This is a genomic window from Actinoplanes octamycinicus, from assembly GCF_014205225.1.
GTDB classification, from domain to species: domain Bacteria; phylum Actinomycetota; class Actinomycetes; order Mycobacteriales; family Micromonosporaceae; genus Actinoplanes; species Actinoplanes octamycinicus.
Map to the genome: position 1 here is coordinate 800461 of NZ_JACHNB010000001.1, position 57116 is coordinate 857576.

Annotated in this window: 52 protein-coding genes (2 of these 52 only partly in view); 19 read left to right on the plus strand and 33 right to left on the minus strand. The window is 71.8% G+C overall.

The genetic code is table 11. From position 1 onward, the window contains the following. The 4 genes in view from fabG to BJY16_RS03450 are tightly spaced (at most 53 nt apart) and all read right to left on the minus strand, a layout consistent with a single transcriptional unit that may run on beyond the window. Window positions 1–516 carry the 5' portion of a 3-oxoacyl-ACP reductase FabG gene (gene fabG, locus BJY16_RS03435; protein ID WP_185037671.1) on the minus strand. The gene continues 249 nt to the left of window position 1, outside the view, so the window shows 516 of its 765 coding nt (coding positions 1–516); the start codon lies at window positions 514–516; the stop codon falls past the left edge of the window. 53 nt (window positions 517–569) lie between these two features. Continuing rightward, on the minus strand, window positions 570–2216 hold the full coding sequence (locus BJY16_RS03440) for an alpha-amylase family protein (protein WP_185037672.1): 1647 nt from the start codon (window positions 2214–2216) through the stop codon (window positions 570–572). Continuing rightward, a complete protein-coding gene (locus BJY16_RS03445) occupies window positions 2209–3177 on the minus strand; it encodes a hypothetical protein (protein WP_185037673.1) in 969 nt (322 codons plus the stop codon). The genes BJY16_RS03440 and BJY16_RS03445 overlap by 8 nt, the downstream gene beginning before the upstream one ends. Continuing rightward, entirely contained in the window at window positions 3174–3518 is a 345-nt protein-coding gene (locus tag BJY16_RS03450; RefSeq protein WP_185037674.1) for a PadR family transcriptional regulator, read from the minus strand. Before BJY16_RS03450 ends, BJY16_RS03445 begins: the two co-directional genes overlap by 4 nt. 73 nt (window positions 3519–3591) lie before the next feature. On the opposite strand from BJY16_RS03450, the gene BJY16_RS03455 reads away from it, so the two are divergent. Further along, a complete protein-coding gene (locus tag BJY16_RS03455) occupies window positions 3592–4248 on the plus strand; it encodes a DedA family protein (protein WP_185037675.1) in 657 nt (218 codons plus the stop codon). On the opposite strand, the gene BJY16_RS03460 is transcribed toward BJY16_RS03455, so the two are convergent. The 5 genes from BJY16_RS03460 to BJY16_RS03480 form a co-directional block, all read right to left on the minus strand. Continuing rightward, window positions 4232–5431, minus strand: a complete 1200-nt coding sequence (locus tag BJY16_RS03460; protein WP_185037676.1) for a chitinase — start codon at window positions 5429–5431, stop codon at window positions 4232–4234. The genes BJY16_RS03455 and BJY16_RS03460 overlap by 17 nt on opposite strands. A 28-nt stretch (window positions 5432–5459) precedes the next feature. Continuing rightward, window positions 5460–6746 carry a glycosyl hydrolase family 18 protein gene (locus BJY16_RS03465; RefSeq protein ID WP_185037677.1) on the minus strand — a complete coding sequence of 429 codons (1287 nt, stop codon included), beginning with the start codon at window positions 6744–6746 and terminating at the stop codon, window positions 5460–5462. A 168-nt stretch (window positions 6747–6914) separates the two neighbouring features. Continuing rightward, window positions 6915–8288, minus strand: coding sequence for a carbohydrate-binding protein (locus tag BJY16_RS03470; RefSeq protein ID WP_185037678.1), 1374 nt, complete (start codon window positions 8286–8288; stop codon window positions 6915–6917). Between the two features lie 458 nt (window positions 8289–8746). Next, on the minus strand, window positions 8747–9475 hold the full coding sequence (locus BJY16_RS03475; protein ID WP_185037679.1) for a YidC/Oxa1 family membrane protein insertase: 729 nt from the start codon (window positions 9473–9475) through the stop codon (window positions 8747–8749). A gap of 153 nt (window positions 9476–9628) precedes the next feature. Next, window positions 9629–9901, minus strand: a complete 273-nt coding sequence (locus BJY16_RS03480) for a DUF6412 domain-containing protein (RefSeq protein WP_185037680.1) — start codon at window positions 9899–9901, stop codon at window positions 9629–9631. 69 nt (window positions 9902–9970) lie between these two features. Here BJY16_RS03480 and BJY16_RS03485 point away from each other — a divergent pair, with 69 nt between their 5' ends. Together BJY16_RS03485 and BJY16_RS03490 are read left to right on the plus strand one after the other, a co-directional pair. Further along, on the plus strand, window positions 9971–11131 hold the full coding sequence (locus BJY16_RS03485) for a carboxylate-amine ligase (RefSeq protein WP_185037681.1): 1161 nt from the start codon (window positions 9971–9973) through the stop codon (window positions 11129–11131). A 265-nt stretch (window positions 11132–11396) separates the two neighbouring features. Next, window positions 11397–12650, plus strand: a complete 1254-nt coding sequence (locus tag BJY16_RS03490) for a polysaccharide deacetylase family protein (RefSeq protein ID WP_275408100.1) — start codon at window positions 11397–11399, stop codon at window positions 12648–12650. An 87-nt stretch (window positions 12651–12737) separates the two neighbouring features. On the opposite strand, the gene BJY16_RS03495 is transcribed toward BJY16_RS03490, so the two are convergent. Further along, window positions 12738–13547, minus strand: a complete 810-nt coding sequence (locus BJY16_RS03495; protein WP_185037683.1) for an Fpg/Nei family DNA glycosylase — start codon at window positions 13545–13547, stop codon at window positions 12738–12740. Between the two features lie 174 nt (window positions 13548–13721). On the opposite strand from BJY16_RS03495, the gene BJY16_RS03500 reads away from it, so the two are divergent. The 5 genes from BJY16_RS03500 to BJY16_RS03520 all read left to right on the plus strand — a co-directional run bounded on the left by BJY16_RS03500 (window position 13722) and on the right by BJY16_RS03520 (window position 19245). Beyond that, window positions 13722–14327, plus strand: a complete 606-nt coding sequence (locus tag BJY16_RS03500; protein WP_185037684.1) for an ATP-dependent Clp protease proteolytic subunit — start codon at window positions 13722–13724, stop codon at window positions 14325–14327. 120 nt (window positions 14328–14447) lie between these two features. After that, window positions 14448–15029 carry a hypothetical protein gene (locus tag BJY16_RS03505; RefSeq protein WP_185037685.1) on the plus strand — a complete coding sequence of 194 codons (582 nt, stop codon included), beginning with the start codon at window positions 14448–14450 and terminating at the stop codon, window positions 15027–15029. Between the two features lie 291 nt (window positions 15030–15320). Further along, a complete protein-coding gene (ddaH, locus tag BJY16_RS03510) occupies window positions 15321–16115 on the plus strand; it encodes a dimethylargininase (protein WP_185037686.1) in 795 nt (264 codons plus the stop codon). Continuing rightward, window positions 16112–17326, plus strand: coding sequence for an ornithine--oxo-acid transaminase (rocD, locus tag BJY16_RS03515; protein ID WP_185037687.1), 1215 nt, complete (start codon window positions 16112–16114; stop codon window positions 17324–17326). Before ddaH ends, rocD begins: the two co-directional genes overlap by 4 nt. A 701-nt stretch (window positions 17327–18027) precedes the next feature. Then, the gene (locus BJY16_RS03520) at window positions 18028–19245 is read left to right on the plus strand and encodes an IS110 family RNA-guided transposase (RefSeq protein ID WP_311775285.1); all 1218 of its coding nucleotides are present in this window, start codon (window positions 18028–18030) and stop codon (window positions 19243–19245) included. Between the two features lie 84 nt (window positions 19246–19329). Here BJY16_RS03520 and BJY16_RS03525 read toward each other — a convergent pair whose 3' ends face one another. After that, the gene (locus tag BJY16_RS03525) at window positions 19330–20478 is read right to left on the minus strand and encodes an FHA domain-containing protein (protein ID WP_185037688.1); all 1149 of its coding nucleotides are present in this window, start codon (window positions 20476–20478) and stop codon (window positions 19330–19332) included. Window positions 20479–20654: 176 nt separating this feature from the next. Between BJY16_RS03525 and BJY16_RS03530 the strand changes: the two genes are divergently transcribed. Beyond that, window positions 20655–21455 (plus strand): SCO4651 family lipoprotein, encoded by an 801-nt coding sequence (locus tag BJY16_RS03530; RefSeq protein WP_185037689.1) that lies wholly within the window; start codon window positions 20655–20657, stop codon window positions 21453–21455. A gap of 5 nt (window positions 21456–21460) precedes the next feature. On the opposite strand, the gene BJY16_RS03535 is transcribed toward BJY16_RS03530, so the two are convergent. Continuing rightward, entirely contained in the window at window positions 21461–22504 is a 1044-nt protein-coding gene (locus tag BJY16_RS03535) for a 1-acyl-sn-glycerol-3-phosphate acyltransferase (RefSeq protein ID WP_185037690.1), read from the minus strand. A gap of 1 nt (window position 22505) precedes the next feature. Then, complete coding sequence (locus tag BJY16_RS03540; RefSeq protein WP_185046245.1) at window positions 22506–23357, minus strand: patatin-like phospholipase family protein; 852 nt, start codon at window positions 23355–23357, stop codon at window positions 22506–22508. A gap of 68 nt (window positions 23358–23425) precedes the next feature. Between BJY16_RS03540 and BJY16_RS03545 the strand changes: the two genes are divergently transcribed. Continuing rightward, entirely contained in the window at window positions 23426–23809 is a 384-nt protein-coding gene (locus BJY16_RS03545) for a MerR family transcriptional regulator (protein ID WP_239178049.1), read from the plus strand. Beyond that, on the plus strand, window positions 23791–24138 hold the full coding sequence (locus tag BJY16_RS03550; protein WP_185037691.1) for a thioredoxin family protein: 348 nt from the start codon (window positions 23791–23793) through the stop codon (window positions 24136–24138). Before BJY16_RS03545 ends, BJY16_RS03550 begins: the two co-directional genes overlap by 19 nt. A 21-nt stretch (window positions 24139–24159) precedes the next feature. Here BJY16_RS03550 and BJY16_RS03555 read toward each other — a convergent pair whose 3' ends face one another. The 7 genes from BJY16_RS03555 to BJY16_RS03585 all read right to left on the minus strand — a co-directional run bounded on the left by BJY16_RS03555 (window position 24160) and on the right by BJY16_RS03585 (window position 33269). After that, window positions 24160–24375 carry a hypothetical protein gene (locus tag BJY16_RS03555; RefSeq protein WP_185037692.1) on the minus strand — a complete coding sequence of 72 codons (216 nt, stop codon included), beginning with the start codon at window positions 24373–24375 and terminating at the stop codon, window positions 24160–24162. Window positions 24376–24392: 17 nt separating this feature from the next. Further along, window positions 24393–27563, minus strand: a complete 3171-nt coding sequence (locus tag BJY16_RS03560; RefSeq protein WP_185037693.1) for a cyclic nucleotide-binding protein — start codon at window positions 27561–27563, stop codon at window positions 24393–24395. A gap of 220 nt (window positions 27564–27783) precedes the next feature. After that, window positions 27784–29316 carry a S1C family serine protease gene (locus BJY16_RS03565; RefSeq protein ID WP_185037694.1) on the minus strand — a complete coding sequence of 511 codons (1533 nt, stop codon included), beginning with the start codon at window positions 29314–29316 and terminating at the stop codon, window positions 27784–27786. A 39-nt stretch (window positions 29317–29355) separates the two neighbouring features. Beyond that, window positions 29356–30915 (minus strand): sensor histidine kinase, encoded by a 1560-nt coding sequence (locus BJY16_RS03570; protein ID WP_185037695.1) that lies wholly within the window; start codon window positions 30913–30915, stop codon window positions 29356–29358. Window positions 30916–30925: 10 nt separating this feature from the next. Next, complete coding sequence (locus BJY16_RS03575) at window positions 30926–31639, minus strand: response regulator transcription factor (RefSeq protein WP_185037696.1); 714 nt, start codon at window positions 31637–31639, stop codon at window positions 30926–30928. A gap of 104 nt (window positions 31640–31743) precedes the next feature. Further along, window positions 31744–32511, minus strand: a complete 768-nt coding sequence (locus BJY16_RS03580; RefSeq protein WP_185037697.1) for a lysophospholipid acyltransferase family protein — start codon at window positions 32509–32511, stop codon at window positions 31744–31746. Beyond that, a complete protein-coding gene (locus BJY16_RS03585; RefSeq protein WP_185037698.1) occupies window positions 32508–33269 on the minus strand; it encodes a GNAT family N-acetyltransferase in 762 nt (253 codons plus the stop codon). Before BJY16_RS03585 ends, BJY16_RS03580 begins: the two co-directional genes overlap by 4 nt. Window positions 33270–33362: 93 nt before the next feature. Here BJY16_RS03585 and BJY16_RS03590 point away from each other — a divergent pair, with 93 nt between their 5' ends. From BJY16_RS03590 to BJY16_RS03605, 4 genes are all read left to right on the plus strand, one after another. Next, window positions 33363–34001: a hotdog family protein gene (locus BJY16_RS03590; protein ID WP_185037699.1), complete on the plus strand. Its 639-nt coding sequence runs from the start codon at window positions 33363–33365 to the stop codon at window positions 33999–34001. 157 nt (window positions 34002–34158) lie between these two features. Next, a complete protein-coding gene (locus BJY16_RS03595) occupies window positions 34159–37863 on the plus strand; it encodes a multifunctional oxoglutarate decarboxylase/oxoglutarate dehydrogenase thiamine pyrophosphate-binding subunit/dihydrolipoyllysine-residue succinyltransferase subunit (protein WP_185046247.1) in 3705 nt (1234 codons plus the stop codon). A 61-nt stretch (window positions 37864–37924) separates the two neighbouring features. Beyond that, window positions 37925–38101, plus strand: coding sequence for a DUF6104 family protein (locus tag BJY16_RS03600; RefSeq protein WP_185037700.1), 177 nt, complete (start codon window positions 37925–37927; stop codon window positions 38099–38101). A 142-nt stretch (window positions 38102–38243) separates the two neighbouring features. Next, window positions 38244–38402 (plus strand): hypothetical protein, encoded by a 159-nt coding sequence (locus BJY16_RS03605; protein ID WP_185037701.1) that lies wholly within the window; start codon window positions 38244–38246, stop codon window positions 38400–38402. Between the two features lie 21 nt (window positions 38403–38423). Here the strand turns inward: BJY16_RS03605 and BJY16_RS03610 are convergent, their stop codons facing one another. The 5 genes from BJY16_RS03610 to BJY16_RS03630 form a co-directional block, all read right to left on the minus strand. Then, window positions 38424–39539: an acetate/propionate family kinase gene (locus BJY16_RS03610; RefSeq protein ID WP_185037702.1), complete on the minus strand. Its 1116-nt coding sequence runs from the start codon at window positions 39537–39539 to the stop codon at window positions 38424–38426. Beyond that, entirely contained in the window at window positions 39536–41617 is a 2082-nt protein-coding gene (gene pta / locus BJY16_RS03615; protein WP_185037703.1) for a phosphate acetyltransferase, read from the minus strand. Before pta ends, BJY16_RS03610 begins: the two co-directional genes overlap by 4 nt. Window positions 41618–41877: 260 nt before the next feature. Then, the gene (locus BJY16_RS03620) at window positions 41878–42819 is read right to left on the minus strand and encodes a zinc-binding dehydrogenase (protein ID WP_185037704.1); all 942 of its coding nucleotides are present in this window, start codon (window positions 42817–42819) and stop codon (window positions 41878–41880) included. 785 nt (window positions 42820–43604) lie between these two features. After that, complete coding sequence (locus tag BJY16_RS03625) at window positions 43605–44762, minus strand: NAD(P)-dependent malic enzyme (RefSeq protein WP_185046248.1); 1158 nt, start codon at window positions 44760–44762, stop codon at window positions 43605–43607. A 214-nt stretch (window positions 44763–44976) separates the two neighbouring features. Further along, complete coding sequence (locus tag BJY16_RS03630; RefSeq protein WP_221501875.1) at window positions 44977–45285, minus strand: S26 family signal peptidase; 309 nt, start codon at window positions 45283–45285, stop codon at window positions 44977–44979. An 85-nt stretch (window positions 45286–45370) separates the two neighbouring features. Here BJY16_RS03630 and sodN point away from each other — a divergent pair, with 85 nt between their 5' ends. Beyond that, window positions 45371–45775, plus strand: coding sequence for a superoxide dismutase, Ni (gene sodN, locus BJY16_RS03635; RefSeq protein WP_185037706.1), 405 nt, complete (start codon window positions 45371–45373; stop codon window positions 45773–45775). Window positions 45776–45872: 97 nt separating this feature from the next. Then, window positions 45873–46280, plus strand: coding sequence for an ATP-binding protein (locus BJY16_RS03640; RefSeq protein WP_185037707.1), 408 nt, complete (start codon window positions 45873–45875; stop codon window positions 46278–46280). Between the two features lie 7 nt (window positions 46281–46287). Here the strand turns inward: BJY16_RS03640 and BJY16_RS03645 are convergent, their stop codons facing one another. After that, window positions 46288–46986, minus strand: a complete 699-nt coding sequence (locus BJY16_RS03645) for a FadR/GntR family transcriptional regulator (RefSeq protein WP_185037708.1) — start codon at window positions 46984–46986, stop codon at window positions 46288–46290. A 38-nt stretch (window positions 46987–47024) separates the two neighbouring features. Continuing rightward, a complete protein-coding gene (locus tag BJY16_RS03650; RefSeq protein WP_185037709.1) occupies window positions 47025–47402 on the minus strand; it encodes a hypothetical protein in 378 nt (125 codons plus the stop codon). Between the two features lie 70 nt (window positions 47403–47472). On the opposite strand from BJY16_RS03650, the gene BJY16_RS03655 reads away from it, so the two are divergent. Beyond that, entirely contained in the window at window positions 47473–48423 is a 951-nt protein-coding gene (locus tag BJY16_RS03655) for a diacylglycerol/lipid kinase family protein (RefSeq protein ID WP_185037710.1), read from the plus strand. 412 nt (window positions 48424–48835) lie between these two features. Then, window positions 48836–49090 (plus strand): WhiB family transcriptional regulator, encoded by a 255-nt coding sequence (locus BJY16_RS03660; RefSeq protein WP_089291486.1) that lies wholly within the window; start codon window positions 48836–48838, stop codon window positions 49088–49090. 631 nt (window positions 49091–49721) lie between these two features. Here BJY16_RS03660 and BJY16_RS03665 read toward each other — a convergent pair. The 6 genes from BJY16_RS03665 to BJY16_RS03690 all read right to left on the minus strand — a co-directional run. Then, window positions 49722–50507 (minus strand): sirohydrochlorin chelatase, encoded by a 786-nt coding sequence (locus BJY16_RS03665; protein ID WP_185037711.1) that lies wholly within the window; start codon window positions 50505–50507, stop codon window positions 49722–49724. Continuing rightward, window positions 50489–51259 carry a phosphoadenylyl-sulfate reductase gene (locus tag BJY16_RS03670; protein WP_185037712.1) on the minus strand — a complete coding sequence of 257 codons (771 nt, stop codon included), beginning with the start codon at window positions 51257–51259 and terminating at the stop codon, window positions 50489–50491. Before BJY16_RS03670 ends, BJY16_RS03665 begins: the two co-directional genes overlap by 19 nt. Before the next feature lie 151 nt (window positions 51260–51410). Then, entirely contained in the window at window positions 51411–53102 is a 1692-nt protein-coding gene (locus BJY16_RS03675; protein WP_185037713.1) for a nitrite/sulfite reductase, read from the minus strand. 432 nt (window positions 53103–53534) lie between these two features. Beyond that, window positions 53535–54752: an IS110 family RNA-guided transposase gene (locus BJY16_RS03680; protein ID WP_311775284.1), complete on the minus strand. Its 1218-nt coding sequence runs from the start codon at window positions 54750–54752 to the stop codon at window positions 53535–53537. 301 nt (window positions 54753–55053) lie between these two features. Next, entirely contained in the window at window positions 55054–56601 is a 1548-nt protein-coding gene (locus tag BJY16_RS03685) for a sensor histidine kinase (RefSeq protein WP_185037714.1), read from the minus strand. Window positions 56602–56628: 27 nt separating this feature from the next. Next, on the minus strand, window positions 56629–57116 hold the end of the coding sequence (locus BJY16_RS03690; protein ID WP_185046249.1) for an SIS domain-containing protein. Its footprint extends 529 nt past the window's final position; 488 of the gene's 1017 nt are visible here — the last part of the coding sequence; the start codon falls outside the window, past its right edge; its stop codon occupies window positions 56629–56631.

Here is a 57116-nt window from a genome sequence, read left to right on the forward strand (position 1 = left end):
CTCGATGGCGAGCGTCTTGACGAAGCCCTGCAGGCCCGCCTTGGCCGCCGCGTAGTTGGCCTGTCCGCGATTGCCCAGCGCCGAGGTGCTCGACAGGCTGACGATCCGGCCGTAGCCGGCGTCCACCATGTGCTTCTGCACCGCGCGGCTGAACAGGAACGAGCCCTTCAGGTGCACGTTCATCACGATGTCCCAGTCGTCCTCGGACATCTTGAACAGCAGGTTGTCCCGCAGCACGCCGGCGTTGTTGACCAGGACGGTCGGCGGGCCGAGCTCGGCCACGACCCGCTCGACGGCGGCGGTCACCTGGGCCGGATCGGACACGTCGGCGCCGATCGCGACCGCGGTGCCGCCGGCGTCGTGGATCGCGGTGACCGTGTTGGCGCAGGCGCCCTCGTCCAGGTCGACGACCGCGACGGCCAGGCCGTCGGCGGCCAGCTTGAGCGCGATGGCCTCGCCGATGCCGCGCGCGGCTCCGGTGACGATGGCGACCCTGGACGATGCGGACTGCGACACTGCGGCCTCCGGTTGTGATCTTCGCTGCTCCCGGAGGCCGATGCTAGTCGCGCTCAGGCGGTTCTGCGCAGCCGGATCCACCGGTATCCGTGGCCGGACACCCGGAGGTCGTCGAGTTTGCCCGGATCCGGGTACTCCGCGTCGGCCAGCACGTCGTTCGGCATCTCCGCCTCCCCGGCGACGCTGCTCAGATCGACGGTCACCTCGTCCGGCCCGAGGTTGTGCAGGAACAGCATGGTCCCGGTGCCGTCGTCGGCGCGGTGCACCAGCAGGCCGCGCGGTGCCGGCACGTCGACGTGGCTGCACGTGCCGCTGCCGATCTCCGGCGCCTCGCGCAGCGTCCGGATCATCCGCTCGAACCAGGAGAGCAGCGACGACGAGTCGTGCCGCTGCAGGGTCACGTTGACCTTCTCGTAGCCGAACCCGTCGTCGGTGACCACCGGCCGGACCAGGTCGGCCGGATCCGCCGTGGAGAAGCCGGCGTTCGGCAGGCCGGACCACTGCATCGGGGTACGGATCGCGTCCCGGCCCTCCAGGGCCAGGTCGTCGCCCATCCCGATCTCCTCGCCGTAGCGCAGCACCGGGGTGCCGCGCAGGCTGAACTGCAGCGCGTAGGCGAGTTCCAGGCGACGGCGGTCGTTGCCCAGCATCGGGGCCAGCCGGCGGCGGATACCCCGGCCGTACAGCTGCATGTTCTCGTCCGGGCCGAACTTGGCGAACACGTCGGCGCGCTGCTCGGCGGTGAGCCGGGACAGGTCGATCTCGTCGTGGTTGCGCAGGAAGGTGGCCCACTGCCCGCCCGGCGGCAGCTTCGGGGTGTCGCGCAGCGCGTCGATGATCGGCTCCGGGTCCTCCCGGGCCAGCGCGAGGATCATCTTGGCGTTCAGCATGAAGTCGAAGAGCATGTGGATCCGGTTGCTCGACCCGCCCTCGTCGCCGAAGTAGGTGACCAGCTGGGCCGGCTCCACATTGGCCTCGGCGAGCAGCACGGCGTCGCTCTTGCGCCACTGGATGTGCTGGCGCAGCTCGGTGAGGAAGCCGAAGTCCTTCGGCGAGTCCGGGTTGCCGGGATCGGTCTCCTCGATGATGAACGGCACCGCGTCCATCCGGAACCCGGCCACCCCGAGCTGCAGCCAGAACGCGCAGATCTTCTTGATCTCCTCGCGCACCGCGGGGTTCTTGATGTTCAGGTCCGGCTGGAAGTCGTAGAACCGGTGGTAGTACCAGAGCTTCGCGGTCCGGTCGTAACTCCAGGTCTCGGTCTGCTCGCCGGGGAAGACCATGCCCTGCTTGCGGTCCGGCGGAGCGGTCTCGCTCCAGACATACCAGTCCCGGTACGGCGAGTCCGGCGACGACCGCGCCGAGACGAACCACGGGTGCTTGTCCGAGGTGTGGTTGACCACCAGGTCGATGATCACCTTGATGCCCCGGTTGCCGGCCTGGTGCAGCAGCTCGGCGAAGTCACCCAGGTTGCCGAACCGCGGATCGACGTTGTAGAAGTCGGCGACGTCGTAACCGTCGTCGCGGTCCGGCGAGGGGTGGATCGGGTTCAGCCAGATGCAGGTGACACCCAGCCGGGCCAGATAGTCGAGCCGGCCGATCAGGCCGGGGATGTCCCCACAACCGTCCCCGTTGGAGTCGGCGAAGGTGTCGATGTCGAGGCAGTAGACAACAGCCTTCGTGTACCACCGGTCACTCATGCACCCTTACTTGTCCCCGCCGCCGAACCACAAAACGTGCGCCGGCCGCGAGTCCGGCGACGATCACGATCGGCGCCAGCGACAGCACCGACTCCCGGACCGTGACCACCTGCGGGACCAGGCCGCCGGACCCCGGCAGCACGGTCGAGTCCCAGACCTGCAGGAAGACCACCGGCGTCAGCATCATGGCCGGAACGAGCAGCACCACCCGGCGGCGCACCGGCGGGTCGATGCCGATCACCATGCCGCTGACCAGAGCCAGTGGCACCCAGACGGAGAGATCGTCGAACCCCGGAACGGGCGCCTCGGCAGCCCACGCCGCGGCGGCCGGGACGATCCCGGCGGCAACCAGCAGGGCCCGGCCGAAACCGCCCACGATCTCCCGGATCGGGCGGGCGGTCCGGGCCGTGACGAACGCGGTGGCCACCAGGATCGCCATGCACGGCGCCCAGGCCAGGCGCATCGCCTGCCACGGCGTCAGCCCCAGCCAGAAGGCCACCGAGCCGAACTCGGCCAGGAGCGCGAGGCCGGACATCGCGGCGGCGGCGCGGTACCGGCCGGTCAGCGCCGCGGCGGCGACGGCGAGCCAGGCGACCGCGCGCAGCGCCGGATCGAGCAGGCCGGTCGCGCCGGCGAGCTGCCGGGGGACGCCGTGCGCCCGGTCGAGCAGCGCCTCGGCGCACGTCGCCACCGCGAACCCGGCGATGAGCAGGGCGACGACCAGCGCGGTCACGGCGATGGCGTCGCGCCACCCCGTACCGGGAACCTTGGTTGATCGTCGGGTGAAGCGGGCCGTGAGGCCGGCGCGGACCAGGTCCAGCGCGTCGCCCGGGCCGGGGAAGCGGCGGCCCGGCGGCGAACCGGCCAGCAGCACCCCGAGCATCTCCTCCTGGTAGGCGGCCCGGTGGGCGGCCGGATAGATCCGCAGCAGCCGGCGGTAACGGCGCTCCAGCGGGCTCACGCGGTCGCCTCGCCCAGGGTGCGGCGGGCGCGCAGGCGACGGTCGGCGATGGCGGCCTGGGCGCGCAGGCGGGCGGTCTCGGCGGCGAGGCTGCGCTCGCCGGTGGCGGTGAGCCGGTAGTAACGCCGGAGGCGGGACTGGACCACCTCCTCGCGGTCGACCTCGATCAGGCCGTCGGCGCGCAGCCGGTCGAGCGCGGCGTAGAGGGTGCCGGCGCGCAGCCGGACCCGGCCGCCGGTCATCCCGGCCACATCCTCGATCACCGCGTAGCCGTGCCGGGGCTCCCCGGCCAGGGCGGTGAGCACCAGAAACGTCGGCTCGCGCATCGGCACCTCGGTCATGGCCGGAAGAATATACCGATCATCGGTATATACGGAAGTGGTTGCCCGGCGCGATGCCGGGTACGAGTGGTGGATGGCAGAACTGAGTGGGCTGGCCGGCTGGGTGGCCTCGGTCATCGAGACGCTCGGCGAGGTCGGCGTGGGCCTGCTCGTCGCGCTGGAGAACCTGATCCCGCCGATCCCCAGCGAGATCGTGCTGTCGATGGCCGGTTACCTGGCCGGCGAGGGCCGGGTCAACCTGGTCCTGGTGTGGGTGGCCGCGACGCTCGGCGCGCTGCTCGGCGCGCTGCTGCTCTACTGGCTCGGGCGCGGTCTCGGCGAGGAGCGACTGCGGCGCTGGCTGGACCGGATCCCGCTGGTCGACCTGGACGACCTGGACAAGGCGGACCGCTGGTTCGAGCGGCACGCCCGGGCCGCGGTGCTGTTCGGCCGGTGCGCGCCGGTGGTGCGCAGCCTGATCTCGATCCCGGCCGGGGCGAACCGGATGCCGGTCGGGCAGTTCGCGCTCTTCACCGCGATCGGCAGCGGGGTGTGGAACGCGCTGTTCGTGGGCGCCGGCTACGCGCTCGGCTCGCACTGGCAGGACGTGGAGAAGTACAGCCACTGGTTCGACTACGCGATGTGGACGTTCTTCGCCGGGGTGATCGGCTGGTGGGTGGTCAAAAAGGTGCGCGGCCGCTCCCACCGGGAACGGCCGCGCGACGAGGATCAGCTCAGAAGCCCGCGCTGACCTTGGTGAACGCCCAGTCCGCCTGCGCGATGCCGGAGCAGTCGGAGACCACGCCGCCGCCGGCGCAGCCGCGGTCCCGGTTGACCGCCCAGAAGGTGAAGCGGGCCAGGCCCTTGCTCTTGGCGTAATCCCGGATCCGGGTCCAGGTGTCCAGCGAGGTGACCTCCTGCTGGTCGGAGAGACCGTTCATGCCGGAGATGCCGATGTGCGAGTAGGCCTGCGCGTCGGTGTAGCCGAAGGTGGTCTTCACCAGGTTCTTCAGGCCCTCGGTGGCGCCGGTGGTGGCGGCGTACATGTCCGCGCCGCCGCCGAAGTCGAACGGCATCTGGGTGAAGATGTCGATGTTCGCGCCGAGCGCCTTGGCCTGCTGGACCAGCCGGGTGCCGTAGTAGCTCGGGCCGGTCGGCGTGGTGCCGAAGGTGACGATGGTCTTCACCGACGGGTTGTTCGCCTTGATGATCTTCAGGGCGTTCAGCACCCGGTCCTGGACCACGGTGTTCTCGAACTCGTCGGTGTTCTCGATGTCGATGTCGATGGCCTTCAGACCGAAGGCGTTGATCACCTTCTGGTACGCGCCGGCCAGCGCCTCGGCGGTCGAGCAGTTCGGGCCGAGCTTGTTGCCGCTCCAGCCGCCGATCGACGGGACGATGTCCGCGCCGGCCGCCCGGATCTGGTTGATGTAGTTGGCGTGCACGCCGCCGGTCAGCCCGGACTCGCCGTCCCAGGCCGGGTTGCAGCCACCGCTGGCCAGCACGAACGCCATGGTGAACGACTTGATCCCGGTGGCGTTGACGACCGTGGACGGGGCCGGCGGGTTGCCCCAGCCCGGGTAGACGTACGGCGCCGAGGCCATCTTGGTGCCGGTGGTGGGCGGCTGGGTGGTCGGCCCGGTGGGCGGGGTGGTGGTGGTCGGCGGGGTGGTGGTGCCGCCACAGGTGCCGTTGTCGATCCAGACGTCCCACTGGCCACTGTGGGTGGCCGGGGACTCGTTCTGGGTCCACCACTTCGCGGTGTAGTTGTGGCCGCTCTGCGAGGCCACGTTGTCCTTGACGTAGGTGGCGCCGGCGCTCCAGGCCGGGGCACACGCCGCCGCGGCGCTGGCGAAGGTCATCGGGAGCACGGCCGCGCCGCCTCCCACCGCGAGGACCGCGGAGACCAGGGCGATCTTCCTGCTCGTACGCATGGGGATTTCTCCAGGGGTGAGAGGGGGATCAGGGGAGAGTGGCGAGGTGCGGGTCGATCGTGGTGGCCCAGCCGCTGCCGTTGGCGACGTCCCAGTTGATCGACCAGGTCATCGCGCCACGGATGCCCGGGTAGGTGGCCGGCGGCTTGAACGTGCCGCAGTTGGTGCCGCGGGCCAGGCAGTCCAGGGCGGCGTTGACCACCGACGGGGCGACGTAGCCGCCGCCGGCGGCCTTGGTGCTGGCCGGCAGGCCGAGCGAGACCTGGTCCGGCCGGAGCCCGCCCTGCGTCTGGATGCAGGCGAGCGCGGTCAGGAAGTTCTCGGTGCCCTGGCTGTAGGCGTTCATCTGGTCGCAGCCGAGCATCGCGCCGGAGTTGTAGAACTGCGTGTGGACGACGGTCAGGATGTCCTTGATCGCCAGCGCCAGCGCGAAGTAGGACGACCCGGTGCTCTGCATGTCGATCGTCTGCGGCGCCATCGTGATGATCAGGTTCGCGCCCGCCTTGGCCCGCAGGCTGCGCAGCGCGCTGGCCATGTAGGTCGGGTTGAGCCCGTTCTCCAGGTCGATGTCGACGCCGTCGAAGCCGTAGTTCTGGATCAGCGACCAGACCGAGTTGGCGAAGTTGGTCGCGGCGTCGGCGCTGGCCACGCTGACCGAGCCCTTCTCGCCGCCGACCGAGATGATGACCTTCTTGCCCCGCGAGTGCAGGGTGGCGATGTCCGCCTTGAACTGCGCGTCGGTGTAGCCGCCGACCGCGCTCGCCAGGCCCGGGTCGAGGGTGAAGGAGACCGCGCCCGGGGTCGAGGTGGCGTCCGCGAAGGCGACCGCGATCAGGTCGTAGGTGCTCGGGACGGCGGCCAGCTTGAGCGGGGTGGCGCCGTTGTCGAAGTTCTGCCAGTACCCGGTGAGGAAGTGCGCCGGAAGGTTCCCGGTCCCGGTGGGCTGCGTGGTCGGCGGGGTGGTGGGCGTCGTCGGCGACGTGGTCGGCGACGAGGTCGGCGACGAGGTGACCGGCGGCTTGCTGGTGGGCGAGCTGGTCGGCGTCGTCGGCGTGCCGCCACCGCACACGCCGTTGTCGATCCACACGTCCCACTGACCACTGTGGGTGGCCGGCGACTCGTTCTGGGTCCACCACTTCGCGGTGTAGTTGTGGCCGTTCTGCGAGGCCACGTTGTCCTTGACGTAGGTCGAGGACGAGCTCCACGCCGTGGCACAGGCCGCGGCCGCGGACGCGTCACCCGCGAACCAGGTTGCTGTGCCGGCGGCGGCCACCGCGGTGACCGTCGCGAGAAGTACCGATCGGGAGCGCTTCATCGCTGTCCTTCCCTGCGCCTCCGGTGAGATACGTCAATCTTTAGGACTGTTAACAGTAAATGTAAAGAGGGTCAGACCCTTAAACATCCTTAAAACTCAATGCGTGATCACTACACGACGATGGGCCGCGCCCGCAGGTCAGCGAGCACGGCCCATCGATAAAAATGATTACCGGCGGAACTGGATCCAGTTCACATTGACGAAGTCGGCCGGCTGACCGCTACTGAAGGTCAGGTACACGGTGTGCGTTCCGGTCACGTTCGACACGTTCCCCGGGATGGACGTCCAGTTCTGCCAGCCGCCGGTGGAGCCCACCGCGAAGCTGCCGATCGGGGCGTTGCTCCGGCTGTCCAGGCGTACCTCGACCAGCCCGCTCACCCCGCCGCCCGCGCCGGAGGCGACCCGGGCCACGAAGTCCCGCACCCCGCCGGTCCCGAAGGTGACGTCGGTGAACTGCAGCCAGTCACCGTTCCCGATCCAGCCGACGTCCTGCCCGCCCTCCGAACAGGTCTCCACCTGCACCCCGGCCGACGCGTTGAAGGACTCCGCCTGGATCTGCGCGAAGGCATCCCGGCTCCCACTCGGCGGCGGGGTGGTGGTCGGCGGCGTGGTCGTGCCGCCACCCGAGGACTGGTACACCGCCACGTAGTCGACCAGCATCGGCACCCCGGACTGGGTGGCCGCGGTCGGTCCACCGCCGAACGCGGCCGGGAAGCCGCCGCCGATCGCCACGTTGAGGATCACGAACATCCCGTGGTGGGTGGCGTTGTTCCAGGTGGTCGCGTCGACCTGGGACGAGGTCAGGGTGAAGTAGTTGGCGCCGTCCAGGTACCACCGCAGCTGCTCCGGCGAGGTGCTGCGGTCGAACTCGACGGCGTAGGTGTGGAAGCCGGTCTGGCAGCCGGAGCAGGCCCGCTCGCCGCTGGTCAGGCCGGTCGTCTCGTTGCAGACACCGCCCGGGTTGGTGCCGCAGTGCAGCGCGGCGAAGACCGAGGACCGGCCGTTGATGTCCTCCATGATGTCCCACTCGCCGATGCCCGGCCAATTCGTCGCGCCGACCGGGCGGGCCGCGTCGCCCAGCGCCCAGAAGGCCGGCCAGTAACCGGCCGCCGCCGCGCCGCTCACGTTCGGCTGCTGCAACCGGGCCTCGATCCGGACCCGGCCACCGGCCGGCGCGGCGAAGTCGGTCCGCTGCGTCTCCACCCGGCCCGACGTCCACCGGCCGGCCGAGTCCCGGATCGGCTTGATCGCCAGGTTGCCGCCGCCGTCCCGGTAGACGTTGGCGGTCGAGTCGGTCATCGTCTCGATCTCGCCGGTGCCCCAGTTGGCCGCGCCGCCGGGATAGCCGGTGCCGATGTCGTAGAGCCAGTTCGACCTGTTCAGCCCGGTGCCCGCGGCGCCGGTGAAGTCGTCGCTGAAGACCAGCGACATGCCGGAGGGCGGAGGCGGGACGGCCGCCTCGGCCTGCGACACGACGGCCACGGACGCGCCGACGACCAGCGTCGCCGCGGCCACTGCGAGGAATCTTCGAGGAGCTGCCATGGGGACACGCCTACTTTCCGGGGGGCGGGGACGTGAGAGCGCTCTCTGTGAAAGATTGCACGCTTGTTTCGAGAAGTTGTCAATGAGTGTCGATGTGCTGGTCTCCCGTGCTTCGCCACCACATGATCAAGATCTTCATTGCCACGGTCCGCGCTGATCACTGATCGCCGCTCCCGCGGGGACCCTTCCGGGCTTGGCAGGGCGCTGACGCGCCCAGAACGCCAAGCCCGAAAGGGCGACGCCCGCGGGTGGTGACGACGTGCCAACCCCAACTCCCGGCCCGTCCCCACCCGCTCCGGAACCCGTGCACGGTCCCGGCTGGGCCTGACGGGTGCCTCCACCGCCCGGAGACACCCGTGGGGACCAGCCGACGATCGCCCGGCTGGGTGAGAGAGGTGTCTCGGCGGCGCCGAGACACCCCTGTGGACCAGCCGGGGACCGGGACTGGCCGGCTGCGGTCAGGCGCGGGCCGGGTGCGGGGCGGGGGTCGCGGCCTGGACCAGGCGGCGGCGGACCACCTGCTCGGCGGCGGACCAGGCCGACGAGGTGACCAGGTAGAGGCCGCCGGCCAAGGGGAGCCAGGCGACGGCGAGGACGCTCAGCCAGGGCAGGTATTTCAGCATCGTGGTGGTGAGGGCGACGGCCTGCTGGGTGTCCGAGCCGCCGGCGGCGGGCAGGGGCATCGGGTTGGTGGCGGCCAGGGCGACCGCGCGGCGGGAGGTCCACCAGGCGATCGCGGCGGCCAGGACGATCAGGACGGCGAAGACCGGCAGGCCGGCCGTGAGGTGCGCGGTGAGCGGGACGCCGGCGATGGTGCCGGCCGGCGGGGCCAGCGTCACCCGGTACATGACCATGAAGAACGGGGCCTGGACCAGGGCGGGCAGCAGGCCGGCGAACGGGCCGATGCCGTGCTCGCGCTGCAACGCCAGGGTCGCGGTGGCCAGTTCCATCGGGTCCTTGTGCTTCTTCCGGAGCTTCGCGATCTCCGGGGCCAGCGCGGCGCGCCGGCGTTCGGTGCGGATCTGCAGGTAGGTGAGCGGGGTCAGGCAAGCGCGGACGAGCAGGGTGAACAGCACGATGGCGAGCGCCGGGGCGAGGCCGCCGACCGGCTCGAGCAGGCCGGCGAGGGCGGTGATGGCGGTGTGGGCGGCGTCGACGACGGAGTGGAAGAGACCGGTGACAGACATGGACGTACCCCAAGGGTCCGAAGCGGAAGGGACACCGAGCCGGCAGCGGAACGCCCACCTCGACCCACGCCTGCCTGATCCGGCGATCCCGTGGATCGGTCACGGAGGGGCGAGAACGGCGTGGGGAGAACGGCGCGGAGGCGCGCCGGGGTGTTACGCGGCCGCGGGGTACGCGGTGGGTGCTCGGGGACGGGGACGCCCGGCGGCGTCCGGGTCGAGCAGGCGCGGCGCCGACCCGCGGAAGCGGCGGGTGAACGCCCGGATGCCGGGCAGCAGCCAGGTGGTCAGCACCGGGAGGGCGACCGCGGCGACGACCAGCAGGGCCGCGGCGACCAGGGCCAGCGCCAGAACCAGGCGCGGGCCGCTGCTCAGGCCGGGCTCGAGCAGGGCGGAACCCGCCAACGCCCAGTACCCGACAAGCAGCATGGCGACGAGCCTAGCGCGCCCGCGCCATGATCGGTTTCCCGGCGAGACACGACGGGTAACCCTGCGCGCATGACAACCGCTGCCGAGGGCACTACGACGATCTCCCCGGAACTCGCCGAGCGCGCCGAGCAGCACGATCTGCTCACCCTCGGGATCGAGGAGGAATATCTGCTGGTCGACGCGGTCGAGCCGCGCGGCGTGGAGGCGGTCGAGGCGGTGCTCGCCGAGGTGCCCGAGGAGCTGCGGCCCTCGGTGCAGCACGAGTACCTGCGCAGCCAGATCGAGGTGGCCAGCCCACCGCAGCTGGAGCTGACCGGGCTGCGCGAGGCGATGGTGAGCTTGCGCACCGGGCTGGCCGACGCCGCCGAGCGGGCCGGGTCCCGGCTGGTCGCGGTGGGCTGCGGACCGGCCGCCGGGCCGAGCAGCCGGCTGGTCGACGAGCCGAGGTACCACCGGATGCGCGAGCGGTTCGGCGACCTCTCCCCCGGTCAGGGCGTCTGCGGCACGCACGTGCACGTGAGCATCCCGGACGAGGAGACCGGCGTGCAGGTGCTGAACCTGCTCCGGCCGTGGCTGCCCACCCTGCAGGCGGCGACCGCGAACTCACCGCTGGCCGGCGGCCGGGACACCGGGTACGCCAGCTGGCGCTCGATGATGTGGGAGCGCTGGCCGACCGTCGGCCCGACCCCCTACCTGCGGTCGCACGAGCACTATCTGACGCTGATCGCGGATCTGCAGGCCAGCGGCGCGATGCTCGACGAGGGCATGCTCTATTGGTACGCCCGGCTGTCCGCGCGTTACCCGACCGTGGAGATCCGGATGGGCGACGTGATGCCCACCCTGGACGACGCGATGCTGCTCGCCGCGCTGGCCCGGGCGCTGGTCGCGACCCTGGTCGCCGAGGTGCGGGCCGGGCGCGAGGGCCCCGAGGTGTCGTACCCGTTGCTGACCGCCGCGCACTGGCGGGCGGCGAAGGACGGCCTGGAGGGGCTCGGTCTGGACCTGGCCACCCGGGAGACCCGGCCGGCCTGGCGGCTGCTGCGGCAGCTGGTCGACTACGTGCACCCGCAGCTGGAGCGGCACGGCGACGCGGAGCTGGTCACCGACCTGCTGGAGCGGCTGCGGGAGCGGGGCACCGGCGCGGCCCGGCAGCGGGCGCTGCTGGCCAAGGGGACGCCGGTGGCCGGGGTGGTCGACTGGCTGGCCCGGACAACTCGTGGCGAGATGTGACGCAACGAGAATCTCGGATGAATCACAACAGATATTGCACACAGCAATACGGTGGGTGAGCAGCCAAAACCACCATAGGTGACGGCGCGATGACCGATCTGGTATCGCGCCGGATCTTGCTGCACGGTAGGCATGACGGATGCCGCCGTACAACTCGCCGCACCTGACGAGCTCCGGCGACGCAGCCGCGACGGGTGGGCGGCACCGTCGGCCGGATTCCGGGCCGGAGCAGGGCACGCCCCGCGCGGCGTTCCTGGACCCGTCCGTGCGTTCCGCAGTGGACCCCGCCGCCACGCCGCGGAGCCGGTCCGCCCGGCATCGCGCGACCGGGGACACCGGGTCGTGGAGCACCGTGCGTACCGAGAAGGGCCCGCAGCGGTCCGCCGGCTCCCGGCGGTCCCGGGCGAAGCGCCCGGTCGTCGGCTCGCACCGCGCACCGAACACGCTGCCGCTGGAATCCTGGCTGGCCGCGGCCAAGAACCGGCCGACCACCGTGCTCGGCACCCTGGTGGTGGCCGGGCTGCTGATCACCGTGGTGCCGCTGTCCCAGCCGGACTCCAGCGACCCGGGCCAGCTGACCACCGCCGCGCAGGCGGCGGCCTCGGCGCAGGCGGCGGAGCGCAACAAGGCCGCCCAGGCCGGCGGACGGCAGCAGAGCGACGGCGGCGCGAAACCGCAGGGGCAGCCGGTCACCGGCGGGTCGGCCACGCCGACCCCGGAGGCCACCGTCACCGGGCGGCCGGCCGAGGACAACCCGGCGCGGCCGGTGCCGGCCGGCGCCGGACCGGGCAAGTCGCTGCTCACCACCGGCGGCCGGCAGGTCGCGCTGACCTTCGACGACGGGCCGGACCCGGTGCTCACCCCGAAGATCCTCGCGATGCTCGGGAAGTACCAGGTGAAGGCGACCTTCTGCCTGGTCGGTTCGCAGGCGCGCAAGCACCCCGAGCTGGTCCGGCAGATCGTGGCGGCCGGGCACACGCTGTGCAACCACACCTTCGACCACGACCTGACGATCGGGAAGAAGAACGCCGGGCAGATCCGCGCCGACCTGGCCAGGACCAACCAGGCGATCCGGGACGCGGCACCGGGCGCGGCGATCCCGTTCTTCCGGGCGCCGGGCGGCAACTTCAGCGACAAGCTGGTCAAGGTGGCCTACGCCGACGGGATGTCCTCGCTCTACTGGGCAGTCGACCCGCGGGACTGGGAGCACCCGGCCGGCGAGAGCGACGCCGCGCACATCAAGCGGGTGATCAGCTCGGTGCGGAAGCAGACCACGCCGGGCGCGATCATCCTGTCCCACGACTTCAACCAGCCGGACACCATCGCCGCCTACCAGGAGCTGCTGCCCTGGCTGGTGAAGAACTTCCAGCTGGGCATCCCGTCCGGCACCGGCGAGACGCCGGTCACCCCGGCCACCACCGCGCCGACCCCGGCCACCCCCACGCCGTCGGCCAGCGCGACGACCGCGCCCGTTACGCCGACGACCACTCCGTCGGCCTCGCCCAGCAGCACGCCGTAAGCGAAGGTGGTTCGACCGCAACCCCACGCGCTGCGCTCGACATCGGCCGCCACGGGCGCGATGCCCGCGAGCCGGAGGCGGCGCCGGTCAGCGCCGCTGGCAGGCCGGGCACCAGTAGAGGTTGCGACCGGCCAGGGGACCGATCGCGACCGGGGTGCCGCAGACCAGGCAGGGCTGGGCGGTGCGGCGGTAGACATAGACCTCGCCGCCGTGCCGGTCGACGCGCGGCGCCCGGCGCATCGCCTCCGGGGTGTGCTGGGTGTGCACGGTGTCGATCCGGCCGCGGGCGACGCCCTCTTTCATCAGGGCGCGCAGGTCGTCCCAGAGCGCCGTCCAGCACTCCCGGCCGACCGCGGTGCCCGGGGTGAGCGGCGAGAGACCGGCCCGGAACAACACCTCGTTCGCGTAGATCAGCCCGCAGCCGGCCACGATGGACTGGTCCAGCAGCAGCGCGAAGAGCGGCTTGGTGCTGGACCGGACCTTCCGGTACGACCGGTCCGGGTCGGCGTCGTCGCGCAGCGGGTCGGCGCCCAGCCGGGCCCGCAGCGCGTCGACCGCGGGCGGCTCGAGCACCTCACAGGCGGTCGGGCCGCGCAGGTCGAGCCAGTGACCGGCGCCGGACAGCCGCATCCGGACCTGGCCCACCGGCTCCGGCAGCGGCGGCTCACCCTCGGTGAACTTGCCGTAGAGCCCCAGGTGGACGTGCAGGACGCGGTCGCCCTCGTAGTGGTGCAGCAGGTGTTTGCCGTACGCCTCGGTGTCGCGCAGCACCCGGCCGTCGAGCAGCGCCGCGCCGCTCGCGAACCGGCCCTGCGGGCTGGACACCGCCACCGGATGGCCGGCGAACAGCTCGCGATGGCGGGCGGCGAGGCGGTGAATGGTATGTCCCTCCGGCACGAGCCAAAGGTATCCGCCTTTGTCCCGGTGCCCGGCCGGGCGTGATCAGTGCCACCCGGCCGGCCGGTCGTTCTGCCGTGAGCGGATTCGCCCTGAGGGGAATCGCTGGGTTTCGACACGCCCTGTGAGAGAAGGTGTGAGACGTAGAAGAGCGGATGCGAAAGGGTTGACCCCATGAGTGTTGAACCGACCATGCGCGGCGGCGGCGCGTCCTTCGACGACCAGGTCTTCGAGCGTCTGCTCCGGGAGCGGATCATCTTCCTCGGCAGCGAGGTCAACGACGAGGTGACCAACCGGATCTGCGCGCAGATGCTGCTGCTCGCCTCGGAGGACCCGGAGCGCGACATCGCGCTGTACATCAACTCCCCCGGTGGCTCGATCAGCGCCGGGATGGCGGTGTACGACACCATGCAGTACATCAAGAACGACGTGGCCACCATCGCGATGGGCATGGCCGCCTCGATGGGTCAGTTCCTGCTCTGCGCCGGCACCCCCGGCAAGCGGTACGCGCTGCCCCACGCCCGGGTGATGATGCACCAGCTCTCCGGCGGCATCGGCGGCACCGCGGCGGACATCGCCATCCAGGCCGAGAGCATGCTGCACATCAAGACGGTGATGAACGAGCGGATCGCCTTCCACACCGGGCACACCCCGGAGGAGATCGAGCGCGACTCGGACCGGGACCGCTGGTTCACCGCCCAGCAGGCCCAGGAGTACGGCATCGTCGACCACGTGATCAGCAAGGCCTCCGACGTGAACGCGGTCTCGTCGCTGGTCTGACGCCCGGTTTCCACCCGAGGGATGCACAGTCTTGTGCATCCCTCGTGTCGTTCTCCGGCGGGCCGGGTATGTAACCGGGTCACGACGACCCCGAGATCCCCCGCCAAAGGAGGTGCTGACGTGAGGATTCCCACCTTCTCGCGTGCGGCCACGACCGAGACCGCCGAGACGACCCGGGTTCCGGTGCAGCCCCGCCGGGACGACGACACCACGCAGGACATCACCCGGCCGCGGACCAGCACGGTCACCCCGCCGACCGAGGCGCAGCGCAAGCCGGTCCCGGTCGGCCGCCCGGCCGAGGCACCGGCCCGGCCCGCGCCGGCCGATTCGCCGGCCGGCTCGCCGGCCGCGAAGCCCACGCCGGCGGCCACGACCCGCCGGCCGCGGGCCAGCCTGCTCGCCACGCTCGGCCTGATCGCCGCGGTGGCCGGCATCGCACTGGTGCTCTCCGGCCCGCTGGCCGGCTGGGGCATCGGCGTCGCCGGGCTCGGCCTGGTCCTCTCGCTGGCCGGCCTGAGCGCCACCCGCAAGCAGCACGTGGCCGGCAAGACCGACGCGCTGATCGGCCTGCTGGTCTCGCTCGGCGCGATCGCGCTCGGCGTGCTCGCCCTGACCGGCTCGCTGAGCTGGCTGGGCACCGACACCCAGCCGGCGTCGGATCTGCGCGAGTGGCTTGACGCACAGTTTGCGAACCGCTTCTGACGGGTACCTGACATTTACCGGCAGCGATACGCTGACCGGCACCCCTCGGAACCGGGACGACCTCCTCGTCGGCCCGCCCCGAAATCCTCCGGCGGTTCGCCGGTCGGATCCGGCGGTTCGCCGGACAGCCGCACGGGCGCCCGGGAGTGACGTGAGAACGTCGCTCCCGGGCGCCCGTGTGGCATGTGCGCAACGATTCGCCGCGGCCCCCGGTGATCACGCAACGATCCTGCGCGGTACGCATGGTCGAACCAGAGCGGGTGAAACCTTCTCACCCCTACCGTTTCCTGCATGACCGCCAAGCGCTATCTGATGTGCCGGCCCACCCACTTCGCCGTCACCTACCGGATCAACCCGTGGATGGACCCGACCGCGCCGTACGACAACGCGCTCGCCGTCTCCCAGTGGGAGAACCTGCGTCGGGTCTTCCTCGACCTCGGTCACACCGTCGACCTGATCGAGCCGCTGCCCGGCCTGCCGGACATGGTGTTCGCCGCGAACGGCGGGACGATCATCGACGGCCGCGCGCTGGGCGTGCAGTTCCGGGACGCCGAGCGGGCCGACGAGGCCCCGGCGTACGCCGCCTGGTTCCGGGAGAACGGCTTCGAGGTGACCATGCCGAAGCACGACAACGAGGGCGAGGGCGACATCCTGCTGGCCGGCGAGCTGCTGCTGGCCGGCACCGGGTTCCGCACCGCGCACGCGTCGCACGCCGAGACCCAGGAGTTCCTCCGTCGTCCGGTGGTCACGCTGCAGCTGGTCGACCCGGCGTACTACCACCTGGACACCGCGCTCTGCGTGCTGGACGAGCGGAACATCGCGTACCTGCCGTCGGCCTTCTCGCCCGGCTCGCAGGCCGTCCTCCGGCAGCTCTTCCCGGACGCGATCATCGCGACCCCGGAGGACGCCGCCGTGCTCGGCCTCAACGCGGTCAGCGACGGTCGTAACGTGGTGCTGCCGGTCCAGGCCACCCACCTGACCGAGGAACTGCGCAAGGCCGGTTACCACCCGATCGGGGTGGACGTCTCCGAGCTGCGCAAGGCCGGTGGCGGACCCAAGTGCTGCACGCTGGAGGTGCGCTCGTGACGACCGTGGAATTCCGTACCCCGGAGGCGCTGGCCGCCGCCGAGCGCTGGACCGCGCACAACTACCACCCGCTGCCGGTCGTGGTGGCCGAGGCCGAGGGCGCCTGGGTCACCGACGTGGACGGCCGCCGCTACCTGGACATGCTGGCCGGCTACTCGGCGCTGAACTTCGGGCACCGGCACCCCGGCCTGATCGCCGCCGCGCACGCCCAGCTGGACCGGCTCACGCTGACCAGCCGCGCGTTCGTGCACGACCAGTTCGCCACGTTCTGCCGGGGCCTGGCCGAGCTGTGCGGCAAGGACCTGGTGCTGCCGATGAACACCGGCGCCGAGGCGGTGGAGACCGCGATCAAGGTGGCCCGCAAGTGGGGTTACCAGGTCAAGGGCGTGCCGGACGGGCAGGCCGAGATCATCGTGGCGGACGGCAACTTCCACGGCCGGACCACCACCATCGTCAGCTTCTCCACCGACCCGGAGGCGCGGGCCGACTTCGGGCCGTACACGCCCGGCTTCGTGGTGGTCCCCTACGGCGACGCCGAGGCGCTGGCCGCGGCGATCACGCCGAACACGGTGGCGGTGCTGCTCGAGCCGATCCAGGGCGAGGGCGGCGTGCTGATCCCGCCGGCCGGCTACTTCGCCGCCGTCCGCGAGGCCTGCACCGCGCACAACGTGCTGATGGTGGCCGACGAGATCCAGTCCGGCCTGGGGCGGACCGGGAAGACCTTCGCGATCGAGCACGAGGGCGTCGTCCCGGACATGTACGTGCTCGGCAAGGCGCTCGGCGGCGGCATCGTGCCGGTCTCCGCGGTCGCCGCGAACCGGGACGTGCTGGGCGTGCTGAAGCCCGGCGAGCACGGCTCCACCTTCGGCGGCAACGCGCTGGCCTGCGCGGTCGGCGGCGCGGTCGTCGAACTGCTCGGCACCGGCGAGTTCCAGGAGCGGTCGGCGCGGCTCGGGGCCCGGCTGCAGGCCGGCCTGGAGGCGCTGATCGGCAAGGGCCTGGTCGCGGTCCGCTGCCGCGGGCTGTGGGCCGGCGTCGACATCGACCCGGCGCTGATGACCGGCCGGCAGGCGTGCGAGCGGCTGGCCGAGCGCGGCGTGCTGGCCAAGGACACCCACGGCTCGACGATCCGTCTCGCGCCGCCGCTGGTCATCACCCAGGAGGACCTGGACCACGCGGTCGCTCAGCTCGCCGCGGTCCTGTCCGCCTGACCGCCGGGGGCCTCCTCGCTGCCGCGATGTCGCCCCGACCCGTGCGGTTGCTTTTCCGGTACGACCCGCGGCCCTGTGGCAATCGGCTCGCGAGGCCCGGCCCCCGCACGACCGCACCGCGTGTCGTGCGGGTCCGCCGGCCGACCGCACCCGCACAACCGCACGGCCTGTCGTGCGGGTCCGCCGGCAGACCAGCCCCGCACCACCGCACGGCCTGTCGTGCGGTCCGCCGGCAGACTGGACCCGCACGACCGCACGGCGTGTCGTTTCCGCGGGCCGATCGCGAGGCCCGGCCCGCGCACGACCGCACCGCGACTCACGGTCCCCGGCTGGCTCTCACGGGTCTTTCACCGCGGTCGAGACACCCGCGAGAGCCAGCCGGGAGCGGGAGTGCGGCCGGGACGGTGACCGACGTCGGGCGTCGCGGCGCTCTTGGGGTTTCGGTGACCACCCGCGGACAGTGCAGGGTGGGCTGATCGCTCTAGATCAGCCCGCCCGGCCCGCGCTACTTAAAGAGAATTTGGTGTACGACCGCGGCCCGGCCAGGCTTGGTCGAGGTGATCGGTAGGGTGCTCAGGCCCGCGCTGCCCACTCATATGGCGGGGTGTGGCTCTCTCCCGGCTTGGACCCTGCCGGTCACCGTGGCGCGGAGTGGCTGAAGAGGGGTTTGCCCAGCTGTAAGTAGCGTTGCCCTCCCGCTGGTGTGGTTCTGCCGCGACGACGGGAAGGTCAACGGGTACATGGGTCAGCTGATCATTGGAGTCGATCCGCACAAGCGGTCCGCGACGATCGAGATCATCAACGAGCGTGAACAGGTGCTGGCCCGTGGCAGGTACGGCACCGACACCGGTGGCTACCAGCAGATGCTCGCCGCCGGCCGCCGTCACGCCGGCCGGGTGTGGGCGGTCGAGGGCTGTAACGGCATCGGCCGGCACCTGGCCCAGCGGCTGGTCGCCGACGGCGAAACCGTGCTGGACGTCCCGGCGAAACTCGCCGCGAAAGCCCGCAACTTTGACACCGGGCACGGCCGTAAAACCGACGGTCACGACGCGCACCACATCGCGGTGACCGCCCTGCGCACCCCGGGCCTGCGCCGCGTTCACGCCGACGGCGCCACCGTCGCGCTGCGGCTGCTGGCCGACCGCCGCGACCAGCTCGGTGTCGCCCGCACCGAGACCATCAACCGGCTGCACCAGCTACTGCTCGAACTGATCCCCGGCGGCGCGAAGAAGAACCTGACCACCGACCAGGCCCGCACCCTGCTCGAACGCGTCAGCGTCCCGGCCGGCGACATCGTCACCGCCACCCGCTATCAGCTGGCCGGCGACCTGGCCGACGAGCTCACCACCCTGGACACCAAGATCAAAGCAGCCAACCGGCAGCTGAAGACCGTGCTGGCCGCCACCGGCACCCAGCTGACCAGCCTCAACGGCATCGGCCCCTCCGGCGCCGCCCGCCTGCTCGGCGACATCGGCGACATCAGCCGCTTCCCGACCCGCGGGCACTTCGCCACCTGGAACGGCACCGCCCCCATCGACGTGTCCTCCGGCGACAACCATCATCACCGGCTCAACCGGGCCGGGAACCGGCGCATCAACCGGGTCCTGCACATCATGGCCATCACCCAGCTCCGCTTCGACACCCCCGGCCGCGCCTACTACCAGCGCAAACGCGCCGAAGGCAAAACCGCGATGGAAGCCATGCGAGCGTTGAAACGACGCCTGTCCGACACCGTCTACCGCCAAATGATCAAAGACGACCACACGGCACAACAGACAGCGACGGGTCCGGGAGGACACACGGGGGCGACTCTGAACTCCAGCGCGGCCGACCCAAACCCCAAGATCGACACTTCGGAAAAGTCACAACCCGGACCCGCCAACCACCACCCTAAAACACCCCTCACACCAACCCCTTGACAGAGGGGTGCCGGGAGCATGCGATCCGCACCCGAGCGGGCCTGCGTCGATGAAGATCTTGAAGTGATCCTCAGGGTGCGGAGGTCACCGGCCGACCGGGCGGATCGCCATGGTCGGGGCCTCGGCCATCACCGACTGCGGCTGGATGACGCCGCCGTTGTTCCACAGCTTGGCGCGGCCCACGTGCACGCCCGCGTACAGCTCGACGATGTCTTCCGGTGCGAGCATCCGGCTCTCGTCGCGGTGCAGGGTGATCCGCTGGTCGTCGTCGGGGGTGCCGCCCGGGCGCACGCCGGTGCCGTTGGTGCTGATGTCCTTCACGGTGATCTCGCCGGCCCGCAGCGCGAACCGGACGTGCCCGCGGCTGATCCACTTGCGAGCGTCCTGGGTGAGCCACTGGCCGAGCATCACCCCGCCGCCGCCCTCGGGCGCCCGGCCGACCACCACCGGCTGGTCCTCGGAGACGGTGAACCGCTGCCGGATCACCCCGTCGATGCGCACCGAGAGCACCTCGGTGGCCGGGCGCGGACCGGCGTCCTTGAGCCGCTCGCCGTGCCGCGGGCAGGTCGGCACGCCGGCGCGCAGGGCGGGCGGCGGCTGCGCCACCGGGCTGGTGAAGGTGCGCATGTCGGCGAACGGGCTGTCCGAGTCGCCGCCGGTGCCGAACGTGGTGCAGTTGAAGTCGGGGCACTTCCAGATCCGGGCGAGCAACCGCTCGCCCAGCGGCGACCGCGGCGTCGGCGGGACCGCCTCGCCCCGGCCCACCCGGGCCACCAGCGTCGGGCCGCCCTGCTGGGACACCAGGGCGAGCAGCCGGCCGGGCTCGGCCACCCACGGGCGGCTGGCGCGGAACCGGTCCTCGCGGTCGCGGGTGAGCACCGGCAGGCCGAGCATCTCGGCCACCTCCAGCACCCGGTCCTCCATCTGCGGCACCACCTCGACCTTGCCGTCGTCGGCCCAGCGGCGGACCACCATCCGCTCGTTCGAGGTGAGGTCGGTGTCGGAGAGAAGGCCGCGCGGGGCGATCACGTAGACCGGGACGTTCTCCTCGGCGACGTAGCGGCCGAGGGCGTCGACCAGCAGGCCGAGCCGGACCAGGCTGGCCGGGCGCCCGCCGTCGAGGTCGGCGTAGCGCACCACCTCCGACAGATCGACCACGGCCCGGGCGAGAGCCGGGTCCGTGGTGAGCCGGGCCTCGATGGCGTCGAGGACCTTGCTGACCTCGAATCTCACGAGTCCTCCCCCTGTCCTGCGTGCACGGAATACTCCGACTCATCATGCCCCGGCCATGATCTGGGCGGCGAACCGGGCGGACGTCCCGCCATGGTTTGCCCGCGGGTGTCCGTTTGCCGGTTCCCACGTTCGGGAAATCCGCTATCGACAGGCGTTGACGAGAAGGAGAGACGATCATGCGGACACCCCGGCTCGCCGGACTCGGCCTCGCGGCGGCCACGGCCACGTTCGCGGTGGTCGGCTGCGCCTCGCAGAGCACCCCGGCGGCCTCCGGCTCCAGCGCCCCGCCCGCGTCGGTGGCGCCCTCGACCAGCGCCGACCCGGTCGCGGTGCAGAAGCTGTCGGACGCGGCCACCGCGCTCGGCAACACCAGCTTCACGATGACGATGACCAGCGGCGCCGGCTTCCAGCTGACCGCGCACCTGGACGCGCCGCACGGCACCGGGAACGCGGAGATGACCGCCAAGGGCGCGAACACCGCGCTGACCGTCAAGACGCTGCTGTTCGGCCAGGACCTGTACGCGCAGATCCCCGGCGTCACCCAGGGCAGCACCTGGACCCACCTGGACATGGCCCGGCTGCCGGACGGCGCGAACATCGGCCTCAAGCCCGGCCAGATCGACCCGGCGAACACCGCCGAGCTGCTCCGGGCCACCACCGACGTGACCCGGAGCGGGGAGAGCTCGTACGCCGGGACGCTGGATCTGACCAAGGCGGCCGGCGTGGCCGGGATCAGCAAGGTCACCGTCGACGGGTACGGCGCGGACGCGCAGCGGGTCCCGTTCGAGGCCACCCTGGACGAGCAGGACCGGCTGGAGCAGCTCACCCTGCGACTGCCGGCGGTGGACAACCGGGAGAGCCAGCCCCTGGTGATCAAGTACAGCGATTACGGCAAGGCGGTGACCGCGGAGCGCCCGGCGGCCGGCCAGGTCACCGAGGCGCCGGCCAGCGTCTACCAGGCGCTGGGCGGCAAGTAAGGGTCTCAGCCGGCGCCGCGGTCGATCCACAGTGGCCGTGGCGCCGGCTTGTTCTCCTCGATCCACCCGTCGATCCGCGCCCACCAGGAATACAGCCAGTCGATCCGCTCCCGCTCGCCGGCCGGCACCTCCTCCGGTGGCACGCTCCAGAACCGCATCACCAGGCGCTTGTCCATCGGCAGCTCGCGCCACACGTCGCCGACCGTGATCATCCGGTCCAGGCCGGTGTGCGCCACGAAGATCACCCCGGCGTCCGGGGCGGCGTCGATCGCGGCGAGCAGTCCGCCCGGTTTCGGGGGCAGCAGGTTCCGCAGATTTTCCGCCTTGACCGCCATCTCCTCCAGGCCGCTGGCCCGCAGCCGGGCGATCGCGGTCAGCTTGCGGCGCGGGGTGAAGTTGCCGCCCTCCGGGAAGATCACGAAGGCGTCGTTCTCGTCCAGGCCGGTGGCCAGGTCGCCGATCTGCTCCTCGAGCGTCGCGGTGGTGGTCCGGCCCGGTGTGATGAACCTGTTCGGCAGGCGGTTGAGCAGCACGTCGACCGCCGGGTCCCACTGCAGCGCGGCCTTCAGCACGATCCGCGGCTCCCGGGCGAACCAGTTGACCAGGGCGTGGATCAGGGTGAACGAGTCACCCGGCCCGGCGTGCCGGCTCACCACGATCTCCGGCCGGCCCGGCTGGGCGGTGTCCGGGTCGGTGCCGACCACGTCGATCGCCAGGTGCAGCGACCAGCGGGCCACCCAGAACAGGCTGCGCAGGAACCAGCCGGTCACCACGTAGTGCGCGCGCTGGAAGACCGGGCCGCGGATCCACCGCCCGCACCCCGAGGCCAGCCAGAGCACGGCCAGCGTGAGCAGCGCGGCGGCGTCCCACACCAGGTAGACGATCAGCAGGAAGACCAGCCGGGGCACCCGCAGCCGGCCGGGGACCAGCGGGGACACCGCCAGCGCGAAGAGCAGCCAGATCGGCAGGGTGGTGAGCAACGTCACGGCGAGCAGCACGACGGCCGGGGCGATCACCAGGCGGCGCACCCAGACCGGCGGCAATCCCATGTCAGCGGCCGCCCGGCTCCGGCAGCGGGTGCACGTTGGCGGTCAGGTAGCGCCGGGAAGCGGTGTAGGCCCGGCTGATCCGGCGGCCGACCAGGGCCATGTCCCGATAGGCCCAGGGCGAGTCGTCGCCGCTCTCGCCGCCGCTGGGCAGCACGTGCACCCGGACGCCGTCGGGCAGCGAGGACATGTCCCGGGCGAACCGGTGCCGGCGGGCGATCTCGAACGCCACCTGTGCCACCTCCCACGGCCGTCTCGGCACGCTGAGCCGCCGCTCCACCCGGCCGACCTGGAGCACGAAGATGAGCCGCGCGCCGAGCCGGACCGCTTCACTGATCGGGATCGAGTTTACGATCCCGCCGTCCACGAAGTGCTCCCCGCCGATCTCCATCGGCGGCAGCAGCCCGGGCACCGCGGACGAGGCGAGCACCGCGTCGACCAGCGGCCCGCTGTCGAACCAGTGCTCGGCGGCCCGCTCGATGCTGGCCGCGCAGCAGTGGAACGGCACCTTCAGATCGGCGAAGGTGACGCCCTCGCCCAGCTCGCCCTCCAGCAGCCGGCGCAGCGGGAGCGGCGAGTGCAGGTGGGTGCGGGCCGCGAAGCGGCGCATCTGCCGGCCGATCGAGTCGCCGTAGACGGCCGCCGCCTCCGGGGACATCCAGAGCCGGACCAGCCGGTCGGTGACCGCCTCGCCCGGCTCGGCGGAGACCAGGGCGCCGTTCACCGCGCCGATCGACGTGCCGACCACCAGGTCCGGCCGGAAGCCGGCCCGGAACAGCGCCCGAAGCATGCCCACCTCGACCGCCCCGAGCACGCCACCGCCGCCGAGCACGAACGCCACCGGACCGTCGACCATGTGGTCCATGCTGTCACGGTGCCGGCGGGCTTGCCTTGACGCCGGTGTCAAGCCGTAGCGTCGGCCGCATGCTGCTGATCGGAGAGCTGGCGGAGCTGGCCGGGACGAGTCCGCGGACGCTGCGCTACTACGAGGAGCACGGGCTGGTCCGGGCCACCCGGGACGCGAACGGCTACCGGCAGTACGACGACGCCGAGCTGCGCGTGGTGCACGAGATCCGCACCCTGCTGGCGTCCGGCTTCGGCCTGGACGACATCCGGCCGTTCGTCGCCTGCCTGCGGGCCGGCAACAGCGCCGGCCACGTCTGCCCGGACTCGGTCGCGGTGCTCCGCCGCAAGATCGCCGAGGTGGACGACTACCTCGGCCAGCTCACCGAGGTCCGCGAGCGGCTGCACGACCAACTGAGCCAAGCCCTCGAGCACCGGGAGACGCGATGCCGGACGACGCCCTGATCACCATCACCGACGCCACCTTCGACGAGCTGGTCCGCCAGTCCCGGCTGCCGGTGGTGGTCGACTTCTGGGCGCAGTGGTGCCCGCCCTGCGGCCCGATGTCCCGGCTGCTGGCCGAGCTGGCCCCGGAGTTCGCCGGGCAGCTGGTGATCGGCACGCTGGACGCCGACGAGAACCCGGTCGCCGCGCGCGCCCACCGGGTGCTGGCCATGCCGACCCTGCTGTTCTTCCGGGACGGCGTGGTCACCGGCTCGATCGTCGGCGCGCGGCCGAAGTCGGTGCTGCGCTCGGCGCTGGCCGGCGCTGTGACGCCGTACGCGAATCGCTGAGAACGCGGGGCCGGACAGACGCTAGTCCAGCTCGGGCATCGCCACCGGCTGGGGCCGGGGGTGGCAGGTGCCGCACTGCACGGCGTCCTCCACCACCAGCGCCTCGGCCCGGTCCCGGGCCACCGACCGGGTGATCTCCAGCAGGTACGGCCCGAACCGGGCGTGCTCCACGCACACGCCCCGCCCGCAGAACCGGCAGGTGGCGCGCGCCCGGTCGGCGCAGAACCAGCACAGCATCCGAGCCCCTCCCTGGGCTAACCCGGTCCGGTCGTGCCGCCCGGCGCCGAGGTGGTCTCCTGCGGCGCCGTCGTGGTGGTCGGCGCCCCGGTCGGTGTCGACGCGGTGGTCGTCGGCGTCCCGGTCGGCGCCGTGGTGGTGGTCGTCGGCCTGGTGGTCGGCTTGGTGGTCGGCTTCTTGGTGGGCTTGGCGGTCCGGGTGGTCTGCCCGTTCGGCGTGGTGGTCTCGTCCGGCGTCGGTGTGGGGCTGCTGCTCGACGACGGCGAGGCGCTCGGCGACGCGCTGCTCGGGCTCGCGCTCGGCGCGCTGGTCACCGGCACGGCCGTCTCGGACGGGAACGGCGCCTCGGACGCGTCGTCGCCCTCGCTCACCGCCGGCGGGCTGACCTTGACCCCGTCGCCGCAGCCCAGGTCGCCGCCGACCGGTTCACTGGCCACCCCGCCGGCGGTCACCGTGCCGTTGGCCACCGTGATCGACGCCAGATCGACCGAGTACCAGGCCTTGCCGGTGTTCGTCACGTCGCCCTGGACCCGGCCGATGGTCAGGCCGAGCGGCTGGTACGCCCCGCTGGTGCCGGCCGTCGCGGCGAGCACCCGCCCGCTCTCCAGGCTCAGCCGCCCGGACGGGGCCGGCTCCCGGCCGGACGCCACCGCGGCCCCGGTCAGGGTGATCCGGGCGCCCGGGCAGAGCAGCACCGCGCCGCCGCCCGGGAAGGTGAGCCGGGCCCGGCTCTTGCCGGGCGCCTCGATCTGCGTGCCGGCGCTCAGGTAGCGCTGGTCGCCGACCTCCAGGGTGGCCGCGCCGCTGCCGCCCGCGGTGGCCACCGCGGTGCCCCGGTCGACGGTGAGCAGCGCCCGCTCGGTCGGCATCTCCGCCCAGGCCGGGCCGGTGCCCAGGTCCAGCACCAGGCCACCGGCGGTGACCACGACCAGCAGGCTGACGAAGACCCACATCCGCTTCTCGAAGTGCCGGTCCACGTCGAACTCGTCGTCGCCCTCCGGCGGCGGGCCGGGCGGCACCGCCAGCGGCGGGTGCACCGCGCCGGGCCGGACCGCGAGCGGGGCGCCGGGCCGGACGCTCGGCATCGGCGCGCCGGGCCGGGCCACCATGCCGATCAGCGGCGGCAGGTCGGAGGCGTCCGGGATGATCCACAGCCGGACCGGGGTCCGGGTCTGCGCCACCATGCCCGGGTTGCCGTCGCCGACCGGGCCGACCAGCGTGCCGCGGCGCAGCTCGGTGCCGTCCGCCATGGCGATCACGCCGGACTCGACCACCACCGCGTGGGTCGGGCCGTGCAGCATCACCGGGGCCCCCGGGTCCAGGTCGACCGGGTGGGCCGCGGCGATCAGCGCGAGCTGCTGGTCCTCCTCCAGCCCGGCCAGCGCCGGGGTGTCGGCGAACAGCGCCTCGGCCTCGGCCCGCTCCATCGGCGGCGGGCCGGGCAGTGGCCCGATCACCGTGGCCACCGTCGAGGCGGGCACGCTGAGCAGGGTGGCGCCGCCGGCCGCGTGCCAGTCCAGGGTGGCGCTGCGCCCGGTGAGCGCGGCGGCCAGGCCGACCACGCTGCCCGGGCCGGCGTGGTGCCGGATGCTGCCGCCCGGGTCGCCGGGCCGGCGGCCGTGCAGGGCGCCCTCGACCACCACGTGGACCGTGTGCTGCTGCTCGGCGGCCAGGACCAGCTGGCGGCCGGTCGGCGGGTGCTCCCAGCGGGCCCGGGCGGCCAGCGACTGCAGCGCCGGCTCGGGCAGCCCGCCCAGGTCGGACGCGTAGAGCGCGGCCAGCCGGCGGGGCATGTCCTTCTCCTGGTCCCGCTCGGCGGCGCGCTGCCGCCACCGGCGCCAGCCGCCGGCGAGCCGGCCGAGCAGGAAGTAGAGCGGCGGGGCGGTGAGGCCGAGCAGCATCACGGCGAGCAGCAGGCGGGCGGCGACCCCCTCGTACCAGAGGCCGAGCACCAGGCCGTGCACCCGGTCGGTCCACAGGCGGTAGCCCAGCACCACGGCGGCGGCCAGCCAGAAGAGGGCGAGCAGGCCGTAGAGCGCGATCAGCCGGCCCTCCCGGTCCAGGGTGGACCAGCGCGGGCCGCGCCGGCGCAGCCGGCCACCCAGCCAGGACAGGCCACGGGCCCGCAGGTCGGGAATCTCCAGCCAGTCCATCAGCAGGTACTGCCCGTCGAGCGGGAGCAGCGGGCTGAGGTTGAAGAAGGCGTGCAGGTAGAACAGGAAGGCCAGCTGGAAGGCGAGGCCGCCGGTGGCCGGCACGGCCAGCCCGATCAGCTGCACCAGGCCGGCCAGGGCCAGCCCGGTGGCCGGCCCGGCGGCGGTGACCGCGATCCGGGCCCGCCGGCCGGCCATCCAGACGTCGCTGGTGTCGACGAAGACGGTGGGCAGGCCGAAGTGCAGCATCAGCCCGGCGGACGGCACCTCGCGGCCGACCCGCTTGGCGGCGAGCGCGTGGCCGAGCTCGTAGAGACCGTGGGCGACCACGTTGAGTGACAACAGGGCGATGGCACCGAGTAGGTAGGAGTCACCCGTCAGGAACAGTGCCTGGCTGCCCCGCTGCCAGGTGCCCAGGAACAGCACCGCGCCGGCCAGCGCCAGCAGCGTGCCGAGCCAGACCGCCGGGCGGGTGAAGAGCAGCTTGCCGACGCTGTTGTAGAGGCCGGCGAGCGCGCCGTCGGCGGGCACCGAGAGAACCCGGCGGCCGCGCACCGCGGCCAGCAGCGAGCCGCCGACCCGCTGCGGCAGCGGCGGCCGGTCCAGCTCGCGCAGCGGGCGGAAGGCGTCCCCCGGCAGGTCCTCCAGCATCCGGTTGCCGGCCAGGTCGGCGACCACCCGGCGGACCTGGTCCGGGGCGAGCCGGCCGGCGATCCGGGCGAACTCGGCGACCAGCCTGGCCACCGTGCTGGCGCCGTCCATCATCAGGGCCAGCTGGTACTCCTCCGGGGTGAGCCGGAGGTAGCGGCTGCGGCCGCCGTCCTCGGGCGAGCGGAGCATCACGTACCGCCCGCCGCGCGCCGTGCTGCGGTGCCGGACCTCGATCCCGCCACGCAGCTCGGGGCGGGCGCTGGCCGGGTTCAGCCGGTCGGCGACGGCGTGCCAGAGTCCGGCGTCGGCGGGGCCCGCCGGGACTCCCGGGGCCCGGCCGGCCAGGGCTTCCCAGACACTCGTCCGGGTTTCGACGTACGTCAACTCGCTGGGCCTCTCACTCCGCCGAAGCGAAACCGCGCCACCGGCAGGGAGCTGCCGACGGCGAAAGGAGATTAGAAGGAAGCCTGGGCAAACGCGAGTCCCCGCCGACGAAACCTAGCCGTTCGTCAGGAAAGTCCAGAATCACGGCATAGATAGGAATACGGCGGGTGACGTGCCCACCCCTGGTCACGTCACCGGCCGTAGCGAAAGGAGCGGTGGCTTACTGGGACTCTTGGAGAGTCACGGTCACCGACTTGGCGGCGCCGTTCCGGGTGAAGTCGATGGTCATCTTCTGCCCCACCGAGCCGGCCTGCACGGCGGCGACCAGGTCGTCGGACTCGGCGATCTCCTTGCCGTCGACCTTGGTGATCACATCGCCTTTCTGCAGGTCGGCCTTGGCCGCGGCGCTGCTCGGCACCACCGAGCTGACCAGGGCGCCGCCGTTCTCCGCGTTGGTCACGCTGACCCCGAGCGCCGGGTGGCTGACCTTCTTGCCGGCCATCAGCGCCTTGGCCACCTCCATCGCCTTGTTGCTCGGGATGGAGAAGCCCAGGCCGATGTTGCCGGAGCTGGAGCCGGAGGTGGCGATCGCCGAGTTGATCCCGATCACCTCACCGTTGGTGTTGACCAGCGCGCCGCCGGAGTTGCCCGGGTTGATCGGGGCGTCGGTCTGCAGCAGGCCGGTCATCGTGGTGGTGCCCGACTGCTGCTGCTGCTGTTGCGAGCCGCCGAACGGGTCCTGCCCCTGGCCCCGCTGGTCGTCCTCGCTGCCGGACTCGATGGTGCGGTCCTTGGCGCTGATGATGCCGGCGGTCACCGAGCCCTCCAGGCCCAGCGGGCTGCCGAGCGCCAGCACGGTGTCGCCGACCTCCATCTTCGAGCTGTCGCCGAACTTCGCGGCCTTCAGGTCGCTCACCCCGGAGGCCTTGACCACGGCCAGGTCGGTACGCGGGTCGGTGCCGACGATGGTGGCGGTGGCCTTCTTGCCGTCCGCGAAGATGATGTTCACGGTGTTGCCGGTGGCGCTGGCGACCACGTGGTTGTTGGTCACGATGTAGCCGTCGGCGCTGAGGATCACGCCGGAGCCCTCGCCGGACCCGGTGGTGATCGACACGACGCTGTCCTGCACCGCGGAGGCGATCTGGGCCAGCGACGAACGGTCCACCACCCGGGTGACCGACGAGTTGCCGGTCTGGATGGCCGGGGTGCCGCTGTCGTCGTGCAGCGCCAGCGCGGTGGCCGCGCCGACCCCGCCGGAGAGCAGCGCGACCAGCACCGCGGCCGCGCCGGCCAGGGCGAACTTGCGCCCGCGGCCATTGCGGGGCGGCTCGCCGGTGGGCGGCTGGGCCCACACCGGCACCACGCCCTCCGGGGTGGTGTGCTGCTGGTAGTGCCCGAAACCGGGCTGCTGGGGCTGGCCATAGGGCTGGTAGCCGCCGGAGACCGGGACCGCGGAGACCGGCTGCTGCCACGGCGACTGCGGCGGCTGGGGCGGCGGGGCGGCCTGGTGGTAGCCGGTGGGCTGGTAGCCCTGGGGCTGCGCCCACGGGCTGTGCGGCGGCTGCGGGCCGGCCGGCGGCGCGGGATGCGCCGGGTGCGTGACACCCGAGGTGGGGGCCGCGGACTGGTGAGCGGCGACGTGCGGGGCAACCGGCGGCTGCGCGGCAGTCGGCTGCTCAGACTCCACCCGCTCCGTGCTGCTGTGCTCAGCGCCGGCGTCCGCGGGCCGCGGGTTGGTCTCGTTCTCGTTCATGTTTCTTACTCTGCCCCGTGCGACTCGTACCGAACTGTGCTAGTCCTGGATGTTTTCTGTGAACCCTTTATCCGGATTTATGGTCGGCAAAGTCACGCGGAACGTGGCGCCCTCCCCGGGCTCGCTCAGCACGTCCACGGTGCCGTTGTGCGACCGTACAAGAGCGGCCACGATGGCCAGCCCCAGCCCCGTCCCGGTCGCCTCCCGCTGGGTGTTGCGGGTCCGCGCGCCGTCCACCCGGTAGAACCGCTCGAAGACGTGCGCCCGCTGCTCCGCGCTCAGGCCCGGGCCGGTGTCGGACACCTCCACCACCGCGTGGTCCTCGCCCTCGGCGGCGAGCCGCAGCGTCACGGTGGCCTCCGGCGGGGTGTGCACCAGCGCGTTGGTCATCAGGTTGCCGATCACCTGGCGCAGCCGGGCGTCGTCGCCGAGCGCCACCAGCCGCTCGTGGTCGTCGCGCACCTCCAGCTCGATGACCCGGTCCGGCGCGGTCGCCCGGGCCGCCTGGACCGCGTCCATGGCCAGCACCGGCAGCTCCACCGGGGCCAGGTTGAGTGGGCGCTCCCGGTCCAGCCGGGCGAGCAGCAGCAGGTCCTCGACCAGCAGGCCCATCCGGGCGGCCTCGTCCTCGATCCGCCGGACCAGCCGGGCCACCGCCTCCGGGTCGGAGACCGCGCCCTGCCGGTAGAGCTCGGCGAACCCACGGATCGTGGTCAGCGGGGTGCGCAGCTCGTGCGAGGCGTCCGCGACGAACTGCCGCATCTTCTCCTCGGAGCGCACCGCCCGGCCCTCGGAGGCCTGGGCCGCCTCGGCCGCCTCCATGGCCCGCTGCTCGGACGCCGCCCGGGCGTAGAAGGCGGTCTCGATCTGGGCCAGCATCGCGTTCAGCGCGGTGGAGAGCCGGCCCAGCTCGGTGGTCGGCTCGCCGCCGTCCACCTCCGGGTCGGGCACCCGCTGGCTGTAGTCGCCGGCCGCGATCCGGCCGGCGGTCCGCTCGATCTGCATCAGGGGGACCAGGCTCTGCCGGACCAGCGCCGCGCCGACGATCGCGAGAGCGAGCAGCACCCCGACGCCGACCAGCACGTCCGCCCAGATCAACCGGGCGATCACGTCGTTCACCCCGGTCATCCGCTGGCCGACGTAGATCACCGAGCCGTTGTCGGTGGTCTCCGCCAGCACCCGCCAGGTGTACTTCCCGTTCCGGGAGGGCGCCGTGTACGTCCGGCCGTCGTGCGCCTGGACCGCGGCGACACCTTTCAGCGGCGCCGGGAGATCCTCGTCCTCGGTGTGCGTGCCCAGCGAGGGCGGGCCGACGCCACTGACCGAGGCGATCCCGATCATCCAGTCCAGCGGCATGTAGACCGCTCGCTCCTCCAGCGTCTCGGCGATCACGCCGAGGTCGTCGTAGACGTCGTGGAGCTGCCGGTCCATCTTGTCGATCATGTACGTGTGCAGGGCGATCGTGCTGGCCGAGCTGATCAGCGTCAGCGCGGCGAAGACCAGCACCAGCACCGAGGCGACCAGCTTGGTGCGGAGGGAGACCTTGCGCAGGCTTGCCTGCGGCGGGAGCGAAACGCGAACCCGCTCGGAGATCGACATGGCCGGCCGCCTAGACGGCTGGTTTACGCAGCACGTAACCCACCCCGCGGAGGGTGTGGATCAGTCTGGGCTGCACGTTGTCCACTTTCCGCCGGAGATAGGAGATGTACGACTCGACGATGTTGTCGTCACCGCGGAAGTCGTACTTCCACACGTGGTCGAGGATCTGCGCCTTGGACAGCACCCGGTTGGCGTTGAGCATCAGGTAACGCAGGAGCTTGAACTCGGTCGGCGACAGCTGCACCCGGCTGCCCGCCCGGTAGACCTCGTGGGTCTCCTCGTCCAGCTCCAGGTCGGCGAAGACCAGGCGGGACGGCTGCTCCTCGCCGACCGTGGTGCGGCGCAGCACCGCGCGGATCCGGGCGGTCAGCTCCTCCAGGCTGAACGGCTTGGTGACGTAGTCGTCGCCGCCCAGGGTGAGCCCGCGGATCTTGTCGTCGGTGCCGTCCCGGGCGGTCAGGAAGACCACCGGGGTGCGCTGGCCGCCCTCGCGCATCAGCCGGATCACCTCGAAACCGTCGAGGTCGGGCAGCATCACGTCGAGCACGACCAGGTCGGGCGCCGCGCTGCGGGCCGCGCTCACGGCGGCGCTGCCGCTGGTCGCGGTGGTGACGTCGAACCCGGCGAAGCGCAGGCTGGCGGAGAGGAGCTCGAGGATGTTCGCGTCGTCCTCGACGACGAGCAGCTTCGCCTCACTCTGCTTGGGCTGGGTCTGAGCGGCCATGCGGCCATCCTCTCCCCGGCCGCTGCACCACTGCTGCAGGCTTGCTGAAAATATTCTGTGAGGAGCAATTCCCACCCGTGCGGGACGCGGCGCACCGCCGGCCGTCACGCCGCCAATCGGTAGCCGTGCCCGGCCATGCTGCGCTGCGCGGCCCGGGCCAGGGCTCGCCGGTCGGCGCCGGGCATCGGCCGCAGGGCCGGCGCGGTGATCACGGTGATCGTGGTCCGGCGCACCCGGGCGATCCGGCGGATCGAGTGGAGCAGCGTGTCCTCGCCGATGAACGACGCCTCGGCGGTGTCGTAGGAGATCGAGGTGGGCACCACCGGGGCGCCGGCGTCGATCGCCGCCTGGAAGAACGCCGGGCGGAAGGCGCCCCGCTCGGCGCCGCAGTAGGTGGTGCCCTCCGGGAAGACCGCGACCGACCGGCCGCCGCGCAGCGCGGCCGCCACCTCGCCGACCGTCGCCGGCAGCGCCCGGGGCCGGGTGCGGTCGACGAAGATCGTGCCGATCCGGCCGGCCAGCTCGCCGACCGCCGGCCAGGCCCGCACGTCGTGCTTGGCCACCAGGTGGGTGGGGGTGACCGCGACCAGCGCCAGGATGTCCATCCAGGAGATGTGGTTGGCGACCAGCAGGCTGCCCGGGCGGGGCGCCGGGCCGCGCGCCACCAGCCGCACCCCGAGCACCCCGAGCAGGGCCCGGGCCAGGGCGCGCAGCAGGACGCCGCCCAGCATCGCCGGCAGCAGGCCGGTCAGCAGGACCAGGAACACCCCGGCCACCCGCAGGCCGGCCGTCGCTCCGGTGGCGCGCGGCCCGGCGCCCGGCCGGCACCGGTCGCCGCACCCGGAGGCCGGCTGCCAGAGCGTGCTGCTCATCGGGTCGCCCCCAGGAAGTGCCGGCGGTAGCGCGGGTCCAGCCGGTCCATCGAGAACAGCACGTAGAAGTCCACGCAGTCGAAGTCCGGGTCGTAGGCCGGCTCGCCGCAGATCCAGCTGCCCAGCCGCAGGTAGCCCTTGAGCAGCGGGGGCACCGCCACCTTCGGGTCCGGCGCCAGGCCGGCCGGCGGCGTCCACGGGGTGCGCGGGCGGACCCGCAGCGCGGGCGGGGCCAGGTGCCGGGCGTTGATCCGCTCCCGGACGCCGGCCGCGGTGCCGCCGCCGTCGGCCAGCGGCACCGAGGCGCAGCCGCCGAGCCAGCGCAGGTTGTTCAGGTGCAGGTAGCGGGCGATGCCGCTCCACATCAGGTTCATCACCGCGCCGGACCGGTGGTCCGGGTGCACGCAGGAGCGGCCGATCTCCACCAGCTGGTCGCGCAGCGGGCGCAGGGCGCTCAGGTCGAACTCGGTGTCGGCGTACCGCCGGCCGGCCAGTTCGGCGGCGCGCGGCGGGAGCATCCGGTAGGTGCCGACCACGTCCCCGGTCGCGTCGTCGCGCACGATGAGGTGGTCGCAGCAGGCGTCGAACTCGTCCACGTCCCGGCCGTCGGTGGCGGTCGGGAGGGTCGCTCCGAGCTCGCCGGCGAAGATGTCGTGCCGGAGCCGCTGTGCGGCCTCGACCTGACCGGCCTGGTCCGCGATGAGCAGGGTGTAGCCGCTGGTCCCGGTGGGTGTGGCGGCGGTCATCAGAACTGCCATGTGATCTGTGTAAGGGCGACACCTGCCGATGGCGTGTCACTTCAGGTGGCGATGCGTGACCGGTTGATGAACGGCTTGTGCGATGGTCGGGGGATGCGTATCCCGGCACGGTTCAACGGCCCGCCCGGCACCGGCAACGGCGGCTGGTCGGCCGGCGTCCTGGCGACCGCCGCGGGGGCCGATCAGGTGACCCTCCGGCTGCCGCCGCCCCTGGAGACCGATCTCGAGATCAAGGACGGTTCGGTGTACGCCGAGGGCCGGCTGATCGCCGAGCTGGGCACCGGCGACCCGGGCCCGGGCGTCGCGCCGGTCCGGTGGGAGACCGCGGTGGCCGCGTCCCGGGAGTACCCGGGCTTCACCGCCCACCCCTTCCCGACCTGTTTCGTCTGCGGCCCGGAGCGCGCCGAGGGCGACGGCCTGCGGATCTTCCCGGGCCGGTTGCCGGACGGCCGGACGGCGGCGCCGTGGACCGCCCCGGACGAGGTGTCGGTCCCGCTGGTCTGGGCCGCGCTGGACTGCCCGGGCGGCTGGGCCGCGATCCGCGAGGACCGGGCCTTCGTGCTGGGCCGGATCGCGGTGGCGGTGGACGCGCTGCCGGTCCCGGGTGACCACTATGTGATCACCGGGGCGGTGGCACATGTCACCGGACGCAAGGCGGTGGTGGACTCGGCGATCCATGATTCGGCCGGTCGGCGCCTGGCTGTCGCGCGTGCCACCTGGATCCAGGTCTAGCGCCGCGATCACCGGCTGCGCGAGGTGGTAGGTCACAGAGCGGACGTCCGGGCGGGCGACGCTCGCGCACGGCGTAGCCTGGTACCGGATCCTAGCCCGTCCCGCGTGACGGAGAAGTCACGTGATGACAAACACGGTGAAAGAGGCGAACGCGGCAGTGTCGACGCAGCAGACTTCGCAGGACAATCCACTCGCGGATTTCGGTCCCAACGAGTGGATCGTCGACGAGATGTATCAGCGATACCTGGCCGATCCGACCAGCGTCGACCCCGCTTGGCACGATTTCTTCGCGGACTACAAGCCGGCGATGGCCACCCAGGGCTCGATCGCGACGCCGGACGAGGCGACCGCGGCCAACGCGACGAAATCGGCCGCCAAGGCCGGCACGGACGCGCCGGCCGCGGCCACGGTGGCCCCGGCCAAGCCGGTCACCCCGCCCGCCCCGGCGAAAAAGCCGGAGCCGGCCAAGGCGGCCCCGGCCAAGCCCGCGGCCCAGGCGGCGCCGGCCGGCGCCAAGACCACGCCGCTGCGCGGCGTCGCCGCCAAGATCGTGCAGAACATGGAGGCCTCGCTCCAGGTCCCGACCGCCACCTCGGTGCGCGCGGTGCCGGCGAAGCTCATGATCGACAACCGCATCGTGATCAACAACCACCTCTCTCGCGGGCGGGGCGGCAAGGTCAGCTTCACCCACCTGATCGGCTGGGCCCTGGTCCGCGCGGTCGTCGCGCACCCGGAGATGAACAACATCTACGCCGAGATCGACGGCAAGCCCACCCTGGTCCAGCCGGAGCACGTCAACCTGGGCATCGCCATCGACCTGGCCAAGAAGGACGGCTCGCGCACCCTGGTGGTGCCGTCCATCAAGGCCTGCGAGGAGATGGACTTCCGGCAGTTCCACCAGGCGTACGAGGACGTGGTCCGCCGCGCCCGGCGCAACGAGCTGACCATGGACGACTACTCCGGGACCACGATCTCGCTGACCAACCCGGGCGGCATCGGCACGGTCCACTCGATCCCCCGCCTGATGAACGGGCAGAGCGCGATCATCGGCGTCGGCGCCCTGGAGTACCCGGCGCCGTACTCGGGGATGAGCGACGAGACCCTGACCGACCACGGCGTCAGCAAGGTCACCACGCTGACCAGCACCTACGACCACCGGGTCATCCAGGGCGCGCAGTCCGGCGAGTTCCTCAAGGTGATGCACGAGCTGCTGCTCGGCGGGCACGACTTCTACGACGAGATCTTCACCTCGCTGCGGATTCCGTATGAACCCGTCCGCTGGGTGCGCGACGTGGCCCGGACCTCCGAGGGCCAGATCGACAAGGCCGCCCGGGTGATCGAGCTGATCCACGCGTACCGGGTGCGCGGCCACCTGATGGCCGACACCGACCCGCTCGAGTTCATCATCCGCAAGCACCCCGACCTGGACGTGCTCCAGCACGGGCTGACCCTGTGGGACCTGGACCGGACCTTCCCGGTCGGCGGCTTCGCCGGCAAGCAGAAGATGAAGCTGCGCGACGTGCTCGGCGTGCTGCGCGACACCTACTGCCGCCGGGTCGGCATCGAGTACATGCACATCCAGGACCCGGAGGAGCGCCGCTGGATCCAGGAACGCATCGAGGTCAAGTACACCAAGCCGGACACCGACGAGCAGAAGCACATCCTGCTCCGGCTCAACCGCGCCGAGGCCTTCGAGACGTTCCTGCAGACCAAGTACGTCGGGCAGAAGCGGTTCTCGCTGGAGGGCGGCGAGTCGCTGATCCCGCTGCTGGACGCGGTGCTGCAGTCCTCCGCCGAGGCGGGCCTGGACGAGATGGTGATCGGCATGGCCCACCGCGGCCGGCTGAACGTGCTCACCAACATCGTCGGCAAGCCGTACGAGAAGCTGTTCAACGAGTTCGAAGGCTGGATGGACCCGAAGTCGGCGCACGGCTCCGGCGACGTGAAATACCACCTGGGTCAGACCGGCAAATACACCACGCCGGACGGCGAGCACTCGACCACGGTCAGCGTGGTGGCCAACCCGTCCCACCTGGAGGCCGTCGACCCGGTCCTGGAGGGCATCGTCCGGGCCAAGCAGGACCGCCTGGACCTGGGCCTGCACGGCTACACGGTGCTGCCGGTGCTGGTGCACGGCGACGCCGCGTTCGCCGGCCAGGGCGTGGTCGCCGAGACGCTGAACCTGTCCCAGCTGCGCGGTTACCGCACCGGTGGCACGGTCCACGTGATCGTGAACAACCAGGTCGGCTTCACCACCGCGCCGGAGTACAGCCGCTCCTCGATGTACTCGACCGACGTGGCCCGGATGATCCAGGCCCCGATCTTCCACGTCAACGGGGACGACCCGGAGGCCGTGGTCCGGGTGGCGAAACTGGCCTTCGAGTACCGGCAGGCGTTCAACAAGGACGTCGTGATCGACATGATCTGCTACCGCCGCCGCGGTCACAACGAGGGCGACGACCCGTCGATGACCAACCCGCGGATGTACCAGATCATCGACACCAAGCGCAGCGTGCGGAAGCTCTACACCGAGGAGCTGATCGGCCGCGGCGACATCACCGTGCAGGACGCCGAGGAGCAGCTGCGCGACTACCAGTCCCGGCTGGAGGAGGTCTTCAAGGCCACCCGGGACACGGTCAAGAACCCGCCGCGGCCGCACATCATCGCCGAGGAGCCGGAGCCCCAGGTGGAGACCAAGGTCGACGCCGACACGGTGCGCGCGGTCGGCCAGGCGCACATCGAGCTGCCGGACGGCTTCACCCCGCACAAGCGGGTGCAGCAGCTGCTCGACCGGCGCGCCAAGATGTCCAGCGACGGCGGGATCGACTGGGGCTTCGGCGAGCTGATCGCGTTCGGCTCGCTGCTCGCCCAGGGCGTCACCGTCCGGCTGGCCGGGCAGGACTCGCGCCGTGGCACGTTCACCTCGCGGCACGCCGCGATCGTGGACTCGAAGACCGGCAAGGACTTCCTGCCGATCAGCACCCTGGCCACCGGCAACGCCCGGTTCTTCGTGCACGACTCGCTGCTCTCCGAGTACGCGGCGATGGGCTTCGAGTACGGCTACTCGGTGGAGAACCCGGACGCGCTGGTCCTCTGGGAGGCCCAGTTCGGTGACTTCGTCAACGGCGCCCAGTCGATCGTCGACGAGTTCCTCTCCTCCGGCGAGGTGAAGTGGGGCCAGCAGTCGTCGCTGGTGCTGCTGCTGCCGCACGGCATGGAGGGCCAGGGCCCGGACCACTCGTCCGGCCGCCCGGAGCGGTTCCTGCAGCTCTGCGCGCAGGACAACATGCGGGTGGCGAACCCGACCACCCCGGCGAACTACTTCCACCTGCTGCGCCGCCAGGCCCTGTCCAGCAAGCGCAAGCCGCTGGTGGTCTTCTCGCCGAAATCGCTGCTCCGGCACAAGCTCGCGGTGTCCGGGGTCAGCGACTTCACCCAGGGCGGCTTCCAGCCGGTGCTGGGCGACGCCGGGATCAACGGCCAGCCGCTGGACGCCGGCTCGGTGAAGCGGGTGCTGCTCTGCTCCGGCAAGGTCTACTACGACCTGTTCCAGGCCCGGGCCGACCGCGGCATCACCGACACCGCGATCATCCGGATGGAGCAGATCTACCCGCTGCCCGTCGACGAGCTCAAGGCGATCCTGGCGCAGTACCCGAACGCCGAGGACTTCGCCTGGGTCCAGGAGGAGCCGGCCAACCAGGGCGCCTGGTCGTTCGTCGCGCTCAACCTGCTGGAGCACCTGGAGGGGGTCCGGCTGCGGCGGATCTCCCGCCCGGCGGCGGCCGCTCCGGCGGTCGGCTCGGCCAAGATGCACGAGGCCGAGCAGCAGGCGCTGATCGAGGCGTCGCTGCCGCGCCCCTGATCTGCTGATCTGGTGAGGGGTCGCTCCGCCCGCGCGGAGCGGCCCCTCTTAACATTCGAGGATGTACTTCACCGATCGGGGCATCGAGGAGCTGGTCCAGCGGCGCGGCGAGGAGACCGTCACCCTGGAGTGGCTCGGCGAGCAGCTGCGCACCTTCGTCGACATGCACCCGGAGTTCGAGACGCCGATCGAGCGCCTCGCCACCTGGCTCGCCCGCGACGACGAGGACGACGACTGAGCGGTCCGTTCACCCCCGTTTGCGGTACGACCTACGCGTACCGCAAACGGGGTTGGTGAGAAGCGGCCCGGACGGACAGCGTGTCCGTCCCGAAGTGATCGCCCTTGGCGGAAGCGTGCGTGGCTTGGCTAGGGTCGGGCGCATGTCTGATAACCGCGTCGACCCGGGTGGCAACACCGAGGCGTTCCGGGCCTTCACCCGCACGCCGGAAACCCCCGCTCCGTCCAAGGCGCCCTACGTGATCGGCGGTGTGGTCGCCGTCGCCCTCATCGCACTGGTCGCCTGGCTGGCCTTCGGCTGACCGAGACCCGCCCGGCGCTGCTCAGCTCTCCAGCGACAGCGCCCGGCGGGACTCGTTCGCGATCTCCAGCTCCTCCTCGGTCGGCACCACGCAGACCGCGACCGGCGCCCCGTCCGGCGAGATGATCAGCTCGCCGGCCTCGTTCCGCGCCGGGTCGACACTGATCCCGAGCGGCGCCAGCCCGTCCAGCGCGGCGGCCCGCACCACCGCGGACCGCTCGCCGACCCCGGCGGTGAAGGTGATCGCGTCCACCCGCCCCAGCACCGCGAGGTAGGACCCGATGTACTCGCGCAGCCGCCGGGTGTAGATCGCGAAGGCCAGCTCCGCCTCCTCGTCCCCGGCCGCACGCCGGTCCAGCACCGACCGCATGTCGTTGGCCCCGGTGAGGCCGAGCAGGCCGGCGCGCCGGGTCAGCGACTCCTCGATCTCGTCCAGCCCGAGGCCGCCCACCCGGTGCAGGTGGAAGATCAGGCTCGGGTCGATGTCCCCGGACCGGGTGCCCATCACCAGGCCGGGCAGCGGGGTCATCCCCATCGAGGTGGCCTCGCACCGGCCGCCGCGGACCGCGGCCGCGCTCGCCCCGTTGCCCAGGTGCAGGGTGATCACGTTGGTCTCGGCGACCGGCTTGCCGAGGATCCGGGCGGTCTCCCGGGAGACGTAGGCGTGCGACGTGCCGTGGAAGCCGTACCGTCGCAGCCCGAACCGCCGGGCCAGGTCCCGGTCGACCGCCCAGAGCACCCCCTCCGGCGGGATCGTCGCGTGGAACGCGGTGTCGAAGACCGCCACCTGCGGCACGTCCGGCAGCAGCTTGCGGGCCACCCGGATGCCGGTCAGCGCGCCCGGGTTGTGCAGCGGCGCCAGCGGGATCAGCTCCTCGACCGCGGCCACCACCTCGTCGGTGATCACCGTCGACCCGGTGAACCGCTCGCCGCCGTGCACCACCCGGTGCCCGACCGCGGCCAGCCCGCTCAGGTCCAGCCGGTCCAGCAGCTCACGCAGCGCCGACAGGTGGTCGGCCGCCTCGCCGCCGTCCTCGCCGATCCGCTCGATGTGGCCTTTCGCGCTGACCGTGCCGCCGTCGAAGAGCTTGTACCGCACCGAGGACGAGCCGCAGTTGAGCACCAGCACCCGAGTCATTTGGCTCCCGCCTGGATCGCCGTGATCGCCACGGTGTTGATGATGTCCTTGATCGTCGCGCCCCGGGACAGGTCGTTCACCGGGCGGCGCAGGCCCTGCATGACCGGGCCGACCGCGACCGCATTCGCCGATCGCTGCACCGCCTTGTAGGTGTTGTTCCCGGTGTTCAGGTCGGGGAAGACGAAGACCGTGGCCTGGCCGGCCACCGCGCTGCCGGGCAGCTTGGCGGCGGCCACCGCCGGGTCGATCGCCGCGTCGTACTGGATCGGGCCCTCCACCGGCAGATCCGGGCGGCGTTCCCGGACCAGGGCGGTGGCCGCCGCGACCTTCTCCACGTCGGCGCCCGCGCCGGACTTACCGGTCGAGTAGGAGAGCATCGCGACCCGCGGCTCGATGCCGAACGCGGCCGCCGTCTTCGCCGAGGAGAGCGCGATGTCGGCGAGCTGGGCGGCGTCCGGGTCCGGGTTGACCGCGCAGTCGCCGTAGACCAGCACCCGGTCGGCGAGCAGCATGAAGAACACACTGGAGGCCACCGACACGTCCGGCACCGTCTTGATGATCTCGAAGGCCGGCCGGATCGTCGCCGCGGTGGTGTGCACCGAGCCGGAGACCATCCCGTCGGCCAGCCCGGCGGCGACCATCATGGTGCCGAAGTAGTTGACGTCGCGGACCACGTCGTAGGCCAGGTCGAGAGTGACCGCCTTGCCCTTGCGCAGCTCGGCGTACCGCGCGGCGAAGTCGTCCCGCCACTCGCTGGTGGCCGGGTCCACCAGCCGCGCGTCGCCGATCTCCACGCCCAGCTCCCGGGCCCGCCGGGTGATCTCCGCCGGGTCGCCGAGCAGGGTCAGGTCGGCCACCCCGCGGCGCAGCAGCGTCTCGGTGGCCCGCAGGATCCGCTCCTCGGTGCCCTCCGGCAGCACCAGGTGCCGGCGGTCGGCACGGGCCCGGTCGATCAGATCGTTCTCGAACATCAGCGGCGTGACCCGGGCCGACCGGGCCACGTCCAGCACCTTGGAGAGCGCCGCGGTGTCCACGTGCGCCTCGAACGCGCCGAGCGCCGCCTGCACCTTGCGCGGCGTGCTGAGCTGCGCCTGGACCCGGTCGGAGAGCGCGATGGTGTGGAAGCTGTCCGACTTGGTGACCAGCATCGCCAGCCCGGTGTTCAACCGCTCGATGACCCGGACCACCCGCGGGTCGGGCGGCTCGCCGAGGGTCAGCACCAGGCCGGCCAGGGTCACCGTGCCGGCCGCGTGCGCGGCGCTGGCGGCGACCAGCAGGTCGGCCCGGTCGCCCGGGGTGATCATCAGAGCCCCGTCGGTCAGGTGCTCCAGCACGGTCGGCACGTGCGCGGCGCCCACCACGTAATCCAGCACGTCGCGGTCGAGCGCGCCGGGCGCGCCGGACAGCACGGTCGCGTCGAGCGCCTCGGCGACCTCGCCGACCGTCGGCGCGGCGATCACCGGCACCTCCGGGATCGCCCAGAACGGCACCGGCAGATCCGGGTCCGGCCCGCCGGCGGCCGACGGCGGCACCCGGTTGGCGATCACCGCGGCCACCGTCGCGCCCAGGTCGCCGAGCGAGTGGTAGGCGCTGCGGGCCGCTGCCGCGAGCGACTCCCCGCCCCGCCCCGCACCGCTGACCACCGGGATCACCACGCTGCCGAACTCGGTCGCCAGCCGCGCGTTGACGGCCAGCTCCCGGGGCAGCCCGTCCCGGCTCTCGTCGGCCGTGTCGGCGAAGTCAGTCCCGATGATCACCACGGCGGTGCTGCGCCGCTCGGCCGCCCGGTACCGCTCGACGATCCGGCCGATCAGCTCCTCCCGCCGGCCGTCCGCGAGCAGCGCGGTCGCCTCGGCCTGGGTGACCCCGAACGACTCGGCCACCGGCACCGGCCCGGGATACCGCTCCCGCAGACTGGTCAACAACGGATCACGGTCGGCGTCGTGCACCAGGGGCCGGAACACCGACACCCCGGCGACCTGCCGGGACAGCAGCTCGACGATCCCCAGGGCCACCGCGCCCTTGCCGACACCCGGGCCCAAGCCCGCTACATAGACACTGCGCGCCACGAACCTCAAACTACCGGCACTCGGGGACCGCCGCCGGGCCTAAAGTCCTCCCGCGGCCGGCCTCAAGGTCACATCCCGCCGGTCCCGGTCCGCTACACCCGCGGCCCGCCACTTTCCGGTACGCCCGGTCGTCCCCACTCAGCGCACCCGGACCACTCGTCCGGGTTCACCCGGTCCCCGCTGAGCGCTCCAGGCCCGGTCGACTGCGCTCAGTGCTCCAGGCGCCCCGGCCTCCGCGCTCAGTGCTCCAGGCGCCCCGGCCTCCGCGCTCAGTGCTCCAGGACCACCTTGCCGAACAGCTCGCCGGACGACAGCCGGGCGAACGCCTTCGCCGCCTCCGCGAACGGATAGCGGGAGTCGATCACCGGCCGGATCCGGCCGCTCGCGCACATCTCCAGCAGCTCACCGAGCTCCCCGGGCGTGCCCATGCTGCTGCCCAGGATCTCCAGCTGCATCGCGAACACCCGCCGCAGATCCACCCGGGCCAGGTGACCGCCGGTCGCCCCGCACACCACGATCCGCGCACCCGGCGCCGCGCACTTCATCGAATGCTCGAAGGTCGGCTCCCCCACCGACTCGATCACCACATCGACCCGCTCCGGCAGCCGCCCGCCCGGCTCCACCGCGACCGCGCCCAGCTCGCTGATCCGGTCACGTTTCCACTGCTCACGGCTGGTGGCATAGACCTTCTTGCCGAGCGCCACGCCGATCGCCACCGCGGCCGTGGCGACACCGCCGCCGGCCCCCTGCACCAGGATCGCGCCCGCGTCCGCGGCCCGGCCCCGGGTCACCAGCATGTGATAGGCGGTCAGCCACGCCGTCGGCAGGCAGGCCGCCTCGGCGAACGACACCCCGTCCGGAATCGGCAACAGGTTCTCCCGGGGCGCGGCCACCTGCTCGGCCAGCGTCCCCGGATGCCGCTCGGAGAACAGCGAATATCCGCGCGGATCGGCCTTGTCCTGGACCACCGGGTAGACCAGCACCGCCCGCCCGTCCGGATCCACCCCGGCGGCGTCACACCCGAGGATCATCGGCAGCCGGTCGGCGGGCAGACCGACGCCGCGCAGCGACCAGATGTCGTGCTGGTTGAGCGAACTGGCCCGCACCGCCACCGGCACCCAGCCGTCCGGCACGGAGAACGGCAGCTCCCCGACGGTCAGGCCGCTCAGCGGCGCGTCAGGCTGCAGCGAGGACACATAGGCGGCGCGCATGATCCGACCCTAGTCCCCACCGCCCATCGATCAACCCCACAACCCTTCCCGGTACGCCCAAAGCCCCGCCGGACCTCCCAAACCACCCGCCCCGCCGCACCCGGCACCACCCCGCCTCGCCACGCCGCACATCCCCTCGTGGCCCCACACCCGACCTCACCGCGCCACGCACCACCTCGCGGCGCCACACACCCCCTCGCACCCCACGCACCACCCCGCACCGCCCGGCAGCACACCGCCGGACACCAAACCGTCTCGGCGCTCCGCACTGCCCGGCAGCACACCGCTCACACCACCGCGCGCCGCCTTGCCGCGGACCGCCGCGCACCGCCCGACAGCACACCGCTCACACCACCGCGCGCCCTCTTGCCTCGGACCGCCGCGCACCGCCTTGCCGCACACCGCCGGGCACCGCCTCGCCGCACACCGCCGGGCACCGCCTCGCCGCACACCGCCGGGCACCGCCGGCGCGACTCACACCTACTCCGGCCAGCCGAAACGCTCCTCCGCCGATGCGGTCGCGTTGTCCACACCAGCCCGTCTTCCACAGGCCGCCGCCGCGAACCGCCTCCTCGCGGCACACTGTCCTCAGGAGGGTGGCCCCCTGGGTGGGCGGGCTGGGAGCGCGCCGGCCAGGACCGGTTGAGGTGCTCAGTGGGCGTTCTCCTGGTCGCCACTTCGACGACGGCGGCTCGCACCGCCGGCCGTACCGAAAAGAGCAGGAACGGCGGCGCGCCGCCCCGCCGGTAGGCGAAGCGGCGCGCGGCCGATCAGCGGATCTCGGGTCAGACGGTCTGGCGGGCCTGGGCCGGTGCCGGAGCCGGGGTGCGCCGGGCCACGCCGTCGCGGAGTGCCGCGGCCGCGACGGCTGCCGCGACCGCCGGGGCGACCCGCGGGTCGAGCGGGGACGGGACGATCGCTTCCGGACGGAGGTCGTCGGCGACGATGGCCGCGATGGCGTCCGCCGCGGCCACCTTCATGGCGTCGGTGATCGTGGTGGCGCGGACGTCCAGCGCGCCGCGGAAGATGCCGGGGAACGCGAGCACGTTGTTGATCTGGTTCGGGAAGTCGCTGCGGCCGGTGGCGACGATCGCGGCGTACTTGTGCGCGGTCGCCGGCGGGACCTCCGGGGTGGGGTTGGCCAGCGCGAAGATGATCGCGCCGGGCGCCATGCCGGCCAGGGCCTCCTCCGGGATGCTGCCGCCGGAGACGCCGACCAGCACGTCCGCCCCGATCAGCGCCTCGGCGATGCCACCGCTGCGGCCGGAGAAGTTGGTGGTCGCGGCCAGCTCGGCCTTCATCCCGCTGAGGTCGCCGCGCTCGGCGTGGATGATGCCGCGCGAGTCGACGACGATCACGTTGGCGCCCTGGACGCCGGCCGCGATCAGCGTGTTGGTGATCGCCACCCCGGCGGCGCCGGCGCCGCTGATGACCACCCGCAGGTCGCCGAAGGAGCGGCCGAGCAGCTTGGCCGCGTTGCGCAGGGCGGCGAGCGTGACCACCGCGGTGCCGTGCTGGTCGTCGTGGAAGACCGGGATGTCCAGCTCGGCGTCGAGCCGGCGCTCGATCTCGAAGCAGCGCGGCGCGCTGATGTCCTCGAGGTTGATCCCGCCGAACGACGGCGCCATCGCCTTGACCGCCGCGATGATCCCCTCGACGTCCTGGGTGTCCAGGCAGATCGGGATCGAGTCGACCCCGCCGAACTGCTTGAACAGCACCGACTTGCCCTCCATGACGGGCATCGCGGCCTTCGGCCCGATGTTGCCCAGGCCGAGCACCGCGGACCCGTCGGTGACGACGGCGACGGTGTTCGACGTCCAGGTGTAGTCGGGGTAGAGCGACTCGTCCGCCGCGATGGCCTCGCAGACCCGGGCCACCCCGGGCGTGTACGCCAGGGACAGGTCGTCCCGGCTGGCCAGCGGAACCGTCGCGCTCATCGTCATCTTGCCCCGGCGGTGCAGGTCGAAGACGGGATCGGCGGCGAGGGCAGGATCGAGCTCGAAACTGAAGAATGACACGGTGAACTCCACACGGCATCGACATTGATACGTGGCACCTGGCACTGGCCTGGTCGCGAGTATGCGCCAGGAGGCGGTGCAAGCGGGGATCACCCGGGAAAGCGACCGCAGCGCGGGTGTGCGCTGGGGATACTGGAGACTAACGTAACCGCCCTGGGCTGGGGTAGTAGCGAAACACGGCGCGTCCGATGACATCCGCCACCCCGTAGGACCGCGAGTCGTCCTGGACGAACTCGTTGTCGCCCTCGATCCACCAGCCGTCCCGCTCCGGGCGGACCACCCGCTTGACGACCAGCAGATCGGGGCGGCTGCGGAAGCGCGCGACCACCACGTCGCCGGTCCTTACCCGGGCGCCGCGCCGGACGAGCAGCGCGTCCCCGTGCCGCAGGGTGGGGACCATCGACGGACCGCTCACCAAGACGGCGAACAGTGGTAAGTGCCACCTCAAGGCATCAAGCCTCCGTCGCGTTAGGCAATGGGTGTAAGGGGTAGTGTCAAGCCCGGATCATCGCAAACTCTATGGAGGAGTCCTGATGCGACTTCCGCGTTTCCTCATGCCGAGCACCGTGGTCAGCGCGCACTGCGACCTGCCGTGCGGCGTCTACGACCCGGCCCAGGCCCGGATCGAGGCCGAGTCGATCAAGGCCATCGCCGAGAAGTACCAGGGCAACACCGACCCGGAGTTCCGCACCCGGGCCATCATCATCAAGGAGCAGCGGGCCGAGCTGGTCAAGCACCACCTGTGGGTGCTGTGGACCGACTACTTCAAGGCCCCGCACTTCGAGAAGTACCCGAACCTGCACCAGCTGTTCAACGAGGCCACCAAGCTCGCCGGCGCGGCCGGCGCCAAGGGCTCGGTGGACCCGGCGATCGCCGACCAGCTGCTCGGCAAGATCGAGGAGATCTCCAAGATCTTCTGGGAGACCAAGCAGGCCTGAGCACGACCGGAGCGCCGGCGTGCCCCCGGGGTGCGCCGGCCTCTGCCATAACCGGGTGTAACCGGTTAAAGTCTCCACCGACAGGAGGAGGTCGCGGGTGTCTCAGCTGACCCACGCGGAGCCGGAGATCGGGGACGACGTCGTTCTCCTGACGGTTCCCGCCGACGGTGGTTACCTCGGTGTGCTCCGCACGGCCACGGCCGGTCTCGCGGCTCGCCTGCACTTCGCCCTCGACGAGATCGAGGATCTGCGCATCGCCGTCGACGAGGCGTGCGCCATGCTGCTGGCCATCGCCACCCGCGGCGCCGAGCTGGAGTGCCGGTTCGCGGTCACCGACGACGCGCTCACCGTCGAGGTGACCGTCGCGACCGTGCGCGGCGCCCGGCTGCCCTCCGAGTCGTCCTTCGCGTGGAAGGTGCTCACCGCGCTGACCACCTCGGCCGCCGCCGAGGCGAACGGGCAGCACGCGACGATCCGCCTGCTCACCCGCCGCACCGAGTACTGACCGGTCGTTACCGGACGGTCACGGCCAGCGCGATGTAATCCAGGTGTTGTGCCGCCGCCCGGGTGGCGCCCTCGGCGTCCCGTGCGGCGAGCAGCTCCAGCAGCTCCCGGTGGTCCGCGTCGATCCGCGCCCAATATCCCTCGGGCAGGGCGGCAACCACCTCTTCACCGTACGACGCCTGGTAGAGCGGGCGGCCGACCAGCTCGAACAGCGGGTTGCCGGTGGCCTTGGCGAGCGCCCGGTGGAACACCGAGTGCGCGGCCAGCATGGTGTCGAAGTCGTCCAGCGCCGGGTCGAAGAGCGCACCGCGCAGCTCGATCAGGTGCGCCTCGGTGCGCCGGACCGCGGCCAGCCCGGCGGCCGGCACCTCCAGCGCCCGGCGCAGCTCGAGCAGGTCGGCCAGCCCCACCCCGTTCGAGTGGGTGAGCAGCGCGAACCCGGTGGAGAGCCCGTCGGCCAGCTGCCCGGCGTCCGGATGCGCCACGAAGCTGCCGCCGGTCACCCCGCGGGTCGTGACGATCAGATGCTGGCTGGCGAGCAGGCGCAACGCCTCGCGCACCGTGCTGCGGCTGACGCCGATCTTCACGCACAACTCAGGCTCGGGCGGCAGCCGCTCACCAGGTTGCAGTCGTCCCGAAGTGATATCCGCCCGCAAATCGTCCGCGAGTTGTTGATAGGCGGGCGGGCGCACCGTTGAGCCGGTCACCCATCCAGGTTAGGCCCTGATCGGCTCCGCGGAACCCGCTAATCGACACCCAACGCTCGGCTGCTCGCCGGAAGCAGCACCAGCACCGCGGTGACCGCGGCCAGCACCAGCAGCGTCACGCCCAGCCAGAGCGGTCCCACCTGGACCAGGAAACCGCCGGTGGCCAGCGTGAACAGCTGCACCACGACGGCCGGCCCGCGGGCCCGGACCCGGCGCCGGCCGAGCGCCCGGGCGATCAGGAAGACCACCACGGCGGCCAGCGCGGCCAGCACGGTGAGCGAGGCCGCCACGCCGATGTCAGCGCCGGCGCTGGTCAGATCGAGGACAACCAGATAGGCGGTGAGCCCGGCCAGCCCCACGCTCTGCAGGTAGAGCAGCCGGACCCCCCAGTCGAGGGACGCGGCCGCGGTACTCACGGGTTTCTCACCGGTCACTGCTGCACCATACCGACAGCCAGATCCGGTTCCGCCCGGTAAGGTGCCGCGCATGCGTGCCTTGCTGGTGGTCAACCCCCGGGCGACAGCGACCACCGAGCGCAGCCGCGACGTCCTGGTCCGGGCGCTGGAGAGCGCCGTCGAGCTGACCGTGCGCTACACCGAGCGGCGCGGGCACGCCACCACGCTGGCCCGGGCGGCCGCCGAGAGCGGCGTCGACGTGGTGGTCACGCTGGGTGGCGACGGCACCATCAACGAGGCGGTCAACGGACTGCTCACCGCCCCGGCCGCGCTCGCCGGGCTGCCCGGCCCGGCCGCCTACCGGGTGCCGGCGCTGGCCGTGGTGCCGGGCGGCTCGACCAACGTCTTCGCCCGCGCGCTCGGCCTGCCCGCCGACTGGGTGGACGGGACCAGCGTCATCCTGGACGGCCTCCGCGACGGCCGGCATCGAGTGATCAATCTCGGTCGCGCCGACGACCGCTACTTCACCTTCGCAGCCGGCCTGGGTCTGGACGCCGCGGTGATCCGCCGGGTGGAGCAGGCCCGGCTGCGCGGCCGGACGTCGACGCCGGGTCTCTACCTGCGCACGATGGTCGGCCAGTTCCTCACCGGCCTCGACCGGGCGGATCCGCCGATGACCCTGGAACGACCGGGTGAGACCAGCGACACCGGGCTCGGGACGATCATCGTGCAGAACACCGCCCCTTGGACGTACGCCGGCAGCCGACCGGTGGATCCCAATCCGGACGCTTCGTTCGATCTCGGGCTGGATGTCCTGGCCCTGCGCCGCCTTAGTGTTTCCGGCACCACGAGGACCGTGACACAGCTCGCGTGGCGCTCCGGCGAACCGCACGGTAAACAGGTGTTACGGCTACATGACCTTGCGGATTTCACCGTGATGTCGTCCCGGCCCCAGGCATTCCAGCTGGACGGTGACTATCTCGGCGAGCGGCAGAAGGTGCACTTCGTGTCCGTCCGCTCAGCGCTGCGTGTGATCTGCTGACGGCGGGGTACGTCGTTTCCGTACGTGCTCACGATCCGTTACAGAAACACGGGCAAAAGGTCGGCGAAGTGGCCGGGACCGTACTACATTGATGGGAGCGTTCGTCAACCGGCTCTGGCAGCAGCGGCGGAACCGGACATAAGGGTACGTGAGCCAGCTCACCCGCTGGAAGAAACTTCCAGCGCTACCCTTGACATCGCGAGAGTTCGTGAAAGCATTCACAAGCGATAAGAAGTAACCGGTAGCGGCTTGTGCGCGTTCCTAATCCAGAAGCGCAGAACGGCTACCAAACACAAAGGCTTGCTGACGCTCCGGTGAGTGTACGGGTACAACCCGTCGGCACTGCGGGCGCATGCATATAGGTAAACAGCACTGTTTTCATTACCCCATCCGAAACAAGGAGTTTGCCGCCATGGACTGGCGTCACGATGCGATCTGCCGCGACGAGGACCCGGAGCTGTTCTTCCCGATCGGGACGTCCGGCCCCGCGCTCCTGCAGGTCGAGCAGGCCAAGGCCGTGTGCCGGCGGTGCCCAGTGACCGAGTCGTGCCTTTCCTGGGCGCTCGAGTCCGGCCAGGACGCCGGCGTATGGGGCGGGATGAGCGAGGACGAGCGCCGCGCGGTCAAGCGTCGCGGCGGCCTTCGGGTGTCCGCGCCGACCGCCTGATTCAATCCCCCACACAGCATTCGCGCCCCGGGCCGATCGGCACCGGGGCGTCTTGCTGTTTCGGGACGCTTACCCAGCGCTCTCATTCCGCAGTGCGCTAATTCGATCACGGTACGTTTACCCACACTCCCGAAATGATCTCGAAATGGCCGCTGATCGGTTTCCGTCGCGACTCCGGCACACTCCGCTGTGGACTCTCCATTCCGGACACCGCCCCACAGCGCCCCATCATCGCGTAGCGCAGAGTGATCATCACCATCAGTAATCAATAGACCGACCTCACCACCCGGTCCCCACTCGGCGCGGCGAAATCCCACGGCGGTATCGACGGCAGGCCGTGACCGGCTCACGGTGGTGGTAGGGGGCAACCCGGGCGCGGAGGCGGAGTGGCCACATCCTCCGCTGACCGGCCGCGCTGCGGGCGTACCGGAAATCGCAGACAGCGGCCGCAAGCAAACCGCGGACCCCGTCCCGGTCGAGCAAGCGCAAGCAGACCGCGGACCGGGCCGGGCGGCCGCAACAGCAACCAGCCGCCCCGAGGCGGGCCAGCAGAACCGCAACCACCCACACACCGCACGAGGCGGCCGCAACAGCAACCAGCCGCCCTGGGCCGGGCCGGCAGAACCCGCGATCAGGCCGCGGCAAGCCTCCGCACCCCAGCGGCAGCCACCCGCTCCGCGATCAACCCGACCAACTCCGGCGCATCCCCGAGCGGCTCCGCCACCGCCACCGCGCCGGCCTCCCATGCCGACGCCACCGCCTGGTCATGGAGAAGCCCCGGCGCGAGGAAGTATCCGGCAACCGCGACCCGCCGCGCCCCGGCCTCCTGCAGCGCCCGCACCGCGTCCCCGGCCCGGGGCCCCACCCCTGAGGAGTAGGAAACCGCCGCCGGAACCCCCAGCCGCTCCCCCAGCGCCACCGAAGCGTGCTCCACGGTCTCCCGTGCCACCGCGTCCCGCGTGCCGGCCGCGGCCAGCACGACAGCGTCGAACCCGTCCACCGGAAGCCGCCGCACCAACGCCTCGACCAGCAGCCGCGGCATCCGCGCCGCAGCCCGCCGTGACCCTTCGACCGGCAGATCAGCCCGCCGCGGCCCCAGCACCCCGGCCAGCGTCACCTCGACCGGCAGATCCGCGGCTTCCTCAAGGACCGCCGGCAGATCGACCCGCCCGTGATAAGCCTCGGTCAACAGCAGCGGCACCAGCACCACCCGCCGCGCGCCGAGCCCGCTCAGCACCTGCACCGGCCGGGGCCCGGCATGGTCCAGATAGGCGGCCCTCACCAGCCACTCCGGCCGTCCCCGGCGCACCGCCCGGGCCAGCGCCTCGGTGGACGCCGCGGCGCGGGGGTCGCGGCTGCCGTGGGCGACGAGCACCACGGCCGGCCGCGGGGACCCGATCAGACGTGCAGACCGCATTCGGTCTTCTCGAACATCGCCCAGCGGCCCGCGCGCGGGTCCTCGCCGGCCTTGGTGCGCCGGGTGCACGGCCAGCAGCCGATCGACCCGTAGCCCTTCTTGAACAGCTCGTTGACCGGCACGTTCCACCGGCTGATGTAGCGGTCCACATCCGCCTGGGTCCAGGCCGCGATCGGGTTGACCTTGACCTTGCCCTTCTTCGCGTCGAACGCGACGACCGGCGTGTTGGCCCGGGTCGGCGACTCGTCACGGCGCAGGCCGGTGGCCCAGGAGTCGTAGTCGGCCAGGGCCCGCTCCAGCGGCTCCACCTTGCGCATGAAGCAGCACTCGTCCGGGTTGCGGGCGAACAGCCGGGGACCGTACTCCCCGTCCTGCTGGCCGACCGTCATCCGCGGGCGGATCGAGCGGACGTTCACGTTCATCGTGCGGGCCACCGTGTCCCGGACCTTGAGGGTCTCCGGGAAGTGCAGGCCGGTGTCCAGGAAGACCACGTCCACGCCGGGCGCGACGCGGGAGAAGAGGTGCGCGACCACCGCGTCGGCCATCGAGCTGGTGACACAGAACCGCGCGCCGAAGGTGTCGGTCGCCCACTTGGCGATCTCCTCGGCGGGGCGGCCCTCCAGGTCGCGGGCGGCCTGCAAGGCCAGCTCGCGCAGCTCCTCCGGAGAACGACGGGCGGGGTCAGCGGGGGCGGCGGCGGGACTGCCACCCAGGTTGATCAGGCCCAGGCCGGAGGCGTTCAGGATGCTCATTCTGTGGCTCCCTTGGACAACAACCCGATGAACTTGACCGAAAACACGCGGGCGCAGGAGTGGCACTCCCAGGCGCCGTGCGAGGACTCGTTGGGGCGGAGGTCCTCGTCACCGCAGTAGGGGCAGTAGAGCGGGGCGGATCGGGCGTCGCTCATTTCAGGAGCTCCTCTTCCGCCCGCATCACCCAGTTGGCGAAGGTCTCCCCCTCGGAGCGGCCACCCAGGTAGTTCCGGGCCACCCGCTCGACGTAGTCGGGGAGCTCCTCGGCGGTGGCCTTGAGGCCCCGCAGCTTGCGGCCGAACCCGGCGGTCTCGCCCTTGGCCATGCCGAGCGCGCCGCCGAGGTGGATCTGGAAGCCCTCGACCTGCTCGCCGTGCGCGTTCATCACCAGCTGGCCCTTGAGGCCGATGTCGGCGACCTGGGTCCGGGCGCACGCGTTCGGGCAGCCGTTGAGGTGCACCGAGATGTCCGCGTCGAAGTCGCCGAGCCGCTCCTCGAGCCGGGCGACCAGCTCCTCGCCGCGCGCCTTGGTCTCGACGATGGCGAGCTTGCAGAACTCGATGCCGGTGCAGGCCATCGTGCCGCGCCGCCAGGCCGACGGGCGCGCCTCCAGCCCGATCCCGCGAAGTCCGCTGATCAGCGACTCGACCCGATCGTCGGCGACATCCAGAACCAGAAGCTTCTGGTACGCCGTGAGCCGCACCCGCTCCGACCCGTGCTGCTCGACCAGGTCCGCCAGGGCGAGCAGCTGCTTGCCGGAGGAGCGGCCGACGACCGGGGCGGCGCCGACATAGTTCCGCCCGTCGCGCTGCTTGTGCACGCCGATGTGGTCGATCGGCTTCTCCGGCAGGTCCGGGGCGGGCCCATCGATGAGTGCCCGGCCCAGGTACTCCTTCTCCAGGACGTCACGGAACTTCGCCACACCCCAGTCGGCGAGCAGGAACTTCAGCCGGGCGCGGTGCCGCAGCCGGCGGTAGCCGTAGTCCCGGAAGATCGCGACCACGCCCTCCCAGACGTCCGGGATCTCGGCGAGCGGCACCCAGACGCCGAGGCGCTCGGCCAGCCGCGGGTTGGTGGAGAGGCCGCCGCCGACCCAGAGGTCGAAGCCGGGACCGTGCTCGGGGTGCTCGACCCCGACGAACGCGATGTCGTTGGCCTGGTACGGCCCGTCGGGCAGCCAGGAGATGACCGACTTGAACTTGCGCGGCAGGTTCGAATACGCGGGGTCACCGACGTACCGCTTGATGATCTCGTCGATCGCCGGGGTGGCGTCGATGACCTCGTCGGTCGAGATGCCGGCGACCGGGCTGCCGAGCACCACGCGCGGGCAGTCGCCGCACGCCTCGGTGGTCTGCAGGCCGACCGACTCCAGCCGGCGCCAGATCTCCGGCATGTCCTCGACCCGGATCCAGTGCATCTGGATGTTCTGCCGGTCGGTGATGTCGGCGCTGTCGCGGGCGAACTCGGTGGCGATCTGGCCGATCACGCGCAACTGGGCCAGGCTCAGCGCGCCGCCGTCGATCCGGACGCGGAGCATGAAGTACTCGTCCTCGAGCTCCTCCGGCTCCAGCACCGCGGTGCGGCCGCCGTCGATCCCGGCCTTGCGCTGGGTGTAGAGCCCCCACCAGCGGAACCGGCCGCGCAGGTCGGCCGGGTCGATCGAGGCGAAGCCGCCCTTGGCGTAGATGTTCTCGATGCGCGCCCGGACGTTGAGCGGGTTGTCGTCCTTCTTGCTGCGCTCATTGGGGTTGAGCGGCTCGCGGTGTCCGAGCGCCCACTGACCCTCGCCGCGCGCCTTACGAGGGCGGGCGGTCGGCGTTGCGGGAGTGTTGCTGGGCGCCATGGCGGCGGTCCTCCGGGTTTCGTGGGCACCGGAAGACAATCGCGGCCATCTGGAGGCTCCGCGACTTCAGCGTCGGGAGAGGGCCGGCTTGTCGTCCGCGCCCGAAATAAAGGGGGGCGGCGTCAGGAAGCCGGACACATCGCGCTGAAGACACGCCCGTAGTCGACGTGGCGGCGTGCCACGAAGCGGCGGTCGATTGCAGCGGTCATGCCGGTAAGCCTCTCACGCAAACCGAATGTGGGCCAGTGAGGTCCAGAATCCGGGAGTGTGGCGCATGGCACTTCGCGGAGTAATCCTACTGCCGTTACGAAGTCGTTACATCGCAGGTGGGGCACGCCCAGACATCGACGGCCGAAGATCAATACAACGATCAAGATCTTCATTGACGCGCGCCCGCCGGGGTACGGACCGCACGCTCCCGGCACCCCTCTGTCAAGGGGTTGGTGTGAGGGGTGTTTTAGGGTGGTGGTTGGCGGGTCCGGGTTGTGACTTTTCCGAAGTGTCGATCTTGGGGTTTGGGTCGGCCGCGCTGGAGTTCAGAGTCGCCCCCGTGTGTCCTCCCGGACCCGTCGCTGTCTGTTGTGCCGTGTGGTCGTCTTTGATCATTTGGCGGTAGACGGTGTCGGACAGGCGTCGTTTCAACGCTCGCATGGCTTCCATCGCGGTTTTGCCTTCGGCGCGTTTGCGCTGGTAGTAGGCGCGGCCGGGGGTGTCGAAGCGGAGCTGGGTGATGGCCATGATGTGCAGGACCCGGTTGATGCGCCGGTTCCCGGCCCGGTTGAGCCGGTGATGATGGTTGTCGCCGGAGGACACGTCGATGGGGGCGGTGCCGTTCCAGGTGGCGAAGTGCCCGCGGGTCGGGAAGCGGCTGATGTCGCCGATGTCGCCGAGCAGGCGGGCGGCGCCGGAGGGGCCGATGCCGTTGAGGCTGGTCAGCTGGGTGCCGGTGGCGGCCAGCACGGTCTTCAGCTGCCGGTTGGCTGCTTTGATCTTGGTGTCCAGGGTGGTGAGCTCGTCGGCCAGGTCGCCGGCCAGCTGATAGCGGGTGGCGGTGACGATGTCGCCGGCCGGGACGCTGACGCGTTCGAGCAGGGTGCGGGCCTGGTCGGTGGTCAGGTTCTTCTTCGCGCCGCCGGGGATCAGTTCGAGCAGTAGCTGGTGCAGCCGGTTGATGGTCTCGGTGCGGGTGGCGCCGAGCTGGTCGCGGCGGTCGGCCAGCAGCCGCAGCGCGACGGTGGCGCCGTCGGCGTGAACGCGGCGCAGGCCCGGGGTGCGCAGGGCGGTCACCGCGATGTGGTGCGCGTCGTGACCGTCGGTTTTACGGCCGTGCCCGGTGTCAAAGTTGCGGGCTTTCGCGGCGAGTTTCGCCGGGACGTCCAGCACGGTTTCGCCGTCGGCGACCAGCCGCTGGGCCAGGTGCCGGCCGATGCCGTTACAGCCCTCGACCGCCCACACCCGGCCGGCGTGACGGCGGCCGGCGGCGAGCATCTGCTGGTAGCCACCGGTGTCGGTGCCGTACCTGCCACGGGCCAGCACCTGTTCACGCTCGTTGATGATCTCGATCGTCGCGGACCGCTTGTGCGGATCGACTCCAATGATCAGCTGACCCATGTACCCGTTGACCTTCCCGTCGTCGCGGCAGAACCACACCAGCGGGAGGGCAACGCTACTTACAGCTGGGCAAACCCCTCTTCAGCCACTCCGCGCCACGGTGACCGGCAGGGTCCAAGCCGGGAGAGAGCCACACCCCGCCATATGAGTGGGCAGCGCGGGCCTGAGCACCCTACCGATCACCTCGACCAAGCCTGGCCGGGCCGCGGTCGTACACCAAATTCTCTTTAAGTAGCGCGGGCCGGGCACGGCGATCTGGCCGCTGGCGCGTCCAGAGCGATCGCCGCACCCTTCACGGCCCGTGGGTGGTCACCGAAGAACCAGCGCCGCCGTGCCGGACTCAGCGCTTGCCCAGCGGGACCACCAGGACCGCCTCCGTGCCGCCACCCGCCCGGTTGCGCAGCTCGATGCTGCCGCGCAACTCGCCGGTCGCCAGGGCGCGGACGATCTGCAGGCCGAGCCGGCCGCCCGCGTCCGGGCGGAAGCCCTCCGGAAGGCCCTGACCGTTGTCGGCCACCGTGACGTGCAGCTGTTTGCGGAACCGGTGGGCCGAGACGACCACCTCGGCCGGCTGCTCCGGCGCGGGCGCCGGCTCGTCGTCCTCGCCCGCCGGGAAGCCGTGCTCGACCGCGTTGATCAGCAGCTCGTTGAGGACCATGACCAGCGAGGTGGCGATCTCCGCGGGCAGGATGCCGAACGTGCCCTCCCGGCGCATGTGCACCGACAGGCTGGTCGAGGCGACCTCGGTGGCGGCGGTGGCCACCCGGTCGACGATCCCGTCGAACTCGACCGCCTCGTCGCTGGACATCGAGAGCGTCTCGTGCACCAGCGCGATCGAGGCGACCCGGCGGACCGACTCCTCCAGGGCCATCCGGGCCTCCGGGGCGTCCACGCGGCGGGCCTGGAGGCGCAGCAGCGCGGCCACGGTCTGCAGATTGTTCTTCACCCGGTGGTGGATCTCCCGGATCGTGGCGTCCTTGGTCATCAGGGCGCGGTCCCGGCGGCGCACCTCGGTGACGTCCCGGACCAGGACCAGCGCGCCGATCGGGACGCCGGCCGGGAGCAGCGGCAGCGAGCGGGTGAGCACGGTCGCGCCGCGCGCCTCGAACTCCATCCGGGGCGGGAACTCGCCGCGCAGCGAGGCCCGGATCCGCTCGGCGACGTCGTTGCCCTCCAGCGGGTCGGCGGCCAGCCGGGTGGAGAGGTGGGCCAGGTCCTCGCCGACCAGGTGCGCGTTGAAGCCCAGCCGGCGGTAGGCCGACTGGGCGTTCGGGCTGGCGTAGGTGACCTTGCCGGAGGCGTCCAGCCGGATCAGGCCGTCGCCGACCCGGGGCGCCGAGGTGGTCATCTCGCCGGGCTGCCGGGCCGGCGGGAAGGTGCCGTCGGCGACCATCTGGGCCAGGTCGTCCGCGGTGGTCAGATAGTTCAGCTCGAGCTGGCTGGGGGTGCGGGCGGTGCTCAGGTTGGTGTCGCGGCCGATCACCGCGATCACCTCGCTGTAGCCCTCCTCGTGGTCGTTCTCGTCGCGGCGGCGGACCGGGATGGCCTCGTGCCGGGCCGGGGTGTCGCCGTACCAGACCGGGTCGCCCTCACGCCAGATCCGCTCCTGGGTGAAGGCCACGTCCAGGTGCGCCACCTCGGGACCGCCGAAGATCTTGCCGACCTGGTCCTCCTGGTACGCCGTGGGCGCGGTGCTCGGGCGCACCTGGGCGACACAGAGGAAGTCACGCGGCTTCCGGGCCTCTCCCTTGATCGGCACCCAGAGGAGCAGATCGGCGAAGGAGAGGTCGGAGAGCAGCTGCCAGTCACCGGCGAGCCGGTGCAGGTGGTCGATGTCGGCGGAACCGAGGCTGGTGTGTTCCTCGACGAGATCGCGCAGGGTGGACACTCGCCAAGCCTGCCACGCGGATGTTTCCTACAGCGTGCTGGTCACCTTCTTCAGGCCGCGCGGCGCGTCCGGGTCCTCGCCCTTGGCCAGCGCCAGCGCCAGCGCCAGCTTCTGCAGCGGCAGGATGTCCAGCAGTGGGCTGTACCGCTCGTCGACGGCGGGCACCGCGAGCCGGCCGGCCGGGCCGATGGTCAGCACGTCGGCCTTGCGCTCGCGCAGCCGCTCGATCACGTCGCCCATCGACTTGCCGCCCGGGCCGTCGCCGACCACGGCCAGCACCGGCACGTCGGTGTCGGTCATCGCGAGCGGGCCGTGCAGCAGGTCGGCGCCGGAGAACGCCAGGGTCGGCACGTACGACGTCTCCATCAGCTTGAGCGCGGCCTCCCGGGCGGTCGGGTAGGCGTAGCCGCGGCCGGTGGTCACCATGTGCGGCGCGAACCGGTAGCGCTGCGCGATCTCGTCCGGGGTCCGGTCGGCGAGCGTGGTCTCGGCCAGCTCGGGCAGCCCGGCCAGCG

Coding starts and splice junctions, on each gene's coding strand:
- BJY16_RS03440 (WP_185037672.1), bottom strand. CDS start 2,216: ATGAGTGACCGGTGGTACACGAAGGCTGTTGTCTACTGCCTCGACATC.
- BJY16_RS03450 (WP_185037674.1), bottom strand. CDS start 3,518: ATGACCGAGGTGCCGATGCGCGAGCCGACGTTTCTGGTGCTCACCGCC.
- BJY16_RS03455 (WP_185037675.1), top strand. CDS start 3,592: ATGGCAGAACTGAGTGGGCTGGCCGGCTGGGTGGCCTCGGTCATCGAG.
- BJY16_RS03460 (WP_185037676.1), bottom strand. CDS start 5,431: ATGCGTACGAGCAGGAAGATCGCCCTGGTCTCCGCGGTCCTCGCGGTG.
- BJY16_RS03465 (WP_185037677.1), bottom strand. CDS start 6,746: ATGAAGCGCTCCCGATCGGTACTTCTCGCGACGGTCACCGCGGTGGCC.
- BJY16_RS03470 (WP_185037678.1), bottom strand. CDS start 8,288: ATGGCAGCTCCTCGAAGATTCCTCGCAGTGGCCGCGGCGACGCTGGTC.
- BJY16_RS03475 (WP_185037679.1), bottom strand. CDS start 9,475: ATGTCTGTCACCGGTCTCTTCCACTCCGTCGTCGACGCCGCCCACACC.
- BJY16_RS03480 (WP_185037680.1), bottom strand. CDS start 9,901: ATGCTGCTTGTCGGGTACTGGGCGTTGGCGGGTTCCGCCCTGCTCGAG.
- BJY16_RS03485 (WP_185037681.1), top strand. CDS start 9,971: ATGACAACCGCTGCCGAGGGCACTACGACGATCTCCCCGGAACTCGCC.
- BJY16_RS03500 (WP_185037684.1), top strand. CDS start 13,722: ATGAGTGTTGAACCGACCATGCGCGGCGGCGGCGCGTCCTTCGACGAC.
- ddaH (WP_185037686.1), top strand. CDS start 15,321: ATGACCGCCAAGCGCTATCTGATGTGCCGGCCCACCCACTTCGCCGTC.
- BJY16_RS03530 (WP_185037689.1), top strand. CDS start 20,655: ATGCGGACACCCCGGCTCGCCGGACTCGGCCTCGCGGCGGCCACGGCC.
- BJY16_RS03535 (WP_185037690.1), bottom strand. CDS start 22,504: ATGGGATTGCCGCCGGTCTGGGTGCGCCGCCTGGTGATCGCCCCGGCC.
- BJY16_RS03540 (WP_185046245.1), bottom strand. CDS start 23,357: ATGGTCGACGGTCCGGTGGCGTTCGTGCTCGGCGGCGGTGGCGTGCTC.
- BJY16_RS03545 (WP_239178049.1), top strand. CDS start 23,426: ATGCTGCTGATCGGAGAGCTGGCGGAGCTGGCCGGGACGAGTCCGCGG.
- BJY16_RS03550 (WP_185037691.1), top strand. CDS start 23,791: ATGCCGGACGACGCCCTGATCACCATCACCGACGCCACCTTCGACGAG.
- BJY16_RS03555 (WP_185037692.1), bottom strand. CDS start 24,375: ATGCTGTGCTGGTTCTGCGCCGACCGGGCGCGCGCCACCTGCCGGTTC.
- BJY16_RS03565 (WP_185037694.1), bottom strand. CDS start 29,316: ATGAACGAGAACGAGACCAACCCGCGGCCCGCGGACGCCGGCGCTGAG.
- BJY16_RS03570 (WP_185037695.1), bottom strand. CDS start 30,915: ATGTCGATCTCCGAGCGGGTTCGCGTTTCGCTCCCGCCGCAGGCAAGC.
- BJY16_RS03575 (WP_185037696.1), bottom strand. CDS start 31,639: ATGGCCGCTCAGACCCAGCCCAAGCAGAGTGAGGCGAAGCTGCTCGTC.
- BJY16_RS03580 (WP_185037697.1), bottom strand. CDS start 32,511: ATGAGCAGCACGCTCTGGCAGCCGGCCTCCGGGTGCGGCGACCGGTGC.
- BJY16_RS03585 (WP_185037698.1), bottom strand. CDS start 33,269: ATGGCAGTTCTGATGACCGCCGCCACACCCACCGGGACCAGCGGCTAC.
- BJY16_RS03590 (WP_185037699.1), top strand. CDS start 33,363: ATGCGTATCCCGGCACGGTTCAACGGCCCGCCCGGCACCGGCAACGGC.
- BJY16_RS03600 (WP_185037700.1), top strand. CDS start 37,925: ATGTACTTCACCGATCGGGGCATCGAGGAGCTGGTCCAGCGGCGCGGC.
- BJY16_RS03605 (WP_185037701.1), top strand. CDS start 38,244: ATGTCTGATAACCGCGTCGACCCGGGTGGCAACACCGAGGCGTTCCGG.
- BJY16_RS03610 (WP_185037702.1), bottom strand. CDS start 39,539: ATGACTCGGGTGCTGGTGCTCAACTGCGGCTCGTCCTCGGTGCGGTAC.
- BJY16_RS03620 (WP_185037704.1), bottom strand. CDS start 42,819: ATGCGCGCCGCCTATGTGTCCTCGCTGCAGCCTGACGCGCCGCTGAGC.
- BJY16_RS03625 (WP_185046248.1), bottom strand. CDS start 44,762: ATGACGATGAGCGCGACGGTTCCGCTGGCCAGCCGGGACGACCTGTCC.
- sodN (WP_185037706.1), top strand. CDS start 45,371: ATGCGACTTCCGCGTTTCCTCATGCCGAGCACCGTGGTCAGCGCGCAC.
- BJY16_RS03655 (WP_185037710.1), top strand. CDS start 47,473: ATGCGTGCCTTGCTGGTGGTCAACCCCCGGGCGACAGCGACCACCGAG.
- BJY16_RS03660 (WP_089291486.1), top strand. CDS start 48,836: ATGGACTGGCGTCACGATGCGATCTGCCGCGACGAGGACCCGGAGCTG.
- BJY16_RS03665 (WP_185037711.1), bottom strand. CDS start 50,507: ATGCGGTCTGCACGTCTGATCGGGTCCCCGCGGCCGGCCGTGGTGCTC.
- BJY16_RS03670 (WP_185037712.1), bottom strand. CDS start 51,259: ATGAGCATCCTGAACGCCTCCGGCCTGGGCCTGATCAACCTGGGTGGC.
- BJY16_RS03675 (WP_185037713.1), bottom strand. CDS start 53,102: ATGGCGCCCAGCAACACTCCCGCAACGCCGACCGCCCGCCCTCGTAAG.